The organism is Aliarcobacter cibarius (assembly GCF_013372265.1).
Lineage (GTDB): Bacteria > Campylobacterota > Campylobacteria > Campylobacterales > Arcobacteraceae > Aliarcobacter > Aliarcobacter cibarius.
Genome location: NZ_CP054051.1, coordinates 1,845,486 through 1,903,156, shown reverse-complemented (window position 1 = coordinate 1,903,156; position 57,671 = coordinate 1,845,486). Strand labels below are relative to the sequence as shown.

The 57,671-nt window shown below is 28.0% G+C and carries 61 protein-coding genes (1 of these 61 only partly in view); 27 read left to right on the top strand and 34 right to left on the bottom strand.

Going from position 1 to position 57,671, the window contains the following annotated elements:
- Positions 1-182 precede the first annotated feature (182 nt).
- Genes ACBT_RS09585 through ACBT_RS09520 form a run of 14 tightly spaced genes read right to left on the bottom strand, consistent with a single transcriptional unit; the run spans position 183 to position 14,690 of the window.
- Positions 183-1,703, bottom strand: a complete 1,521-nt coding sequence (locus ACBT_RS09585) for an NADH-quinone oxidoreductase subunit N (protein ID WP_024774647.1) — start codon at positions 1,701-1,703, stop codon at positions 183-185.
- Complete coding sequence (locus tag ACBT_RS09580; protein WP_024774648.1) at positions 1,700-3,187, bottom strand: complex I subunit 4 family protein; 1,488 nt, start codon at positions 3,185-3,187, stop codon at positions 1,700-1,702. Before ACBT_RS09580 ends, ACBT_RS09585 begins: the two co-directional genes overlap by 4 nt.
- A 1-nt stretch (position 3,188) precedes the next feature.
- Positions 3,189-5,075 (bottom strand): NADH-quinone oxidoreductase subunit L, encoded by a 1,887-nt coding sequence (nuoL, locus tag ACBT_RS09575; protein ID WP_024774649.1) that lies wholly within the window; start codon positions 5,073-5,075, stop codon positions 3,189-3,191.
- Positions 5,072-5,386 (bottom strand): NADH-quinone oxidoreductase subunit NuoK, encoded by a 315-nt coding sequence (nuoK, locus tag ACBT_RS09570; protein WP_024774650.1) that lies wholly within the window; start codon positions 5,384-5,386, stop codon positions 5,072-5,074. The genes nuoL and nuoK overlap by 4 nt, the downstream gene beginning before the upstream one ends.
- A gap of 2 nt (positions 5,387-5,388) precedes the next feature.
- A complete protein-coding gene (locus tag ACBT_RS09565) occupies positions 5,389-5,913 on the bottom strand; it encodes an NADH-quinone oxidoreductase subunit J family protein (protein ID WP_228130280.1) in 525 nt (174 codons plus the stop codon).
- Positions 5,910-6,410: a NuoI/complex I 23 kDa subunit family protein gene (locus ACBT_RS09560; protein WP_024774652.1), complete on the bottom strand. Its 501-nt coding sequence runs from the start codon at positions 6,408-6,410 to the stop codon at positions 5,910-5,912. The genes ACBT_RS09565 and ACBT_RS09560 overlap by 4 nt, the downstream gene beginning before the upstream one ends.
- Position 6,411: 1 nt before the next feature.
- Positions 6,412-7,689: a complex I subunit 1/NuoH family protein gene (locus tag ACBT_RS09555; protein ID WP_024774653.1), complete on the bottom strand. Its 1,278-nt coding sequence runs from the start codon at positions 7,687-7,689 to the stop codon at positions 6,412-6,414.
- Positions 7,686-9,122 carry a 2Fe-2S iron-sulfur cluster-binding protein gene (locus tag ACBT_RS09550; protein WP_024774654.1) on the bottom strand — a complete coding sequence of 479 codons (1,437 nt, stop codon included), beginning with the start codon at positions 9,120-9,122 and terminating at the stop codon, positions 7,686-7,688. Before ACBT_RS09550 ends, ACBT_RS09555 begins: the two co-directional genes overlap by 4 nt.
- Before the next feature lie 31 nt (positions 9,123-9,153).
- Entirely contained in the window at positions 9,154-10,440 is a 1,287-nt protein-coding gene (locus ACBT_RS09545; protein ID WP_024774655.1) for a citrate synthase, read from the bottom strand.
- A gap of 29 nt (positions 10,441-10,469) precedes the next feature.
- A complete protein-coding gene (nuoF, locus tag ACBT_RS09540) occupies positions 10,470-11,720 on the bottom strand; it encodes an NADH-quinone oxidoreductase subunit NuoF (protein WP_024774656.1) in 1,251 nt (416 codons plus the stop codon).
- Complete coding sequence (locus ACBT_RS09535) at positions 11,710-12,195, bottom strand: NADH-quinone oxidoreductase subunit NuoE family protein (RefSeq protein WP_024774657.1); 486 nt, start codon at positions 12,193-12,195, stop codon at positions 11,710-11,712. The genes nuoF and ACBT_RS09535 overlap by 11 nt, the downstream gene beginning before the upstream one ends.
- Complete coding sequence (locus tag ACBT_RS09530; RefSeq protein WP_024774658.1) at positions 12,195-13,829, bottom strand: NADH-quinone oxidoreductase subunit D; 1,635 nt, start codon at positions 13,827-13,829, stop codon at positions 12,195-12,197. The genes ACBT_RS09535 and ACBT_RS09530 overlap by 1 nt, the downstream gene beginning before the upstream one ends.
- Positions 13,822-14,337 carry an NADH-quinone oxidoreductase subunit B gene (locus tag ACBT_RS09525; protein WP_024774659.1) on the bottom strand — a complete coding sequence of 172 codons (516 nt, stop codon included), beginning with the start codon at positions 14,335-14,337 and terminating at the stop codon, positions 13,822-13,824. The genes ACBT_RS09530 and ACBT_RS09525 overlap by 8 nt, the downstream gene beginning before the upstream one ends.
- Positions 14,328-14,690, bottom strand: a complete 363-nt coding sequence (locus tag ACBT_RS09520; protein ID WP_024774660.1) for an NADH-quinone oxidoreductase subunit A — start codon at positions 14,688-14,690, stop codon at positions 14,328-14,330. Before ACBT_RS09520 ends, ACBT_RS09525 begins: the two co-directional genes overlap by 10 nt.
- A gap of 236 nt (positions 14,691-14,926) precedes the next feature.
- Between ACBT_RS09520 and ACBT_RS09515 the strand changes: the two genes are divergently transcribed.
- Complete coding sequence (locus tag ACBT_RS09515) at positions 14,927-16,741, top strand: menaquinone biosynthesis decarboxylase (protein ID WP_024774661.1); 1,815 nt, start codon at positions 14,927-14,929, stop codon at positions 16,739-16,741.
- Here ACBT_RS09515 and ACBT_RS09510 read toward each other — a convergent pair.
- Positions 16,738-17,205, bottom strand: coding sequence for a threonine/serine exporter family protein (locus ACBT_RS09510; RefSeq protein WP_024774662.1), 468 nt, complete (start codon positions 17,203-17,205; stop codon positions 16,738-16,740). The genes ACBT_RS09515 and ACBT_RS09510 overlap by 4 nt on opposite strands.
- Positions 17,206-17,212: 7 nt before the next feature.
- Positions 17,213-17,977 (bottom strand): threonine/serine exporter family protein, encoded by a 765-nt coding sequence (locus tag ACBT_RS09505; RefSeq protein WP_034218450.1) that lies wholly within the window; start codon positions 17,975-17,977, stop codon positions 17,213-17,215.
- Between the two features lie 72 nt (positions 17,978-18,049).
- Between ACBT_RS09505 and ACBT_RS09500 the strand changes: the two genes are divergently transcribed.
- The 5 genes from ACBT_RS09500 to ACBT_RS09480 are packed head-to-tail and all read left to right on the top strand — an operon-like array spanning position 18,050 to position 21,151.
- A complete protein-coding gene (locus ACBT_RS09500) occupies positions 18,050-18,382 on the top strand; it encodes a hypothetical protein (RefSeq protein WP_024774663.1) in 333 nt (110 codons plus the stop codon).
- Complete coding sequence (locus ACBT_RS09495; RefSeq protein WP_024774664.1) at positions 18,369-18,995, top strand: type III pantothenate kinase; 627 nt, start codon at positions 18,369-18,371, stop codon at positions 18,993-18,995. Before ACBT_RS09500 ends, ACBT_RS09495 begins: the two co-directional genes overlap by 14 nt.
- On the top strand, positions 18,973-19,581 hold the full coding sequence (gene hisG, locus ACBT_RS09490) for an ATP phosphoribosyltransferase (RefSeq protein ID WP_024774665.1): 609 nt from the start codon (positions 18,973-18,975) through the stop codon (positions 19,579-19,581). Before ACBT_RS09495 ends, hisG begins: the two co-directional genes overlap by 23 nt.
- Positions 19,581-20,279 (top strand): class I SAM-dependent DNA methyltransferase, encoded by a 699-nt coding sequence (locus ACBT_RS09485; protein ID WP_024774666.1) that lies wholly within the window; start codon positions 19,581-19,583, stop codon positions 20,277-20,279. Before hisG ends, ACBT_RS09485 begins: the two co-directional genes overlap by 1 nt.
- Complete coding sequence (locus ACBT_RS09480; RefSeq protein WP_024774667.1) at positions 20,279-21,151, top strand: SdiA-regulated domain-containing protein; 873 nt, start codon at positions 20,279-20,281, stop codon at positions 21,149-21,151. The genes ACBT_RS09485 and ACBT_RS09480 overlap by 1 nt, the downstream gene beginning before the upstream one ends.
- Here the strand turns inward: ACBT_RS09480 and trpS are convergent.
- Positions 21,143-22,108, bottom strand: coding sequence for a tryptophan--tRNA ligase (gene trpS / locus ACBT_RS09475; protein WP_024774668.1), 966 nt, complete (start codon positions 22,106-22,108; stop codon positions 21,143-21,145). The genes ACBT_RS09480 and trpS overlap by 9 nt on opposite strands.
- 155 nt (positions 22,109-22,263) lie before the next feature.
- Here trpS and serS point away from each other — a divergent pair, with 155 nt between their 5' ends.
- A complete protein-coding gene (gene serS / locus ACBT_RS09470) occupies positions 22,264-23,505 on the top strand; it encodes a serine--tRNA ligase (protein ID WP_024774669.1) in 1,242 nt (413 codons plus the stop codon).
- A gap of 307 nt (positions 23,506-23,812) precedes the next feature.
- Here serS and ACBT_RS09465 read toward each other — a convergent pair whose 3' ends face one another.
- The 12 genes from ACBT_RS09465 to ACBT_RS09410 all read right to left on the bottom strand — a co-directional run bounded on the left by ACBT_RS09465 (position 23,813) and on the right by ACBT_RS09410 (position 34,926).
- A complete protein-coding gene (locus tag ACBT_RS09465) occupies positions 23,813-24,190 on the bottom strand; it encodes a hypothetical protein (RefSeq protein WP_024774670.1) in 378 nt (125 codons plus the stop codon).
- Positions 24,178-25,806: an EAL domain-containing protein gene (locus tag ACBT_RS09460; protein ID WP_024774671.1), complete on the bottom strand. Its 1,629-nt coding sequence runs from the start codon at positions 25,804-25,806 to the stop codon at positions 24,178-24,180. The genes ACBT_RS09465 and ACBT_RS09460 overlap by 13 nt, the downstream gene beginning before the upstream one ends.
- Before the next feature lie 63 nt (positions 25,807-25,869).
- The gene (locus ACBT_RS09455; protein WP_024774672.1) at positions 25,870-26,313 is read right to left on the bottom strand and encodes a PAS domain-containing protein; all 444 of its coding nucleotides are present in this window, start codon (positions 26,311-26,313) and stop codon (positions 25,870-25,872) included.
- A 1-nt stretch (position 26,314) separates the two neighbouring features.
- The gene (locus ACBT_RS09450; RefSeq protein WP_024774673.1) at positions 26,315-26,701 is read right to left on the bottom strand and encodes a chaperone NapD; all 387 of its coding nucleotides are present in this window, start codon (positions 26,699-26,701) and stop codon (positions 26,315-26,317) included.
- Positions 26,698-27,669, bottom strand: a complete 972-nt coding sequence (locus ACBT_RS09445) for a WD40 repeat domain-containing protein (protein WP_024774674.1) — start codon at positions 27,667-27,669, stop codon at positions 26,698-26,700. The genes ACBT_RS09450 and ACBT_RS09445 overlap by 4 nt, the downstream gene beginning before the upstream one ends.
- Positions 27,666-28,151 carry a ferredoxin-type protein NapF gene (locus ACBT_RS09440; RefSeq protein WP_024774675.1) on the bottom strand — a complete coding sequence of 162 codons (486 nt, stop codon included), beginning with the start codon at positions 28,149-28,151 and terminating at the stop codon, positions 27,666-27,668. Before ACBT_RS09440 ends, ACBT_RS09445 begins: the two co-directional genes overlap by 4 nt.
- A complete protein-coding gene (locus ACBT_RS09435; RefSeq protein ID WP_024774676.1) occupies positions 28,151-28,753 on the bottom strand; it encodes a nitrate reductase cytochrome c-type subunit in 603 nt (200 codons plus the stop codon). The genes ACBT_RS09440 and ACBT_RS09435 overlap by 1 nt, the downstream gene beginning before the upstream one ends.
- Positions 28,750-29,553 carry a quinol dehydrogenase ferredoxin subunit NapH gene (gene napH, locus ACBT_RS09430; protein ID WP_024774677.1) on the bottom strand — a complete coding sequence of 268 codons (804 nt, stop codon included), beginning with the start codon at positions 29,551-29,553 and terminating at the stop codon, positions 28,750-28,752. The genes ACBT_RS09435 and napH overlap by 4 nt, the downstream gene beginning before the upstream one ends.
- Positions 29,550-30,353: a ferredoxin-type protein NapG gene (gene napG / locus ACBT_RS09425; RefSeq protein WP_024774678.1), complete on the bottom strand. Its 804-nt coding sequence runs from the start codon at positions 30,351-30,353 to the stop codon at positions 29,550-29,552. Before napG ends, napH begins: the two co-directional genes overlap by 4 nt.
- Before the next feature lie 10 nt (positions 30,354-30,363).
- On the bottom strand, positions 30,364-33,174 hold the full coding sequence (gene napA / locus ACBT_RS09420; RefSeq protein ID WP_024774679.1) for a nitrate reductase catalytic subunit NapA: 2,811 nt from the start codon (positions 33,172-33,174) through the stop codon (positions 30,364-30,366).
- A 124-nt stretch (positions 33,175-33,298) separates the two neighbouring features.
- A complete protein-coding gene (locus ACBT_RS09415; RefSeq protein ID WP_024774680.1) occupies positions 33,299-34,291 on the bottom strand; it encodes a type IV pili methyl-accepting chemotaxis transducer N-terminal domain-containing protein in 993 nt (330 codons plus the stop codon).
- Positions 34,288-34,926 carry a Crp/Fnr family transcriptional regulator gene (locus tag ACBT_RS09410; RefSeq protein WP_024774681.1) on the bottom strand — a complete coding sequence of 213 codons (639 nt, stop codon included), beginning with the start codon at positions 34,924-34,926 and terminating at the stop codon, positions 34,288-34,290. The genes ACBT_RS09415 and ACBT_RS09410 overlap by 4 nt, the downstream gene beginning before the upstream one ends.
- Positions 34,927-35,110: 184 nt before the next feature.
- Between ACBT_RS09410 and ACBT_RS09405 the strand changes: the two genes are divergently transcribed.
- The 7 genes from ACBT_RS09405 to ACBT_RS09375 all read left to right on the top strand — a co-directional run bounded on the left by ACBT_RS09405 (position 35,111) and on the right by ACBT_RS09375 (position 40,909).
- Positions 35,111-36,475, top strand: a complete 1,365-nt coding sequence (locus ACBT_RS09405) for an IS4 family transposase (protein ID WP_024774758.1) — start codon at positions 35,111-35,113, stop codon at positions 36,473-36,475.
- Positions 36,476-36,613: 138 nt separating this feature from the next.
- Positions 36,614-37,531 carry a glycosyl transferase gene (locus ACBT_RS09400; protein ID WP_024774682.1) on the top strand — a complete coding sequence of 306 codons (918 nt, stop codon included), beginning with the start codon at positions 36,614-36,616 and terminating at the stop codon, positions 37,529-37,531.
- Between the two features lie 12 nt (positions 37,532-37,543).
- A complete protein-coding gene (gene moaA, locus ACBT_RS09395; RefSeq protein WP_024774683.1) occupies positions 37,544-38,515 on the top strand; it encodes a GTP 3',8-cyclase MoaA in 972 nt (323 codons plus the stop codon).
- 104 nt (positions 38,516-38,619) lie between these two features.
- Complete coding sequence (rpsO, locus tag ACBT_RS09390; RefSeq protein ID WP_024774684.1) at positions 38,620-38,892, top strand: 30S ribosomal protein S15; 273 nt, start codon at positions 38,620-38,622, stop codon at positions 38,890-38,892.
- A 125-nt stretch (positions 38,893-39,017) separates the two neighbouring features.
- Positions 39,018-39,419: an RrF2 family transcriptional regulator gene (locus tag ACBT_RS09385; RefSeq protein WP_024774685.1), complete on the top strand. Its 402-nt coding sequence runs from the start codon at positions 39,018-39,020 to the stop codon at positions 39,417-39,419.
- On the top strand, positions 39,416-40,447 hold the full coding sequence (locus ACBT_RS09380; RefSeq protein ID WP_034218451.1) for a DHH family phosphoesterase: 1,032 nt from the start codon (positions 39,416-39,418) through the stop codon (positions 40,445-40,447). The genes ACBT_RS09385 and ACBT_RS09380 overlap by 4 nt, the downstream gene beginning before the upstream one ends.
- A gap of 21 nt (positions 40,448-40,468) precedes the next feature.
- Positions 40,469-40,909 (top strand): CoA-binding protein, encoded by a 441-nt coding sequence (locus ACBT_RS09375; protein ID WP_034218452.1) that lies wholly within the window; start codon positions 40,469-40,471, stop codon positions 40,907-40,909.
- On the opposite strand, the gene ACBT_RS09370 is transcribed toward ACBT_RS09375, so the two are convergent.
- Positions 40,906-42,180, bottom strand: a complete 1,275-nt coding sequence (locus ACBT_RS09370; RefSeq protein WP_024774686.1) for a HAMP domain-containing sensor histidine kinase — start codon at positions 42,178-42,180, stop codon at positions 40,906-40,908. The two genes, ACBT_RS09375 and ACBT_RS09370, sit on opposite strands and share 4 nt — an antisense overlap.
- A gap of 15 nt (positions 42,181-42,195) precedes the next feature.
- Positions 42,196-42,876 (bottom strand): homeostatic response regulator transcription factor HsrA, encoded by a 681-nt coding sequence (gene hsrA, locus ACBT_RS09365; RefSeq protein WP_024774687.1) that lies wholly within the window; start codon positions 42,874-42,876, stop codon positions 42,196-42,198.
- 195 nt (positions 42,877-43,071) lie between these two features.
- Between hsrA and ACBT_RS09360 the strand changes: the two genes are divergently transcribed.
- Both ACBT_RS09360 and fbaA read left to right on the top strand, forming a co-directional pair.
- Positions 43,072-43,878 carry a peptidylprolyl isomerase gene (locus tag ACBT_RS09360; RefSeq protein WP_024774688.1) on the top strand — a complete coding sequence of 269 codons (807 nt, stop codon included), beginning with the start codon at positions 43,072-43,074 and terminating at the stop codon, positions 43,876-43,878.
- 9 nt (positions 43,879-43,887) lie between these two features.
- Complete coding sequence (gene fbaA, locus ACBT_RS09355; RefSeq protein ID WP_024774689.1) at positions 43,888-44,955, top strand: class II fructose-bisphosphate aldolase; 1,068 nt, start codon at positions 43,888-43,890, stop codon at positions 44,953-44,955.
- Between the two features lie 214 nt (positions 44,956-45,169).
- Here the strand turns inward: fbaA and ACBT_RS09350 are convergent, their stop codons facing one another.
- Together ACBT_RS09350 and ACBT_RS09345 are read right to left on the bottom strand one after the other, a co-directional pair.
- Entirely contained in the window at positions 45,170-45,562 is a 393-nt protein-coding gene (locus ACBT_RS09350; protein ID WP_024774690.1) for an ExbD/TolR family protein, read from the bottom strand.
- Positions 45,559-46,035, bottom strand: coding sequence for a MotA/TolQ/ExbB proton channel family protein (locus ACBT_RS09345; RefSeq protein ID WP_024774691.1), 477 nt, complete (start codon positions 46,033-46,035; stop codon positions 45,559-45,561). Before ACBT_RS09345 ends, ACBT_RS09350 begins: the two co-directional genes overlap by 4 nt.
- A gap of 60 nt (positions 46,036-46,095) precedes the next feature.
- On the opposite strand from ACBT_RS09345, the gene ACBT_RS09340 reads away from it, so the two are divergent.
- From ACBT_RS09340 to ACBT_RS09290, 11 genes are read left to right on the top strand one after another with little or no spacing between them, the layout of a single operon-like run.
- A complete protein-coding gene (locus ACBT_RS09340) occupies positions 46,096-46,959 on the top strand; it encodes a 1-aminocyclopropane-1-carboxylate deaminase (RefSeq protein ID WP_024774692.1) in 864 nt (287 codons plus the stop codon).
- A gap of 15 nt (positions 46,960-46,974) precedes the next feature.
- Entirely contained in the window at positions 46,975-47,496 is a 522-nt protein-coding gene (locus tag ACBT_RS09335; protein WP_024774693.1) for a shikimate kinase, read from the top strand.
- Positions 47,483-48,778: a histidinol dehydrogenase gene (hisD, locus tag ACBT_RS09330; protein WP_024774694.1), complete on the top strand. Its 1,296-nt coding sequence runs from the start codon at positions 47,483-47,485 to the stop codon at positions 48,776-48,778. The genes ACBT_RS09335 and hisD overlap by 14 nt, the downstream gene beginning before the upstream one ends.
- Complete coding sequence (locus tag ACBT_RS09325) at positions 48,778-49,080, top strand: DUF2018 family protein (RefSeq protein WP_024774695.1); 303 nt, start codon at positions 48,778-48,780, stop codon at positions 49,078-49,080. Before hisD ends, ACBT_RS09325 begins: the two co-directional genes overlap by 1 nt.
- Complete coding sequence (locus ACBT_RS09320) at positions 49,081-49,980, top strand: polyprenyl synthetase family protein (protein WP_024774696.1); 900 nt, start codon at positions 49,081-49,083, stop codon at positions 49,978-49,980.
- A gap of 1 nt (position 49,981) precedes the next feature.
- Positions 49,982-51,274 carry a glutamyl-tRNA reductase gene (gene hemA, locus ACBT_RS09315; protein WP_024774697.1) on the top strand — a complete coding sequence of 431 codons (1,293 nt, stop codon included), beginning with the start codon at positions 49,982-49,984 and terminating at the stop codon, positions 51,272-51,274.
- Between the two features lie 19 nt (positions 51,275-51,293).
- The gene (locus tag ACBT_RS09310; protein WP_024774698.1) at positions 51,294-52,997 is read left to right on the top strand and encodes a proline--tRNA ligase; all 1,704 of its coding nucleotides are present in this window, start codon (positions 51,294-51,296) and stop codon (positions 52,995-52,997) included.
- 9 nt (positions 52,998-53,006) lie between these two features.
- On the top strand, positions 53,007-53,885 hold the full coding sequence (locus tag ACBT_RS09305) for a mechanosensitive ion channel family protein (protein ID WP_024774699.1): 879 nt from the start codon (positions 53,007-53,009) through the stop codon (positions 53,883-53,885).
- On the top strand, positions 53,824-55,086 hold the full coding sequence (locus ACBT_RS09300; RefSeq protein WP_228130282.1) for a CCA tRNA nucleotidyltransferase: 1,263 nt from the start codon (positions 53,824-53,826) through the stop codon (positions 55,084-55,086). The genes ACBT_RS09305 and ACBT_RS09300 overlap by 62 nt, the downstream gene beginning before the upstream one ends.
- Before the next feature lie 47 nt (positions 55,087-55,133).
- Positions 55,134-55,571 carry a DUF3015 family protein gene (locus tag ACBT_RS09295; RefSeq protein ID WP_024774701.1) on the top strand — a complete coding sequence of 146 codons (438 nt, stop codon included), beginning with the start codon at positions 55,134-55,136 and terminating at the stop codon, positions 55,569-55,571.
- A complete protein-coding gene (locus ACBT_RS09290) occupies positions 55,555-57,348 on the top strand; it encodes an Lnb N-terminal periplasmic domain-containing protein (protein WP_024774702.1) in 1,794 nt (597 codons plus the stop codon). Before ACBT_RS09295 ends, ACBT_RS09290 begins: the two co-directional genes overlap by 17 nt.
- Here ACBT_RS09290 and ACBT_RS09285 read toward each other — a convergent pair.
- On the bottom strand, positions 57,345-57,671 hold the final stretch of the coding sequence (locus ACBT_RS09285; protein WP_024774703.1) for an apolipoprotein N-acyltransferase. It continues 906 nt past the right edge of the window; 327 of the gene's 1,233 nt are visible here — the last part of the coding sequence; the start codon falls outside the window, past its right edge; it ends in the stop codon at positions 57,345-57,347. The two genes, ACBT_RS09290 and ACBT_RS09285, sit on opposite strands and share 4 nt — an antisense overlap.

The window sequence follows — 57,671 nt, the reverse complement described above, 5'->3', positions numbered from 1 at the left end:
CTATCCTTTCTTGCGATTTTAGATTTCACAAAATCATAGCAAAATAATAGTTTAAAGTTTCTTCAATGATAGATGGTATATTTACTTTTTGTTAATGTATAGTGGTAGAAAAGTTACACTCAATCCCCAAGTGGGGATTTACGGTACTTTTTAGTATTAGTAGTTGTTTCGTTTTTAAACAACTATTTTATAAATAGTGACTGTATAGCTATATTTGTTAGATTAGTAATTGTATCAATACTTAACGTTGGAATAAAGAATATAATAGCGCTTCCAATTCCTCCAATTACTGTAGCAATTGCTATAAATGCAACAGCATAATTTGATATATTTTTTTCATTGAAATTTTGAATTTCACATTCATCTTTAGCATCATAAAAATACATAGCAGCAATAAGTCTAAAATAGTAATAAATTGAAATTATTGTAGCAATAATTGCAAGAATAGCTATTAAAATGTAACCTGCTTTAATTGTTTCAGTAAATACATAAAGTTTCCCTATAAATCCTATAGTTCCAGGAATTCCTGCAAGTGATAAAAGGAAAATAGTTAGCATCAGAGCATAAAAAGGTCTTTGTTTAGCTAAACCATTAAAGTCACTAAATGTAACTCTAATTACAGATTTTGAGTTTATTTGAGAGATTAAACCAAATGAACCTAATGCAGCTAACATGTAAGCTAATAAATAGAACATTATTGAATGTGATACATCAATGTTAGCAATTTGAGTATTTTCATATGTTAGTGCAACAAACGCCATAAGGATATAACCTGTATGAACTATTGATGAAGCAGCTAACATTCTTTTTACTTTTTCTTGAGTAATTGCAAGCCATGTTCCTATAACTAAAGTTACTAAAACAACAATAGTTAACAAACCATCCCAGAAATCAAAGATTGGTGAAATTGTATCAATAATCAATCTAAGGAAAAATGCAAAAATAGAGATCTTAAACGTAGATGCCATAAATGCAGTTACAATCATTGGAGCACCCTGATAAACGTCAAGCAACCATGATTGAAATGGGAATGCTGCAATTTTGAATAGAAAGGTAAACAATATTAGAGTTAAACCAATATAAACTAAAACTAAATCATTTACACTTGCATTATCAATATAAACTTTTATATCAGTAAAACTTGTTGAAACAACAGCTCCATATACTAAAACTAATCCTAAAAGGAAGAAAGCTCCAACAAAAGCTCCTAAAACTAAATATTTAAATAATGCTTCAATTCTTTTTGAATTGTCTTGATTAAATCCAACCATAATGTAAACTGCAAAAGATGCAATTTCTAAAGCAATAAATGCAGTAATTAATTCATTTGATTGTGTTAATATCATCATTCCAAAAAGAGCAAATAAAATTAAACTGAAAAATTCACCTTTAAAATAATCTCTATTTCTAAAATAACTCTCACCAATAAGAACAGTTAAAAGTGTTCCAAGAATTAGTATTGTGTTGAAGAAATTTGAGAATGAATCAAATGTTAAAACGTTATGTAAAAAACCTTCATAAGCCTGAACTGAATAACTTGAACTTATATTGATTAAAGAAAATACCAAAGCTAAAACTAAAAATAAAGATGTAGCAACAATATTAGTTTTTGTAGAGATTTTTTCATACATACTTAAAAGCATAAGTACTAATGCCCCAACTAAAACTATTAAAGTTGGTAGAATTAAAATAAATTCATTCATTTTGTTGCTCCAATTTGTAAAATGTTTTGTAAATATGAGCTTACAGTTGGCTCATAGATATTTGTGAAAATATCTGGAAAAAATCCCATAACAAATATTAAAACTATCCATGGAGTTAAAGCTAAAATTTCTTTTATTTTTAAATCTTTCATTTTTAATTCACCAAGAGATTCATCTCTATCTTGTAAAATAGCTCTTTGAAACATCCAAAGCATATAAGAAGCTCCAATAATAACAGAAAGAGCTGCAATAATTCCAAGATAAATATTAAATTGGAATACACCAAAGATAATTAAAAATTCTGAAACGAAACCACTTGTACCTGGTAGTCCAACATTTGAAAATAGCATAATTGCAAAAATAAATGTCAGAATAGGTGCTTTTTTAGCGATACCCCCTAACTCTTTAATTTTTTTAGTTCCAGTTTGGTCTTGAATATTACCAACTAATAAAAATAGTGCACCTGTTGCAATTGCGTGAGCCATTATTAAATATAAAGCACCATTTAAACCATAACTTGTTAAAGAAAATACCCCAGCTGCAATAAAACTTAAGTGAGATGCAGAAGAGTATGCAAACATTCTTTTAACATCTTCTTGTGTTAAAGCAGCAACTCCAAAATATATCATTCCAAAAATTCCAACTGCTACAAGTTCTGTTGAATATAAAGCTACTTCTTCAGGAAATATAGGTATTAAGAATCTAATTACAGCATAAATTCCAAGTTTTGCCATAATTGAAGATAAAATAAATACAGCACCTGTTGGAGCATTTTTATATGTTGCCATAATCCAAGTGTGTACAGGGAATAACGGAATTTTAATTGCAAAAGCAAATAAAAATGCTAAAAATAACCACATTTTAGTAGATGAATCTAAAGAAGTTATTTTTGCTAAATCGTTGTAAGCAAAAGACCAAGAACCAAACTCATTAAAGTAGCTCATTCCAAGATAGAAAATTGCAAGTAACATAAATAATGAACCCGCCATTGTATAAATAGTTACTTTTAAAGTTGTAGCTACTTTATCTCCACTTCCATACATACCAATCATTAAGAAAATTGGAATAAGCATAAGTTCCCAGAAGAAATAAAACAGAACAATGTCTAAAGACAATAAAGCACCTGTAACTCCTGTTTGAACTAAAAGCATATTAATAAAATATGACTTGTTCTCTTTTTCCCAAAGGAACAGGTATGAAGAAGGAATTAAAATTGCAATCATCATAAGAATAGTTAATGAGAAACCATCAAGTCCTAAATAGTAATTTATTCCATAGCTTTCTATCCAAGGAGTATTTACAACAAATTGCATTGAAGAATTAGCTTCATAATCCATAAAAAGTTTTAAAGCTAAAGCTAAAACAACAGTTGTTGTAACAAAAGAGATATTTCTAACTGTCTTTACCTCTTTTGTTGTTATCATTAATCCCAAAGCCACGATAGCTGGTAAAAATATAATAAATGAAAGTATTAGTTGATTCATATTACAATCCTAATGAAATATATAGGTAAATAAAGGCAAAAGTCATACCTAAAAGCATGAATACAGCATAAAATCTTACATTTGCATTTTGAATAGTTGCAACTCTTTTACCTACATTTACAAAGCCAGTCGATATTCTCATGATTGTATCATCAATAATTTTATCGTCGATAACTTTGTCAAAAAGTTTAGATATAGATTTTAATCCTCTAACAAAGATTAAATCATAAAGTTCATCAACATACAGTTTTCTTCCAATAAATCCAACTTCTAGTTCAGGTTTTTCTAAATCAAAATTAGCATATTTTTTGTAAGCAACAAAAATTCCTAATGATGCAACAAGAACTGAAAGAGCCATTAAAATATACTCTGTGTTATGTGAAATAGTTATTGTTTTAGAGTTTAAGTTTCCAAGAAAACTATCAACCATATGACTTCCTCCAAAAATTGATGGGAAGTTTAAAAATCCTGCACCAATAGCACCAATAGCAAGTATTAGCAAAGGTATAGTAATTGTCATACTTGTATAAACATATTCTTTCTTATGGTGATTTGGTGTTACAAATACTATAAAGTATAATCTAAACATATAAAATGCTGTTAAGAAAGCAGTAAATAGTGCAATACCATATATTAAATAATGTCCTTCTTGAAATGCAGCTGCTAAAATAGCATCTTTAGAGAAGAATCCAGAAAATGGAGGTATTCCTGAAATTGCTATAACACCGATTAAGAATGTAGTTGAAATTATTGGAAGGCTTGCTCTATGTTTTGCTATGTTAAATATATTTTGTTCATGGTGAATTGCCAATATTACTCCACCAGCTCCCATGAATAACATTGCTTTGAAGAAAGCATGTGTAAATACATGGAATAATCCTGTTGAATAAAAACCTAATCCAACAGCGATAAACATATAACCAAGTTGACTCATAGTTGAATAAGCAAGTATTTTTTTAATATCAGTTTGTCTTGTTGCAATAATAGCTGCAAGTAGTGCAGAGAAAGCACCAATATAAGCTATAAATGTACCTATTTCTTCAATTCCACTATATAAAAAGTGAAATCTTGCAACCATATAAACCCCAGCAGTAACCATTGTAGCTGCGTGAATTAATGCTGAAATAGGTGTTGGTCCAGCCATTGCATCAGGAAGCCATGTATATAAAGGAATTTGTGCTGATTTTCCCATAGCTCCTACAAAAAGTAAGAACCCAGCTAGAAGTAACCAACCATTTGTTGTATTTCCTAAATTTGCTTCAATTGAAGAGAAAGATAAATCAACTTGTCCTAAAGCAAAAAATAGAGTTGCAATTCCTAATAAAAATCCAAAATCTCCAACTCTATTTACAATAAACGCTTTATTGGCAGCAAGAACATTATTTTTGTCTCCATAATAGAACTTAATTAAAAGGTATGAACAAACTCCAACACCTTCCCATCCAATAAATAAAATTACAGGATTATCAGCTAAAACAAGAATAAGCATAGATGCTAGAAAAAGGTTAAAGTAAGCAAAGAATTTACCAAATCCTTCATCACCTTTCATATAACCAACAGCATAAATATGAATTAACCAACCAACAAAAGTTACAAACATTGACATAAAAATAGCTAAGTTATCACCTAAAAATGCCATATCAACATTTAAGCTTGATATATTTAACCAAGTAAAAATATGTTGTTTAAATATTATTTTTTCTTCTATCATTTTTAAGAATAAAGACAGAGTTATTAAAAAAGATATTAAAGGAGTTAGTGTTCCTACAATTGCAAAAGGTAATTCACCAATATTTCTTTTTTTAATATTGTAAAAATATAAAGCACCATTTAAAATTGCACCAATTAATGGAGACAATATTATCCAAATAAGTAAATTTGTACTCATTTTTTCTCTCCTTGTGCAAGAGATGTGAATAAATCAGTATCTAAAGATTTTTTAGATCTAAATAAAAGAATAATTACAGATAAAAAAATCGCAGCTTCAGCAGCAGCAATAGATATTACAATAATAGTTATAATTTGTGGATCTATATTAAAATGGTATCTAGCAAATGTTACTAAAAAAAGATTTATTCCATTTAGCATCATTTCTATTGACATATAAATTACAAAGATATTTTTTCTTGCAATTACTCCAATCGCTCCAATAGAAAAAAGCATCATTGAAACAAAGGCATAAGAAGTAAGTGATATCATTTTTAGTCCTCCTTATCTATAATTTTAGTTTTTCTTTTTTTAGCAAGTACTACTGAACCTACTAGGGCTATTAAAAGAAGTATAGATATTAATTCAACTGCAACAATCCAGTTATCATACAGTGTAATTCCAAGTGGTTTTAAATCTCCAAAAGTTGTTTCAAGTGGTGATAAATCTTTTTCAGGTAGTAGGGATACAGCTTTTAAAACTAAAATATTTAGAGGAAGCATAATAATTGCACTAATAGTAATCAATCTATATTTATGTGGCTCATTTGGTAAATCTTCTTCATTTATGTTCAAAAACATTAGAATGAATAAAATAAGAGTCATAATCGCACCAGCATAAACTATTATTTGTATTAAAAATAGAAAAGTTGCATTTAAAAGTGCAAACATTCCCGCAACACTTAGCATTGAAATTAAAACACCTAATGCACTAAACATAGGATTTTTATAAACAATCATTGCTATTGCACCACTTATTGCAAAAAAAGCAAGAGCTAAAAAAATAATATTTGCTATCATTCAAAATCCTTTGATCTCTCATTTTTCATAAGAGCTTTTTTATCTAGTACAAACTCTTCTCTACTTGAAGCTGTAAATGAAAAAATTCCAGTATCCATTCTTATTGCATCACATGGACAAGCTTCAACACAATATCCACAGAAAACACACTCTAAAAGATCAATTTTAAACTCTTTTGGTCTTTTTTCATCAACACCATCAAATCTCTCTTCAGCTTCAATAAAAATACATTCCGCAGGACATGCAGTTGCACACATAAAGCAGGCAACACATTTTTCAGTTCCATCATCGTGCTTAGTAAGTCTATGTACTCCTCTGTATCTTTCTGTTATGTCTGTTGGTTGAACTTCTGGATATTGTAAAGTATTTAAACTTTCAACATCTCTTAGATTTTTAAAGAAATGCTTGAAAGTTGTTTTCATACCTCCAGCAATTGCTGGAAGATATAACTTGTCTTTAAATGATTTTCCGTATCTTGGTACTACTTTTATTGCCATATTAACTTCCTTTTACAACTACAAATATTGCAGTTACAACAATATTTAATAATGCTAGTGGTATTAAAATTTTCCATCCTAACATTTGTAGTTGGTCATATCTAAATCTTAAAACTGTCCATCTAACCCACATAAAAACGAATGCCATCATAAAAAACTTAATTAAAAAAGTTCCTATTTGTAAAGCAGCAGTTACAATATTGATACCATTCTCTCCTAAACCAGTTGTTAAGAAAGATATTAATAAAGCAGAAATACCAATTGCTAATGCCCAAAATGTAACAGTTAAAATTTTTGTCTCTTTTTCTCTACTTTTGTCGTTACCAATTGCTTTGTTATTTTTTTTCATCCAACCTGTAAATAAATATACTAAAATTGGAAGTACTATTAATATAGCTAAAATAACGTAATTGATGTTGGCTTTAATAGTTGCTGTATCCATCCATGGTATTTGATAACCACCAAAGAATAGAGTAACAATAATAGCACTTGAAGCACTCATTGCTGCATATTCACCAACTTGGAAAAGACCAAACTTCATAGCACTATACTCAGTGTGATATCCTGCAACAATCTCACTTTCACCTTCTGCTAAGTCAAAAGGTGCTCTATTTGTTTCTGCAAAAGCACAAACTATGAATATAATTGCTGCGATTGGTTGAATAAATACACCCCACATTGGAATAACACCAAGATAAGTTCCAGCTTGTGCATTTACCATATCTGTTAAATGAATTGAACCATATGATATAATCATAGAGATAATTGCTAATCCCATAGCAACTTCATATGATATAACTTGTGCTGAGGCTCTAATAGAACCTAAAAGACCATATTTATTTCCAGATGAATAACCACCTAAGATAATACCATATACACTAAGACCCGCAAATGCAATAAACCACATAATTCCAAGATGATTTGGAATAGCTTGCATCGTATGTGAAGTTCCATCGTAAACAAAAACATCAGCATAAGGAATAACTGCAAAAGTTAAAAAAGAGCAAAAAAATACTATTACTGGAGCAATTGCAAAAAAGAATTTATTTTTAATATGTGAAGGAACAAAATCCTCTTTAAATATAAGTTTTAGCATATCAGCTATACTTTGAATTAGTCCACCAAGTCTAAATACACCAATATTACATCTATTTGGTCCGCTTCTATCTTGAATAAAACCAGCTATTCTTCTCTCCCACCATACCCAAAGAGGTGTTAAGCCGACAGCTAATATAACAGACAGGGCAATATTTACTATAATTATAACTAAATTGCTCATATAGTTCCTTTTTCAATCATTGATTTTATATCTTCAATTATTGTTGTGATTGTAGGCATAGGATTATTTTTCTCAATTTTTGAAACAACTTTTTGTTTAATTCCATCACAGTTTATATAAGTTCCACTTTTTTCATAAAATGAAGCAACAGGAACAGCAATATTTGAATTTCCAATAGTTAAACAGTGATGTGAAAATAGTGATATTACTTTTTTATTTTCTATCAATTTTAAATTCTCTTCAAAATAACTATTTTCTACTATAAAAACAGTTTTAGCTTCATTTAAAGATTTTTCAAAGAACTCTTTTGATTCATCAATTTCAAGTTCTTTAAATGATGTTCTATTTGCAGATTTATCAGCTTTTTTTAACCACTCATCAGCAAAAGATTCATCAAAAGTATTTGGAGAATAGCCACTAACTTTTATATTTAATTTGCTTGCCAATGTTTTTACATTTACTATCTCTTCATAAGATAAATTAGGACTTAAAAGTATTAATATATTTTGAGAAGATGACAATTCTTTGAAGATATTGATAATAGCGTTAGAAAGATTTGTTTCATTTTTATCTATTAACGCAGTTTCAAATCTGTTTGTTGATTCATTATGATGTGATAATCTTCCATAATCACAAATGAACCATCCATTTACTGCTTTGTTTGTTCTAGGTCTAAATCTGTAAATCATATCATCTTTATATTTTTCTTTTCTATGATCTATACTTATGTTACAACCTTTTGAACAGCCATTACAAATAGCTTCAAAACTTTGTAAAAACCAAACTCTTTGTTTAAATCTAAAGTCTTTACTTGTTAATGCTCCAACAGGGCATAAATCAACTACATTCATAGCATAAGGATTATTTAGAGGTCTACCAGGGAATGTCCCAATTGTAGAGTGATCTGTTCTTGAAACTACACCTAACTCTGCAGTTTTTGTAATGTCTTTACAAAATCTTACACATCTAAGACATAAAACACATCTTTCTTCATCAAGCATTACATTTGAGCCTAAATCAACTCTTTTTCTAGCTTCATTTTTAGCATCAAGATTTACTCTTGACGCGTAAAACCCAGATTCCATATAGTAATCTTGTAGTTTACACTCACCAGCTTGGTCACAAGTCGGACAATCAATTGGATGATTAATTAGTTCAAGTTCTAAGATGTCTTTTCTTACTTTTTCAATCTTTTCACCTTTTGTTCGTACAATCATTCCATCTTTTATAGGTGTGTCACATGCAATTTGAGGTCTTTTCTGACCATCGATTTCAACCATACACATTCTACAATTTCCATCTTTCCCCAGTGCTTGGTGATAACAAAAATGGGGAATATGAATATTTTCATCTATTAATTTATCAATTAACAAACTACCTTTTTTTGCTTGAAATTGAATACCATTAATCGTAATACTAACTGTTTCGGCCATAAGCATATCCCCTTTTGAATATTTTAATCTATTATTTACCTGTATATAATTGTCTTGGTCTAGCAATTTTATGTTTTGGATCTCTTTTTAACTCTGCCCATTGTGCAATCCATCCTGGAGTTCTTCCAATAACAAATATTGGTGTAAACATTTCAACTGGAATTTTAAGAGCTGTTAAAATTACTCCTGAATAGAAGTCAATATTTGGATATAATCCTCTTTCTTTAAAATAATTATCACTTAATGCTGCTTCTTCAACTGCTTTAGCAATATCTAAAAGTTTTGAATCTAGATTTAAAGATTCTCTTAATTTATCTTGTAAACCTTTTAATGTTTCAGCTCTTGGATCTCTATTTTTATAAACTCTGTGACCGAATCCCATTAATCTAAATGGATCATTTTTATCTTTAGCTTTTGCTATATAAGAAGGAACATTTTTAACATCACCAATCATTTTTAATTGATCCATAACTTTTTCATTTGCTCCACCGTGAGCTGATCCCCATAAAGCAGAGATACCAGAAGCAATAGCAACATAAGGGTGAGCTTGAGTTGAACCAACATTTCTTACAGTTGTTGTAGAAGCATTTTGTTCATGGTCTGCATGTAAAGTGAAAATTGCATCTAATGCATCAACTTCAATTTGAGTAATTTCTTGATTTGAACCATCAGCCAAATGTTTCATTTTTCCACCTGGGTAAGCTCTTAACATATATAAGAAGTTTTCAGTGAAATATCTATCAACATCTGGATAAATTAGTGGAGTTCCAATTGAATTTCTATATGCCATTGCAGCAATTGTAGGCATTTTTGCAAGAATTCTATTTTGCATAGTTTTGAATGCTTCTTCATCTTCTAAATGTAAGTGATCTTTATAGTAAGCTGAAAGTGCCATAGTTGCAGCTCCCATAGTTGCCATTGGATGAGCTCTATCTGGTAATGCATCAAAAAGTCTTATGATTCCTTCATCAACAAAAGATCTATGTCTAATTTCTAAATCTAAATTTTTAGAAACTTCAGCTGTTGGAAGTTCACCGTTCATTAATAAGTAAGAAACATCTAAAAAAGAGTGTTTTCCAGCTAAATCAGCAATATCAATACCTCTATATTTTAATTCTGAATTTTCACCATCAATAAATGTAATTTTTGATTCACAAGCTGCAGTCGAAGTATAACCTGGGTCAAATGTAAACATTCCAGAATCTTTATAAAAAGTTGAAATATCAACAACACTTGGTCCTCTTGTACCATCAATAATATTATATTCGTATGCCTTACCATTTCTATTGTCAGTAAAAGTCATTGTATTTTTTGCCATTTTTTATATCCTTTGTTATTAATTTAAATTTATTTTTGTAAATATGTTTCGAACTCTTCGGGAAATTTTTGCACTATACTAGCAATAATATCTTTTACAGCTGGTGCAAAAACACATACAGTTTTTCCATTCATAGTATCACACACATCAAGAATAGTTTGTAAATCTTTCTTTTGTGCTTCTTTATTTAAAACTTTTTCTAAAATTTTATCAATCCATCCACAACCTTCCCTACAAGGTGTGCATTGCCCACATGATTCGTGGTGATAAAACTCTATAATATTTTTAGCTACATCTACCATTGACGTATCTTGATCTATTACTATCATCCCTCCTGTACCTAAAGTCGAACCAATATCCCACATTGATTCATAATCTAAAACAGCCTTTTCAACTTCAGCTGCTGTTAATATTGGGCAAGATGTTCCTCCTGGAATTATTGCTTTTAATTTTTTACCTTCAAGCATTCCTCCACCAAGAACATTTAAAAAATCTATCATTTTATTTCCATATTCCATCTCATAAACACCTGGATTTTTAACAGGTCCTGAAATAGCAAAAAGCATAGTTCCTGGAGATTTTTCTGTACCATATTTTGTGTAACCTTCGGCACCATTTTCAACAATATTTGGTACTGAAGATATTGTCTCAACATTATTTACTGTTGCTGGATTATCATAAAACCATTCACACTCTTTTCCATGTGGTTTAAGTCTTGGGTGTCCTCTTTTACCTTCAAGAGATTCAATTAACGCTGATTTTTCACCACAAATATATGCACCACCACCTCTATGAACAGTAATATCGACTTTAAAATCATATTTATCCATGATTTTATCACCAATTATTTTTGCTTTGTAAGCTTCTTGGATAGCTTCATTTAATCTATCAATGAAAAATTTATATTCACCTCTTATATAAATATAAGCATGATTTGCTTGTATAGCCCAGCAAGTACAGATAATTCCTTCAATTAAAAGATGTGGGTCATACTGGAAAATTTGTCTATCTTTAAAAGTTCCTGGTTCACTTTCATCTCCATTTACTATTAAATATCTTGGACGTCCATCAACTGGTGGCATAAGTTCCCATTTAGGTCCACAAGCAGCTCCTCCACCACCTTTTCCTCTAAGTCCTGACTTTGTGACTTCGGCAGTTACTTCTTCAGGTTTCATAGTAAAAAGTTTATCTATTGACGAATATCTTCCATTACTAAGAGCAACTTCAAGTTTATGAGAATTTGGGATGTCAAAATTTTTACTTACTATTTTAGTTACCATTTTTACACTCCCAAATTATTTTTTCCAGTTTTTCTTTTGTTAATTTTCCATGATAAACATTATTTAATGCAATCATTGGAGCATCTCCACATGCACCTTGACATTCAACTTCACTAAATGTAAAAAGACCATCAGCACTTGTTTCCCCAGGCTCTAATCCTAAAGTGTCTTTTATATACTTTTTAAGCTCTTTTGCTCCCATAAGCATGCAAGATACTGTTTTACATAGTTCAATATGATATTTACCTTTTGGTTTTAAATTGAACATTGTATAAAAAGTTGCTACTTCATAAACTTGCATAGGACTTTTTTGAACTTTTTGTGCTACGTAAACCATAGCTTCTGGACTAACCCAACCTTCTTGTTCTTGTACTAACCAAAGAGCTGGTAACATACAAGAGTCAATTTTTGGATATCTTGAAGCGTATTCTTGGAATTTTGCTTCATTTTCTGGTGTGTAACTAAAACTACTCATTATCTATCAAACTCCCCAGCAATAAAATTCAAACTAGCCATTGTGATAACAGCATCTGCAAGCATTGTTCCTTCAACTATTTTTGAATATGCTGCAAGTGAATAAAAACATGGTGGTCTACATTTTACTCTGTATGGTCTTCCACTTCCATCACTTACAGTAAAGAATCCTAATTCCCCATTTGCAGCTTCAGTTGAACTATAATATTCACCTTTTGGCACAATAATACCTTCAAAAGTAAGTTTAAATTGGTTCATTAAACCTTCAATATTTCCATAAACATCTTTTTTCAAAGGTAGTACAACATTTGGTGCATATATATTAATAGGACCTTCTGGCATATTTTTCATAGCCTGTCTAATAATTTTGATAGATTGAATTGACTCTTCAAACCTACACATCATTCTGTCATAAACATCACCATGACTACCTATTACTACATCAAAATCAAAATTTTCATATCCATAATATGGCTTATCTTTTCTTAAATCATGAGCAACTCCAGCTGCTCTTAAATTTGGTCCTGAGATACCATTTGCTAAAGCAAAATCAGGTTTTATAACTCCAACATCTTGAGTTCTGTCTTGATAAATTCTGTTATGAGCAATTAAAGATAATACATCATCTATACTTTTTTCTGCAGTTTTTAGAACCTCTTCTAAATCTTCAGCAAATCCATCATATAAATCAAACTCTAAACCACCAATTCTTGTGTAAGTATTTGTAAGTCTAGCACCTGTTAGTTTTGATAATAAATCATAAGCTTGATCTCTTGCTCCAAATAAGTACCAAAGGCTTGTAAGTCCACCTAAGTCAACCATATTAGCTGCGTTACAAACGAAGTGGTCAATGATTCTACTTAGTTCTCCAATAACAACTCTAATCATTTTTGCTCTAGGAGTTATTTCAATATTTAACATCTCTTCAATTGCTTTAGCCCAACCAATGTTATTTAGTATGGCACTACAGTAATTTAATCTATCTGTATATGGAATTACTTGAGAATATGTGTGGTGTTCACAAGCTTTTTCGAAACCTCTATGTAGATAACCAATTTCTGTTACACAAGCAGTAATTGTTTCTCCTTCCATTGCCACAAAGTTTCTAATTGTTCCGTGAGAAGCAGGGTGAGATGGCCCAACATTTAAAAGCATTAAGTCTTCTATCTCTTCTTTTGTGTAACCTTTAGATTCAAGTAATGGAGCCATTTCATCCATTAAATCATCTGTTTCTGTACAAATTTGTCCTTTTGTAATAGTGTAATCTTTTCTTAAAGGATGACCAATAAATTGTTTGTGATTTAAAACTCTTTTTAAGTTTGGATGATTTAAAAATTTGATTCCATATTGATCATAAGCTTCTCTTTCAGCCCAGTTAGCTGAAGCAAATATATCATAAATTGAATCTAAGCTTAGAGTTTCATCACTTACAAAAGTTTTTACAGTAATTTCTTTTTTAAAATCAGAACTTCTTAAAACATAAACAAGTGCAAATCTTGAAGGAGTAGTATCTGGAAATTTTAAGTAATCAATTCCAGCAATATCTAAAAGGATTGTATAATCCTCATCTTTTTTTAATCTAAGAATAGTCTCTCTTAAATCTTTTGAATCAATTAATAAATCACATTTAAGCATCTAAAAATCCTTTATACTCTTTTACTCTATCTTTTATAATTGATTCATTTTTTGCTTTTTCTTGAATTCTCATAATAGCATCAAGAACAGCTTCTGGTCTTGGAGGACAACCAGCTACATATTCATCTACAGGAATTATTTCATCGATTCCTTGAACTGTTGCATAGTTGTCATAAAAACCACCACTACAAGCACATGCACCCATAGAAATAACCCATTTTGGTTCACACATTTGTTCATATATTTTTTTTAAAATAGGAGCTTGTTTGTATGAAATTGTTCCTGCAACTATAAGTAAATCTGCCTGTCTTGGAGAAAATCTTACAACTTCAGCTCCAAATCTTGAAACATCATATCTTGATGCAGCAACTGCCATAAATTCAATACCACAACACGCAGTTCCGAATGCCATTGGCCAAAGAGAATAAGATCTTCCCCAATTTACAGCAGCATCAAGCTTTGTTGTTAGTATGCTGTCACCTAAACTTGATTCAATTCCTAATCCCATAATAAAGCCTTTTTCTTATAGATATAGATTAATCCAGCAAATAATAATCCCATAAAGATGAACATTTTTACTAGTCCCATATATCCTAGTTCTACAACATTTATAGCCCAAGGAAACATATATACTAACTCAACGTCAAACAGTAAGAATGATATAGCAACTAAATAAAATTTAATAGAAAATCTTATTTTTGTAGTACCAATTGGGTTTGTAACCCCACTTTCGTAGACAGAATTTTTAATAATAGAGTCTTTGTTATTTGGCCCAATATGCTTAGTTGAGACAAAGAACAGAGATAAAACTACACCAATTGCGATGAAAATAGTAGAAGCTAGGATTAACTCAGTTGACATCTTTTTTCCTCATGAGTAAATTTTAAACTAAAGGAGATTGTATCTTATTTTAAATTTTAAGCAAAGTTTATAGGTCAATTAATGCATATTTGTAAAATATAATGAGAAAAAAAGTAATACTTATTTTTATATAAGCTTAAAAATTAATTTATAAAAATTATTTTATTTTTACTTAGTTTATCTTAAAGCATAAAATGATATAAAATCCTATCAATAAAATATATTTTAGGAATATTATGAAAAAAGCAATAGAACTATTAAAAAAACACAATCTTTTAAAAATTATTGATGATGAACTTGACATAAATCTTGAAGTTCCTCATGTGGCTTATGTTGAGGTAAAAAGACCAGATTCAAAAGCAGTTCTTTTTACAAATGTAGTAGATAAAAAAAATAATAAGAAATTTAAAGAACCAGTTTTAATGAATGTTTTTTGTAATGAGGAAGCTGTAAAATTATTTATCGGAGATGGTAATAAAATAGCAGCAGAGATAGAATCTTTATTAAAATTAAAACCACCAGTTACTTTTAGTGAGAAGTTATCAACTTTTGGTAAGTTGTTTTCATTAAAAAATACAATTCCTAAAAAATTAAAAGGAAAAGGTGAGTGCCAAGAAGTTATAAAATTAGGAAATGATGCAAAGCTTAGTGATTTACCAGTTATTACAACTTGGGAAGAAGATGGTGGACCATTTATTACTATGGGACAAGTTTATACACAAAGTTTAAATGGGGAGTTAAAAAATCTTGGTATGTATAGACTCCAAGTTTTTCCTGATAATACTCTAGGAATGCATTGGCAAATACACAAAGATAGTAATCATTTTTTCCATGAATATAAAAAAGCTGGCAAAAAAATGCCAGTAAGTATAGGTATTGGTGGAGATCCTATGTATATTTGGTGTGGACAAGCACCTCTTCCAATTGGTGTTTTTGAACTTATGTTATATGGATTTGTAAAAAATTCTCCAGCACGTCTTGTTAAATCTATTACAAATGATATTTGGGTTCCAGAAGATAATGATTACATTATAGAAGGTTTCGTTGATACTAGTAAGTTAAAAATCGAAGGACCTTTTGGAGATCATACAGGTTATTATACTTTAGAAGAAGAGTTTCCTTTTATGGAAGTTAGTGCAATTACATCTAAAAAAGATCCTGTATTTCTAGCAACAGTTGTTGGGAAACCACCTTTAGAAGATAAATATATGGGGTATGCAACAGAGAGAATATTTTTACCACTTTTAAAAACAACTGCACCTGATTTGATAGATTATTATATGCCGGAAAATGGTGTTTATCATAATCTTATCTTGGCAAAAATAAATAGTTTTTATCCAGGACATGCAAATCAAATGATGCATGCATTTTGGGGAGTAGGGCAAATGAGTTTTGTAAAACATGCTATTTTTGTAAATAATGATGCTCCTAAGCTAACTTCTCATGATGAGATAATAAGATATATATTAAATAGAATAAATATTGAAGATATTTTAGTAACAAAAGGAGTAGTTGATCATTTAGATCACTCTAGTCCTAAATTTGCTGTTGGTGGAAAACTTGGACTTGACTGTACTGGAGATGAAATTCAAGAATTAGGTATTACTTTACTTGAAGATACAGAACTTTTAAATAAAATGCAAAATATTACGAATGAAATAAGAAGTCTTAAACAATATTATAAAGATACAAAAAATCCGATTTGTGTTATTAGTGTAGATAAAAAAAGATCTCAAAAATATATCTTTGAAGATTTAAAACCTCTATTTCCTCATATTAAAATTTTAGTAATTGTTGATGAAAAAGCAAATGATTTAGAAAATCCATATATGTTAATTTGGAGAGTTACAAATAATATTGATTCAAATAGGGATTTATTTATAGAAGGTAATACACTTTGTCTTGATGGTACAAATAAAAATAGTTTTGATAACTTTAGTAGAAGATGGCCTGGTGATGTAAATTGCACAAAAGAGGTTATTGATTCTTTAAGAAGTAGAAAAATTATAGATATTGATGATGAATTTATAAAAACACACCAGTTATATTAAATAACTGGTCTGTTCAATCTTAAAAAGTATAAAGATGGAAGAACAAGCCCAAAAGTAATAGCAAATAAAATGGAAACAGATTTTAAACCATTGTGAATAAATATTTCAATTAATTCAGGATTTATTCCGTATCTATTTATATCTATTAAAGATATCATGGCACTAAATGCATATGTTCCTGGAAGAATAGGAATAATCGAAGCAACTGTATATACAGGTCTTGGAATTTTATATTTTCTTGACCAATAAAGAGCAATTATTCCTATAATTGCTGATGCAAAAAATGTTGATATTTCTATTCCAAAATCTAAACTTAAAAATATAGTTCTTAAATCATAAACTATTGCTCCACCTAGTGCACAATATTTTAATGTATATTTAGGGACATTAAAAACCATGCCAAATCCTAAAGAGGCAAAACTAGCAAAAATACCTTCAATAACAAGTTTTAAAATTAATTCCATGTTAACCTCAAATTTTTAAAAGTGCAATAGCAAAAATAACTCCAACTGACGTTGCAAGTGTAAGAATACTTCCTTCCATCCAACGTCCCCAACCCATCATCATATAACCTTTAAAAGAATCTAGAAAAGAGTTTACAAACGCAAATCCAGGTGCTAATAATAAAATACTGGCTGCAAGTGCAATATTTGGAGTAGAGCTAAAACCGTACATTTTTGATATTCCAGCAATTAAAGTTGCAACAAATGCGGTTATTCCAAAAGTAATAATCATCACAAATCTTCGCTTTGCGAGTTCTTGTCTAGTAAACATAGCAATACTTGAAGCTGCAAATGTAGTTACCAATGATAATAAATCACCACCTTGTAAATAGGCAAAGCTACTACAAGCAAGTCCTACCATTATTACAACTAACCAGCGATTATAGTAGTTTGGTTCAATGTTTTTTAAAATTGTGTATAAATAATTTATATCATGGTCATTTTTTTCCATTTTTAAAACTATTTTCTGAATTTCACAAACTATACTCATATTAATAGGTTTGTGATGAACTCTTCTTGTTGTAGTAACTGATTGATCGTTGTACAGAGTTGTTAAAACTATTGCTGAAGGAATGAGTGAAAGTTCTACACTATTAGCACCCAAAGCTTTACCTAATCTTTGTGCAGTTTGTTCTATTAAAATACTTTCAGCACCATATTCACTCATTAACACAGCCGCTTTTATGATACCTCTTGTGATTATTGATTGTTCTTCGTAGCTTAAATTTTTCATTTCATTTCTTGATAGAGTTATATTTTTGTAATTATACAAAAGTTTGTTATAATAAAGCTTTTAAGGATATAAATGAAAGAAATTACAGAGTACTTTTCAAAAAAAAATATACTATTTAAAGATTTTAAAGAGATTTTACCAAAAGATATTAATAGTAGAAAAAAAATAGAGATTTTTATTGGAACAACAATAGATTTAAAATATTATGCAATTTTTATTTTTGATTCAAAAAGTAGATTTATAAGAAAAAGTGCAGAAGATTTAATTGATTTATCAAATAATTTATCAAGTTTTGTTGGACATAATTTTAAAGTAAAAGAGCTTTTAATAAAAAGCCCAATGTGCTCAAAAGCAAAAGAATTTTTAAAAGAAAATGGTTGGAGCGTCCGAGTTGATTTTATGTGATATTGGAAATACAAGTACAAAATTTTTTATAAATGATGAAATAAAAAATTATTATAAAAATGATGAAATTCCAAGCTTTGAAGAAGAAATTTTTTATATAAGTGTAAATGAAAAAGCAAAAGTTAAGCTACTTGAAAAAAATCCTCAAGCAAAAGATTTAAGTTCTTTTATAACTTTTAAAACTTCTTATATTGGCATGGGAATTGATAGAGCTGTTGCTTGTTGTTTTCAAAAAAATGCAGTTATAGTTGATGCTGGAAGTGCTATTACGGTTGATATTATTGAAAACTCTGTTCATAAGGGTGGTTTTATACTTCTTGGTATAAATAGTTTTGTAAAAAGTTATGAAAATATTTCAGAAAAATTAAAAGTAGATTTTGAAAAAAATATTAATTTAGATAAAATACCGCTTCAAACAAAAGATGCTATTTTATACGCTTTGATTAAATCTATCATTTTACCAATAAAAGAGATTTGTAAAGATAAAAATATAATATTTACAGGCGGAGATGGAGAATTTTTATCTTCATTTTTCAAAAATAGCCAATATAAAAAAGATTTAATATTTGAAAATATGAAAAGGATAATAGATGCTAACGATTGCATTGCCTAAGGGAAGAATTGCTGATGAGACTCTTGATAGATTTGAAAAAGCTTTTGGTGAAAAGTTTGTTTTTGAAGATAGAAAACTAATATTGCAAAAAAGTGGTTTTAAATTTTTAAATGTAAGAAATCAAGATGTACCAACTTATGTAATGCATGGAGCCGCTGATTTGGGTGTTGTTGGACTTGATGTATTAGAAGAAAAAGAGTACGATTTAATCAAACTTTTGGATTTAAAATTAGGAAAATGTAAAGTTGCTTTTGGACTCAGAGCTGGAGAAACTTTGAATTTTGATAAAAGTAAAATAACAATTGCAACAAAACATGAAAAAATAACAAAAAAATATTTTGAAGAAAAAGCAATGGCAGTTGAGATTATCAAACTTTATGGATCAATCGAGTTAGCACCACTGGTTGGTCTTTGTGATTGTATTGTTGATATAGTTGAAACTGGTGAAACTATGAAACAAAACGGACTAGAAGTTGGACCTACTATTATGCAGAGTAGCGCACATTTAATAGCAAATAAAAACTCTTTTTATGCAAAAAAAGATGCAATATTTGATTTAAAAGATAGAATAGAAAAATATTTATAATGAAAAATTTAGATTTATATGCAAAAATAGAACCTTATTTAGATTTAGAAGAGGCTACATATACTTTACATAAAGAGTTTATGAGATTTATAATGGAAAACTCTTTAGACAATATTTTAGATATTGGTTGTGGTAGAGGTTACTTCTTAGAAAATTTACGAATAAATGGGCTGAACTATTTAGGAATTGATAATAGTTTAGAACAAATAAAGGTTTGTAAAGACAAAAGCCTAAATGCAGAAAATTTAGAATTAAAAAAAATTGATCAAATTTTTGATTGTACTGTTGCTATTTTTGATGTTGTGAATTTTGTAGAAAAACAAAAAATAGAAGAGTTTTTTAAAAATATCTATTCTCTTTTAAATAAAAATGGATATTTTTTATTCGATATAAATACACTTTTTGCCTTTGAAAATATTGCTCAAGGAAGTATAAATATTGATTTAGAAGATAGTTTTATCGCTATAAATTCAGATTTCATTGATTCTAAGCTTATTACAAATTTTTTCTTATTTGAAAAAGAAGAAGATAATAAATTTGTAAAGAATGAAGGCTTGATTTCACAAGAATATTATAAAACTAATTATTTAGAAAAAATACTAAAAAATGTTGGTTTTGAGATTGTTGAAAAAAGAGATCTTTTTTTATATACAAATAATAAAGCTGATAAAAAAATGTTTATTTGTAAAAAGATTTAATGTACAAGAAATTTTTACTATTTTTTATAATTTTTTGTCCTTTTCTTTTTTCTATAATTCATTATACAGATATTGATGATAAGTTGGTATTTAGGATTTTTCATACTCAGAAAGATAATTTAATTAATGATATAGAATTTAATTATAAGGTTAAAGTTATTGAAGAAATACCAAATAATCTTTCAGGAATTACCTTCAATGAGAATATCAATACTCTTTTTGTTATAACTAATTCACCAAGAGATATTTATGAATTAGATAAAAATGGAGAGGTTTTAAGAAAAATAGATTTAAAAGGGTTTAGAGATACAGAAGACATAACATATATAAAAGAGAATATATTTGCTATTTTGGATGAAGAATTAAGTTCTATTTTTATAGTAGAAATAGATAATGATACAAAAGTTGTTCATAGAGAAAATTCATTAAAAGAATTTAATCTTGATTATAGATATTTTGAAAACTTTGGTTTGGAAGGTATAAGTTATGATAAAGTTGAAGATGAATTTTATATTGTAAATGAGAGAAGTCCTAAAAAAATAATCTCCATAAAAGGTTTTATGACAGATTCAAATATAAAAATAAAAGATAAAGAAGAACTAGAGTTTAATAATGTTTATTTATCAGATTTTTCAGCAATACATTATGATGAAGTTATGAGAAGATTTTATATTTTAAGTGATGAAAGTAAAATTCTTGGAAGAGTTGATGAACAAATAGATTTTAGTAAATATTTAGATTTAAGCAACAACAAAATATCTTCACAAATGACAAATCCAGAAGGAATAACTAAAGATAAAGAGGGAAATATTTATATAGTAGGTGAACCTAATTTATTTTTGAGTATAAAAAGAGATAAGGTTTTAAATTAAACCTACTATATCTCTAATTTCTTTTATTTTTTCACTTGCAATTTTTCTTGCTTTTTGTGCACCAAATTCTAAAATTTCTCTTACTTTTTTAGGATTTGCAGCAAAATATTCTCTTTTTTCTTCATAAGGCTTGAAATATTGTTCTATTTTTTCAAGAAGTGTAAGTTTGAAATGTCCATACCCTTCACCAGGAGTTATATATCTTTTTTGTAAATCTTTTAATTCATCTTCATTCATAAATAGTTTTGAAATATTATAGATATTACAATTTTCCCACTCTTTAGGCTCATCCAATTCTTTTGAATCAGTTACTATACTCATAACTTGTTTTTTTCTTTGTTTAGAAGTTGTAAACATATCAATTGTATTGTTATATGATTTTGACATTTTCGCACCATCAGTTCCAAGAACTGTTGCAACTTCTTCATCTACTTTTGCAACAGGAAGAGTAAGTATCTCTTTTTTATATGCATGATTAAATGAAGTTGCTATATCTCTTGTCATTTCAACATGTTGAATTTGATCTTTTCCAACAGGAACTATATTTGAATCAAATAGTAAAATATCTGCGGCCATTAAAACGGGATAAGAAAAAAGACCATGGCTAGCAACTAATCCTCTTGCAGTTTTGTCTTTATATGAGTGTGCTCTTTCAAGTAATCCCATAGAAGTATGATTTGATAAAATCCAGTACAATTCTAAAACCTCTTTTACATCATGTTGGATCCAAAAAGTTGATTTTTCTGGGTCCATACCAAGAGCTAAAAAGTTAATTGCTGCCTCATAAGAGTTTTTTTCTAAAAATTCTTTATCTTTAACACTTGTTAGTGCATGGTATGAAGCAATAAAAGCAAATAGTTCACCATCATTTTGTGACTCTATCATCTTTTTTACCATTCCAAAATAGTTTCCTATATGAATAGTTCCTGAAGGTTGAATTCCTGATAAAATTCTCAAAATCAAAATCTCCTATCTTTTTTTGTTTGGATTATATCAAAACTAGCTAAAAGCATTAGTTAAAGTGGGTTTTATACTTTTTAATAAAAACAATTTCAGTTTGTATGGTATGTTTTTTAGATATAATCGGCAAAAATTTTAGATAAAGAGTTAATATGATAGATATAAAATTATTACAAAATGATTTTGAAAAGACTAGTCTTTCTTTAGAAAAAAAAGGTGTTTCTAATGAAGTTTTAGAAAATCTTAAAACTTTAGCTTTAAACACAAAATATAAAAGACAAGAGATGGAAGATACAACAGCAGAACAAAATCTTTTATCAAAAGAGTTTGGAAGATATAAAAAAGAAAATCTTGATGTAATACCTCTACAAGATAAAATAAATAGTTTAAAAAATAAAAAACAAGAGTTAGAGGAAGAAGTTAGAGCTTTAGAAGAAGATTTATCTTCTATAGTTTTAGGTCTTCCAAATATGCCTGATGAATCTGTTCCTGTTGGTGCAGATGAAAATGAGAATGTAGTTTTAGAAGTTGTTGGAACAAAACCAACTTTTAGTTTTACGCCAAAAGAACATTGGGATTTAGAGTGTGATTGGTTAGATTTTGAAAGAGGTGTTAAGCTTGCAAAATCAAGATTTACAGCAATTAAAGGTGATGGGGCAAGACTTGAAAGAGCTTTAATAAATTATATGCTTGATTTTAACAGACAAAGAGGATTTAATGAATGGTATGTTCCTTTCATGGCAAATACTAATACACTTTTAGGAACAGGACAACTTCCAAAATTTGCAGATGATTTATTTAAAATTGAGGGTGAAGATTTATATTTAATTCCAACTGCGGAAGTAAGTCTTACAAATTTATATAATGATGAAATTCTATCTAAAAGTGAATTGCCTTTACTTCTTACATCTTATACTCCTTGTTTTAGAAAAGAAGCTGGTAGTGCAGGGCGTGATACAAGAGGGCTTATAAGACAACATCAGTTCGATAAAGTTGAAATGGTTGCTATTACTTCACAAGAGCAATCTGATGAGATTTTTGAGAAAATGGTTCAGTGTGCTAGTGATTTATTAAGTTCATTAGAGCTTTGTCACCAAAAAGTTCAACTTTGTACAGGAGATTTAGGGTTTAGTGCAGCCGTTACAATAGATTTAGAAGTTTGGCTCCCTGGTCAAAATAAATTTAGAGAAATTTCTTCTATTTCTAATACAAGAGATTTTCAAGCAAGACGAGCAAAAATAAGATATAAAGATGATAAGAAAAATATTTTTGCACATACTTTAAATGGTTCTAGTTTAGCAGTTGGAAGAACTCTTTTAGCTATTATGGAAAATTATCAAAATGAAGATGGAAGTGTTACTATTCCAGAAGTACTAAAACCTTATTTAAGATAAAGGTTTTAGCCCGATTAAAATTTACGAAATCGTTTTTTTCTATAGAAAATAAAAAAGGGAAAGTTTTAAACTTTCCCTTTTTTTGTTGAGTTTTATCAAAAAAATATGAAAAAAATACAAAATAAAACTCAATCGGAGAGAACGACCTTTTTGATCGAGGTTTTATCCAAAAAATGAAACATTTTTTAACTAAGGAGAGATAAGTATAAAAATAAAACCTCTTGATCTTTGGAATAATACAACTTCTAAACTTAAATAATGCTATTTTAATGCTATTTTTCTAATAAATTTTAGAAAATGGTAAAAATTATTTTACGTAAACTTTAGAGTCATAAAGTTTATTATCTACTCTTACTTCAATATAACCTTTATCGACTGTGTAATGCTTGAAGGTATATTCATAGCCTATTACAATATTTTTATTATTTGTTAAAGGAATTTTATTTTCTAAATTTCCTAGTGAAGTTCCTATATTTATATCAATTTTTGAATTATTTGATACTTTTCCAAAAATAGCAATTTTGGTATAGCAAATTTCATTGTAATCATTTTGTGTAATTTTTGAATGTTGAATATTTTCACCATGGTTATTTTCATCATATATAGCAACTGCAAAAGCTTTATAAATATCATTTGAGTAGGAAAAAGAAAATAAAAAAAAGAAGATCAGTATTAATCTTGACATAAATCTATAGGTTTCCCTGTATAATAACCTTGTGCAAAATCTATCTCTAACTCTTTTAAGTTATCTAAAATTTCTTGAGTCTCAACAAATTCAGCAACTGTTTTTATTCCAATTTTTTTTGCAAAGCTAGATATAGTTTCTACAATAATTTTTTGTCTAGGATTTGAAGTTATGTTTTTTATTAAAGAACCATCAATTTTAATATAATCAACATTTAACTTTAAAAGATGTTCAAAATTTGAATAACCACTTCCAAAATCATCTATTGCTATTTTTGCACCAAGAATTTTAATTTTATTGATAAAATCTAAAACTTCATCGTAGTTTTCTATACCTTCTGATTCTAAAATTTCAAAAGTTACTCTTGAAGCTGTTCTTGTCTTTTTTAAAGTTTTAATTATAAAATCTACAGTTTCTCTATTCTTTATATCATCAATTGATAAATTTATAGAGAAAAAATCTCGCTTCTTCTTAAAAGTATTGCACGCATTTGAAATTACTCTTTGCGAAATTTTATGATAAAGTTTTATTTTTTTTGAAAAGTTTAAGAATTTAAATGGAGAGATTAAATTTCCATAAGAATCTTTTAATCTTACTAGAGTTTCATATGCCAAGATTTCACCATTATTTACATCTACTATAGGTTGATAAAAACAGATTATCCTATCTTCAGCAAGAGCTTTTTTTATCTCATATGCCATATTTATATTATCTTTATATTTTTCTTCGATTTTTTCATCTTCATCATAAATAAACATAGATTCGTGAGAGTTTTTTGCTCTATTTACAGCGATATCAGTTTTTGAAAGTAATCTATTTGATGCTTTTGCAATTCCTACAGAAAAACCTAAAGATATTGTTTTATCTTCTATTAAATACTCTTCATCTTGTAACATAGATAATATTTCAAATGCTTTTTCTTTTAATTCTTCATAAGATAAATTTTCATGATAAGTAACTGCAAACTCATCACCTCCAACTCTATAAGCTTTTAATCTTTTTGAAAAAAACCTATTTGCAACTTCTTGAAGAATTTTATCTGCATTGTAAATTCCAAAAAAGTCATTTACTTCTCTAAATCCATCAATATTAAAAATCATACAAGCTTTTGGATTTGTTTTTAAAATATCTAAAAGTATTTTTTGTCTATTTGGAAGTTTAGTGAGTAAATCATAGTATGTTAATTTGTAGTTTTCTTCTTCTAATATTGTTTGAGAAGTTATATCTCTAGCTATTCCAATAATACCAATTATTTTTCCATTTTCATTATAAAAAGGCGCTTTATTAATTTCAAAATGTCTTAATGCACCTCTTATTGTTCCGCATTCTTTTACTGTAATTGGTTCTAGTTTTTCTAAAACTTCAAGATCAGATTCCGCGCAGTTTTCACCAAAAGTATGCCAATTTGGACTATTTGGGAATTTACTTCTCTCTTTTTTTGCAAAATATAAATCATTTTTTCCTATAGCATCTTCTGGTAGGGTATTTAGGAATATTTTGCAAGTAGAATCATTTGCATAGATATAATTTCCCTCTAAATCTTTAATCCATAGTAAATCAGGAAGGTTCTCTGTAATCAGCTTGAGAAGAGTTTCTGATTTTATGTGATTTGACATACCTTTCCTTATTTTATTTTTTAAAAGTTGGATATTATATCATCAAAAGCTTATTTTACGATGTTATTCGTATGAAATTTTTCTTATTTTCTCATTATTTTTAATTTTTAATTCATCATATAATAGTTGATATTTCTTTTTATCTTCAAAAGAAATAGGAGTTCTAATAGATTTATACTCTACTAATTTATTATCTTTAAAAACACCAGATATCTCTGCATAAACCCAATAAAAGCCACTATCTTTTCTTAGATTTTTTACAAAACCGCTCCATCTTCCTTTTGTTTGTAAATCTTCCCACAACTCTTTAAAAACTGATTTTGGCATGTCAGGGTGTCTTACAATATTGTGTGGTTTTCCTATTAATTCATCTGCACTGTATCCTGATATTTCTGCAAAAGTATCATTTGCATATGTTATGATACCTTTTAAATCAGTTCTTGAAATAATTAATTCATCTTTTGGAACGATAGTTTCTATTAAAAAATTACCATTATTAAATTGCATACTAGTTTCCTTGCTTATCAAACTGTTTTGCAAAACCAATTAAATCTTTTCTTCTTAAATCTCCATGATAAACTATATCTTCAACTTTTACATCTTTATCATTTAAAATTTTTGGAACCGCATCAGAGTTTTCTAGAACTTGCATATGACGGCTTAGCTCTTCTTCGCTATAACTCATTTGCATATCTGCACTACTAATATGAGGAATTGCTTCAATAACTTTTAATTTTTTAAGCTCTTCTTCTACATTTTCACCTTCGATAGTAACAATTACTCTTCCTTTTTCATCATGCATATGATAATCACAAACACCTGATTTTTTCAGATTTTCAATAACACTATCAAGATATTTAGGTAATGTTTGTACAACTATACTTGAAATATTCATTTTGGCTCCTTTAAATTGTAGTAATTTATATTTTTATCATCGCTTGATACAAATATTTCATTTTCATTTTGAAAAACAATATTTGTTATAATAGAGTTGTTACCCATTAATTTAAATAAAATTTCTTTTGAATTTGTATCAAATACTGCAACATTGTTATCTTCATCAAAACAAAAAGCTCCTTTATTAGAACTAGGACTCAAAGCTGCACTATATATTAAAAAATCAACACTTATAAAATATGGTTTTTCAAAACCAAGAGAGTAAACAGCTGCTCTTCTATCCTGTCCTGCTGTAATTAATCTATTTTTTTTAGTGTCAACTTGAAATACTCTATCTACATTTTCACTTTTAAAACTTTTTATTTTTTTAAAATTTTTTATATCTACTTGTGAAATTATACCACTTTCATCTGCTATAAATATTGTCTCTTTTTTCTCATCTAAAACAAAATTTGAAAAAGATGATTGTGATATTTGTAATTCTTTTAAAACTTTTTTTTCTTTTAGATTATAGATATAAATTTGATTAGATAAAAGAGCATAAATTATATTTTCTTCATCTAAAAATTTTGCATATGCAATAAAAAGTCTTTTTTCATCACTAATAATGTTTTCAAGTTTATCATTTTCGTAAATAAATATATTTCTTCCACCACTTTGACCTTGAGATAAGATTAAAATTTTATTATTTATTTTATCTACACTATATACTTTACTATCAATTATTTGATTTGTAAAATCTTTAATCTTATCAATTTTTATTGAATTTAATAACTCTTTTTTTTCAATATCAAAAATATCTACACTACTAGCAGTAGTTGATGCAAGTAAAAGATTATTTTGAATTACCAAGTTAGTGACTCCACCAGTAGCTTCAAAAATATAATTAGGTTTTAACTCTTTTATTTCTTGTGCATACAAGTTTAATGTGAGAAAAATTGCTAAAATATATTTCAAAAATTTCATAGACCACTTACCTTTATTGCATTTGTTGGACAAACTTTTACACATAATCCACAGCTTGTGCAAACATTACTAATAGTAGGTCTAAAAAGACCTACAAATTCTATTGCATTTACTATACAAGGATCCTTGCAAGAAAAACACATAGTATTTTGCCATGATAAACAAGACAATACATCTATTTCAATTTTAGCTTCTATTTGCTTTTTATTTTCTATATTTAGGACTTCATTTTTACAAGATGTTGCACATAAATTACAATATGTACAACCTGAGTTTGAAAAATCAAGTTTTGGTGTACCGTCATCTAATATCTTTATAATATTCTCTTCACATACTGTTGCACAATCCTTTGTTTCACATTTCACACAGTTTGTCAAAAAAAGATTAATATCATCATAGTAAGGCGGTCTTATAATACTTTCTTGCAAATCTTTTTGTTTAAAAGGTTTTGCAAGAGAGCTAAAAAGCTCTCTTCTTTGCATTATTTAACACCTTCACCAATAACATCAATTAGATTAGATTTACCATTTAATTCTGTACTTCTGAATTCAGGAGTAAAGTTGTTTTTTGGAACATTTGCGCTATCAGATTGTGGTGCATGACAAGCTGAACAGTTAAATCTTGCATTTGATAATGTTTCTAAAGGTTTAACAACAGATTTTAAATCACTACTATTTGCTACAGCTTTTCCATCTCTTTGTAAATTTCCATCCTTTGAAAGTTCAACAGCTTCTCTAAAACTTGTATAGTGAGATTTAGGAATTGGAGTTGCTCCCATAGATGCAGCAATTGCTGGATCATGACAAGCTGTACATTGATTGTTGTCAGACGTAATAATAAACATACCTTCTACATCATGAGGAATCATCGGAGGAGCATTTTCAAAAGCTCTTTCAATTTTTGTACTAGCTCCAGCTGGATCTGTTTTATACTTTGTCTCATCACTTACAACTTTATCTTCAGTATATAAGTTATCTTTTCTAAGACCAATTGATTCATCTTTTATAATTTTTGTTTCAGCAAAACTAATAGTTGCAATTAAAGCAGCTGTAAATAGACTTAGAGTTAATTTACCTAACTTCATTTTTTATCCTTTATGTAATTTCTTATTGAAAAATTAAGTGCATCATCATCGCACACTTCAACACATCTAGCACAATTTGTACACTCTTGTAATACAGGTTCACTTGATTTTGTAATCATATGAAGTACTTGAACTTCAGGACAAACAACCTTACATTTCATACAAGCAGTACACTTTTCGTGGTCATGATGAATTCTTATTAGGCTAAATCTTCCAATTAGTGAATAAAATCCACCAAGCGGACATATGTGCCCACACCAACCATTTTTTAAAACAAATAAATCAAACAAAAATATCACCAAAATAGTAGCCCAGCCAAAGCCAAGACCAAATACAATACCTCTATGAACCATTGATACCGGAGATACAAGCTCAAAAGCTGTAACACCCATCAAAGTTGAAAGTATTAAAGTTATACCTATTGCCCAGTATCTTATATTTCTTGATGCTGGCTGATTTTTTTGTATTTGTTGAAAATTAAACTTTCTTCTTAGATAGTTTGCACTATCTGTTATTATATTTACAGGACACACCCAAGAACAAAATGCTCTACCACCAAGTGTGAAATAAAATATAGCAATTAAAAAAGCTCCAATTAAAATATCAAAAGATAATACAGCACCTGCAAAAAGCATTTGTAAAACTGCAAAAGGATCACTTAAAGGAATCTTTTCAAATATTAATGAAGAACTTAAATTTCCCATTAAAATATTTATTCCATAGATATTTGCAAGACTATATAGAACTAAAATAGAGATTTGTGTAAATCTTCTAGCTATTAAAAATCTATACTTTTTCATTCTAATAAATCCTTCATATCACTGTTTAAAGAGTCTATTGCACTATCTTTATTGATATTTGTTTTTGTTTTCTCAATATTTGCATTTTTTACTCTTTGTTCATCAGTTTCATCCCAACCTTTAATGTAGTGGTCTCCTGCTTTTCCAAGGGCAACTTCTCGTGGAAGTACAAAAATTGCTGGTTTTTCAGTAACACAAGCTTTTTCACAAAGCCCACAACCTGTACAAATATCTGTATTTACAATTGGTTTTAAGAATGCGTGTTTTCCTGTTCGTTCATTTTTTTCATAAACTATTTCTATAGCTTCACCTAATAAAGGACAAGCTCTATAACAAGCATCACACTGTATTCCCCAAAAAGCAATACAAGATTTTATATCTACAACAGCAACACCCATTTGCATCTGTCTTATTTCAAAAGCACCATCCTTATTTTTAACTTTTTTTTCATCTAGTGCATCTGTCGGACAAATAGGAACACACGGAATATCCACACACATATAACAAGGAATGTTTCTAGGAACAAAATATGGAGTTCCCAAAGGTAAATTATCCCCTGGTTTTGCCAATTTTAATGTATCAAAAGGACAAGCTTCAACACAAAGACCACATTTTATACAAGTAGATAAAAAATCATCTTCATCTAATGCTGCTGGTGGTCTTAAAATTAAAGAACTCGCTTTTACTTCACTTAAATAAGCACTCCATGTCAAACCTCCAAGAATTGCTAGACCTATTGCTCTAGCACCTGATAGAAGAAATCTTCTTCTATCTTCTTGAGGTTTTTTTAAAATATTCATAACTTATTCCTTATGCTTTGTAAATTTTTACCGCACATTTTTTAAAGTCTGTTTGTCCTGATTGTGGACAAGTCGCATCTAAACAAACTTTATTTATAAATACTTTTTCATCAAACCAAGGAACAAATACTAAACCTCTTGAAGGTCTATTTCTACCTCTTGTTTCAACTCTAGCTTTTACTTTTCCTCTTCTAGATTCTACCCAACAAAGTTCACCTTGTTTTACACCATATTTATTTGCATCTTCAGGGTGCATATAACAAAGTGCTTCAGGAACAGCTCTATATAGTTCAGGAACTCTCATAGTCATTGTACCACTATGCCAGTGTTCTAATACTCTTCCTGTGCTTAACCAAACTGGATATTGTTCATCTGGCATTTCAGGTGGATCCATGTAAGGTCTTGCAAATATTTTAGCTTTATTTTTTAAAGATTTTTTAGCTTCATCTTTAACTCCTAGTAAATCACCTTGAGCTAACTCTTTTGCTAATGTTCCATAGAATGCAAAGTCACTATCTGGGTTTGCTTTTTTCGCATATGGATCATATTTTGTATTAAATCTCCAAGAAGTCTCTTTCCCATCAACAACTGGCCATTTTAGACCTCTTACTTTATGGTAAGTATCAAAGTCTGCTAAATCGTGAGCATGTCCTCTTCCGAAACTTGCATACTCTTCAAATAGATATTTTTGGATAAAGAATCCATATCCTTTCCAAGGTTTTCCATCACTACCTTTTACATTTCTAGAATCTCCAAATGCTTCAGTGTTATCAAATCCAGCTTGAATTGGATCTTTTGAATCTGCTTTATAAGATTTAGCTTTTTCATTTGCAAATAGAATTTCATACATAGTTGTATTCTCATCATATCCCATTGCTTTAGCTGCTTCAATAACGCTTGGAAGTTTTACTTCACCTTTTGTGCTAATTAAAGTTTGCTCTCCCCATAAATCTTTTACAGTAAATCTTTTTGATAATTCAACCCATTGCCAAGTATCAGACATTGCATCTCCAACTGGAACTACTTGTTGTCTCCAAAGTTGAGTTCTTCTTTCAGCATTTCCATATCCACCCCATTTTTCATAAATCATAGCAGAAGGTAAGATAAGGTCAGATACTTTTGCACTAATTCCTGGATATCCGTCAGATGTAACAATAAAGTTATCCATTTCTCTAGCAGCTTTTATCCAGTGAGTAGCACTTGCTGTATCTTGGTATGGATTACAAACATTTACCCAAGCAAATTTAATATTTCCATCCTCAATATCTCTATGAATTTTCATAATATGTTGAGTACCTTTTGGATTTAAAGTATTGTTAGGAATATTCCATGCTTTTTCTGTAATTTCTCTATGTTTTGGATTCTCAACCATCATATCTGCTGGAAGTCTGTGTGTAAATGTACCTACTTCTCTCGCTGTTCCACAAGCACTAGGTTGTCCTGTAAGTGAAAACGCTCCACTTCCTGGTTTTGCTTGTTTATTTAGTAAGAAGTGAACGTTGTATGAAAGTGTATTTACCCAAGTTCCTCTTGTATGTTGGTTCATTCCCATTGTCCAGAAACTTACAACTTTTCTATCTTTTTCAATATACCAATCTGCTAATTGTTGAAGTTTTTTCTTAAATTCTTCAATATCTTCATCAGGGTTACCTTTTGAAATTTTTGCAACATAATCAAGCGTATAAGGTTCTAAGAATTTTTTATACTCTTCAAAGCTAATCTCCCAGTGAGCAAGACCAGCATTTTTATTTACCATTTTATCACCAGCTTTATATCCATAAGGAGCAAGTGCAGGAGCTTCAGTTTCAGAAACAACTTTTTCCATCTCTTTAGAGATTATTTCCATTTCTTCTTTTGAATACTTTCCATCTTTAATTGATTTTTCATCAGATTTTCTCATACCATAACCAATATTTACAGGGCTTGCTGCAAATACTATGTGCTCTTTAACGAAATCCCAATCAATAGCCTCAGGTCTATTATAAACAATTTCTCTTGCAATATAATTCCATAATGCTAAGTCAGTATTTGGAGTAAAGATAATTTCTAAATCAGCAATATCAGAAGTTCTGTGTCTGTAAGTAGAAATATTAATAACTTTAACTCTATCTGGATTACTTAATTTTCTATCTGTTACCCTTGACCATAAAATAGGGTGCATTTCTGCCATATTTGAACCCCAAGCAACAATAGTATCAGTTAATTCAATATCATCATAGCAACCACTTGGTTCATCTATTCCAAATGTTTGATAAAAACCAACAACCGCACTTGCCATACAGTGTCTTGCATTTGGATCAATAGCATTTGATCTAAATCCAGCTTTCATCATTTTTAAAGCTGCATAACCTTCCATAATTGTGTGTTGTCCACTTGCAAATATTCCAATACCTTCAGGTCCTTTTTCTTTTAAAGCAACTCTGATATGTTTTTCCATTTCATCAAAAGCTCTTTGCCATGAAACTGGAGCAAAGTCACCTTTTTTATCGAATTCACCTTTTGAATTTACTCTTAAAAGAGGAGTTTTTAGTCTGTCTGCACCATACATGATTTTTGCATTAAAATAACCTTTTATACAGTTAAGCCCTCTATTTACTGGGGCTGCAGGATCACCTTTTACAGCAACAATTTTTCCCTCTTTTGTTGCAAGCATAATTCCACAACCTGTTCCACAAAATCTACAAGCTGCTTTATCCCAACGCCAACCGCTTTCAGCTGCGTTTGCTTGTGCTTTTAGCTGTGTTGGTACACTCATACCAATCGCTGCTGCTGCACTTGCTGCTGCTGAACTTTTTAGAAAATCTCTTCTTGAAAGTGACATTTTCCTCTCCTTTTGAAATAAATTTTTAAACAAGTAATGGTAACGAATGGAAAAATTAAAAACCTTGACACTAGTCAAACTATTGAATTAATTAAGGGGTATATAAGTTGTAAAAGTAAATTAATTATTTACTTTTACAAGAGAGCATAATTTTTTCAAGTTCGCTTTTAAGCTCTGCTAATCTTTTATTTGAATGAAGAAGTTGTTCTTGAGTTTGTATAGCTATATCTTCACTTCTATTTAATTGTTTTGAAAGTTCTTTTGAATTTTGTAATTCATTTATTATTTCATCAAATTCAGTTGTAATTTCCTCTAATTTTAGTGAAGCATTTTTTGATTGTTCTAGCGCACTATTTGAGTCAATAATTGCACTATTTATTTTATTTAAGAAGTTATTGAAGATATTTGATGCTTCTACTAATTCACCTTCTGCTTCAATTTTCATAGGTTCTAAAGGTCTTACAAAATCTTGCTCCATGATTTTCTTAGATTCTTCTAGAAATTTTAAAGCATTTTTTTCCATAGTTTTTAATTCTAAAAAACTATATAAAATAAGTAATACTATTAAAAGAGCAAAGAAATATTGACTATTCTTTAAAAAATTTATTTTTTGTTCACTATTTATAGTATGAAGACCTACAAGAGCATCAACTTCATTTAAAAGTGTAGAGTTCGTTTCATAAATTTCATTTACAACTTTTTTAAGTTCATCTTTTTTTGATTCATCGAAAAGTATTTCTTTGAAAAGATTTATATTTTTAAGAAAATTTACCCAAAGAAGTTCAACTTTTAACATTTGTTTATCAATTTTAATATTTGGAGAATCTTTTAATTTATCTAAATTATTTCCACCTTTTAAGCTAGAAAGGTTATAGATAAATTCATCTATACTTTCATTTAACTCTTTTTGACTAGCATCTTTATTAGAGTATAAATAGAAAATATTTTTAGAGATATTTTGCGTAAGCATTCTTTGTTTACCTGCAATATTTATTATCATTGCATCTTTTTGATTTTTACTATTTAAATAGATAGTCGTTGCAACTATGCTACTCATTAAAAGAGTAAATAAAATCCCTAATATTTTTATTTTTGTACTAATATTACCTTTTTTCATATTGCGACTCCTGTGAAAATTGAATTTAGTGCAAGTTTGTCCTTAATTATGATTTCCTGATTTTCTATACCAATAATTTCATCCCTTGATAGTTTTTTTAAAACTCTCGATAGAGTTTCTGGTTGAATGTGAAGCATAAAACTTACTTCTTGTCTTTTTAAACTATTAAACATTTTTAAATCTTGAACCAACATATAAGCAACTTTAGCCGTTGCATCAAAAACAAGTTCTCTATTTACTAAACATTGGAGCTGATGAGTCTTTTTTAATAAAGCGTTCATTAGCTCTTTTATAAGTATATTATTATTTAAAAAGTGTTCTTTTAATTTTTCAAAATCGACACTTAATATAAGTGAATTCTCCATAAAAGAGGCATTTGAAAAACAGTAGATTTCATTATCAATAGTAGAACTTAATTCACTAATCAATGAGTTTGGATAGATATGGTATAAAAATATTTCATTATCGAATTTATCATATTTATAGATTTTCATTAATCCGCTAACTAAAAAAAGTAGATGATTCCTTTTATCAGTTTCATAAAATAAGATAGAATCCTTATCATATTTTGAAATATATGAAAAATTTATTAATTGTTCTATTTCATTATGATTTAGATTTCTTAACTTTCGCACGTTAAGTTGATTAAAATTGTAGCTAAATCTCCCTAAAATATTACTGCTATAGGTAATAATATTATCCTTGTTGACATAAAAATAATTTAGTTGTTTTTCTATGATATTTTTCTATTTTGAACTCTCAATAAAGCCCTTAAATAGGAACTTTTAGATATAATATCTATTATATTAAAGGGTAAGAATGCAGATAGAATCTAAGATAATAAGCATCATAAACGACAAACTAAAGAATCCAATTTATGAAACATTGCGACTATTAAATATGAAAACGATTTTAACAAAGAGCAATTTTTCTAAAAAAGAGGGAGTTGCTGTTCATATGGTTGTATTACACTTTGTATATATGCTAGTTATGAATAAAAAAATATCAACTTTTATGGATCAGAGTAATGATAGCTTTAAAAAAGATGTCTATTACAGACTACTTGCTAATGCTCACTACAACTGGAGAAAACTATTATCACTTAGTTCTTTAAAGATTTTATCACTGCTTCATAAAGTACAAGATGCAAAGCTAGTAAGAGTTCTTATACTTGATGATACTGTTGAAGATAAAGTTGGTAAAAATATAGAGGGAAGTTGTGACAACCTTTGGAGCAATAAAGCAAAGAGAAAAATCAGAGGTGTAAATGTTGTATCACTAAACTATAGTGATGGTTATTCAAATTTTATGTTGGACTTTGCAATTGCTATGAATAATTATGCAAGGGTAAAGATAGAAGAGTTTACAAATATTATTGATCATCGAACCAATGCACATAAGCGAAGATTGGAAAGCTTAAAAGGGAAATCACAAATTGCTATAGAGATGATTAAAAGAGCAGTAGCTAGTGGTATATATGCAGATTATCTGCTTGTGGATAGTTGGTATTCTAAACCTGTGTTTATAGAAACAATGAATGAGCTAGGATTGCAAGTTATTTCAAGAATGGTAAACAATGATAGAATCTGGAACTTCACAGGGGAGAAAAAAACTCTTGATGGTATCTATAACAAGTTTAAAAAGCTTAAAACTATTAAGATGGGTCAATATGGCAAAAAGATAAAGTTTGAATACTTCGGGGTCATAGTTGAACATAAAAAAGCAGGAAAATTAAAAATTGTTTTTATAAAAACCAAAGAGAATCTCATCCCTATTGTATCTACAAACTTAGACTTGAGTGATGAAGAAATTATCGATATTTACAAACGACGATGGGATATAGAACAAGGGTATAAAGAACTTCGTGAACACTTTGGGTTTGGTAAAGAAGAAAATCGAATTTATGAAGCACTTATTGCTCGCATAACACTCTCATTTTTTACATACAATGTTGTTAGCTATATAAATCGTATCAGTAATGAACCAAAAACTATTGGTGGATTGTTTAAAGATCTAGAATGTGAACTTCACACCTTGGCAATTGCTATGCAAGCATTTTTAGCTATTTTAGATGAGATTGCAAAAATTGAAGAAGTTGTCAATAGAAATGAGGATTTTACAGCAATAATCGATCTATTAAGAGATGTGACTGGAAAACTACTTGGTTTTAGGTGCGAAAGTTAAGTTAGATTTTTAAAAAAATCCAAACTATTAATACTCTCTTGAAGTGTCATAACAAGCCCTAAATAATTTTTTATTTAAGCAAGTATATATTAAGCTTGTACAAAAGATAATTAAAAAATTATAGAAAATGGAATAAAAATGGATTTTAAAACTTTTATAAAAGCAGTTGGTACAGGACCAAAAGGAAATAGAGATTTAAGTTTAGACGAGAGTTGTGAGGCTATTACTCAAATATTAGAAAATAGACCGACTCAGGCTCAAATAGGGGCATTTCTAATAGCTTGGAGAACTAAGTTAGAGAGTCAGGATGAATTAAAAGGGGCGATAAAAGCTCTTAAAAAATTTATGAAATTTAAAAAAGTAAATGACTCTATAGAGCTTGGGTACAATTTTGATGGAAGAACAAAAAATCCTTATTTGTTCCCCTTATATGAAAATATTTTAAATGAATTCTTTAAAAAAAATAATGATGTACAAAGATTGAATTTTGTTGTAAGTGGGGATTTATTACAACCAACAAAAAAAGGAATTTCAACAAAAGATATATTTACAAACTTTGACGAGGGTCAATATGTACGCTATTTTGATAGAGTAGAATACCTTCAAGAGTTAAGTTCTCTAACAACTCTTAGGCATGAATTTGGATTAAGAACAGCTTTTAATACAGTAGAAAAGCTTTTAAATCCAGGTTTAAGTGATTATGGAGTTTGTGGGGTGTTCCATAAACCTTATGTTTTTAAATATATTGATATGTTTGAAGAATATTTTAAAGATATAACTATAATTAGAGGAAATGAGGGAGATATTGAAGTATTTAAAGACTCTAAATTTTGGCAAAAAAAAGAGAATGATATCGTTGAAGTTGAATTTTTCTTAAAAGATTATGGAATAAATTATGATAGAACTTTTGAGAATTTAACTTTAGAAGAGAATTTAAATATTTTAAGAAATTATGATGATGATATATTAAAGTTAGCAAAATTTAATGTAGCTTTATATCTATTATTTGCAAAACGAGTTAGTTCATTAGACGAAGCTTGGCAAAGATTGAATTAGAAAAGGATTTTTATGTTAATTGATGGATTTGGAAGAAAGGTTGATTATTTAAGAGTGTCTGTAACTGAAAGATGTAATTTTAGATGTCAATATTGTATGCCAGAAAAACCTTTTTCTTGGGTTCCAAGAGAAAATCTTTTATCTTATGAAGATTTGTTTAAATTTATTAAAGTTGGTATAGACGAAGGTATAAAAAAAGTAAGAGTAACTGGTGGAGAACCACTTTTAAGAGATGATTTAGATTATTTTATAAAGTTAGTGAATGATTATAAAAACGATATCGACTTAGCACTTACAACAAATGGTTTTTTATTGCCTCAAATGGCCCAAAAATTAAGAGATGCTGGTTTAAAAAGAATAAATATTTCTCTTGATACTTTAGATACAAGTAGAGCTAAGCAAATAGCACAAAAAGATGTTTTAAGCACAGTGTTAGAAGGTATAAAAAAAGCTAAAGAAGTTGGACTTAAAATAAAAATAAATTGCGTTCCTCTTAAAGGTATAAACGATATTGATGTTCTAGAAGTTTTAGAATTTTGTAAAAAAGAGGGATTTGTAGTAAGATACATAGAGTTTATGGAAAATTCTTTTGCAAAAAGTAGTTCAAAAGGTCTAAATTCAGATGAGATTTTAGAGATAATTTCTAAAAAATATAAAAATATTGTTAAAGTTCCAAGAGACTCTAGTTCTCCAGCACAATATTATAAACTAGAAGATGGATATGAGTTTGGAATAATTGAACCACACAAAGATGATTTTTGTGCTTCATGTAATAGAATTAGACTTACAGCCGAAGGGTTTTTAATCCCTTGTTTATATTTTGAAGATGCTATGAGTATAAAAGATGCAATAAGAGCAAATGATATTGATAAAGCAACAGAAATTTTAAGGTTAGTTCTGAAAAATAAACCAGAAAAAAATAAGTGGTCAAATGAAAAGGATAATAAAGTTTCTCAAAGAGCTTTTTATCAAACAGGTGGATGATAAAAACTTTTAATAATAAAGTAAATATAAAGCAAACTTTGTATAAAATTCGCGACTATTTTCATTTGGAAATAAATTTATATTATACCTATTAGGAGGTCAAAATGGCTTTAGATCAGGAAGTAAAAGCAAGTATTATCGCAAAATATGGAAAAAAAGATGGTGACACAGGTTCAGCTGAGGTTCAAATCGCACTATTAACAGAGCAAATTAAAGTTTTAACTGAGCATTTAAAAGTATTTAAAAAAGATCACTCTTCAAGACTAGGTCTATTAAAAATGGTTGGAAAAAGAAAAAAACTTTTATCATATTTAAGAAGAACAGAGTATGCAAGATTTACTGAATTAGTTGCTAGTTTAGGAATTAGAGCAAAATAATTTTTTTTATAGAGAAATTGCTAAAAGGGACTGTGAATTTTCACAGTCCCTTTTTTTATACGCAAAGATTAATAATGTTTTTTGTAGAATAAACAAAAATTATAAATTAATGGAAAGATTATAATATGTTATTGACAAAAAAAAGTGAATATGCACTTCTATCTTTGATATCTATTGCAAAGCATCAAGATCCAATAAATGTTGATGTTTTATCAAAAGAACTTGAAATTTCGAAATCATTTTTAGCAAAAATAATGCAAAATTTAGCAAAAGAAAATCTAGTAACATCTCATAGAGGTGTAAATGGTGGATTTGTTTTAAATAAACCAATAGATGAACTAACAATTTTAGAAATTGTTGTAGCTGCTGAAGAGAGAAATCCTATGGTTTTTGAGTGTTCTGACTCAATTCATTCTTGTCCAAATAACAAAGCAAAACTTTGTAATATTTGGCCCCTTTTAAATAATTTACAGTTTAAAGTAAATGACTTTTTAGCTCAATTAACGCTTAAAGATATTTCACAATGAGATTATTTCACATTTCTCACACAGATTTAGATGGTTACTCTTGCCAATTTTTAACATCAAAAGTTTTTGAAAAAACGGAATATTTTAATGCAAATTATGGGATGGAAGTAAAATTAACTATTTTAAAAGTTTTAGAAAATATTACAAACTATAAAGATGAAGATATATTAGTAATTATTAGTGATTTAAATTTAACTTTACAAGAAAGTATAGATTTAGATTCTGAAATAAAAAGATTAAATGATGAAGGTTACAATATAACTTTACAACTTTTAGATCATCATATAACAGGTAAAAAGAGTGCTGAAAAATTTAGTTGGTATTTTTTAGATGATAAAAGATGTGCTACAAAAATAGTTTATGATTATCTACTAGAAAAATTCAATGCTTCTATTAAAGATTATGAATTTTTAGTAAATTGTGTAAATGCAGTTGATATTTGGCTTGAAAAAGAGAAAGATAATTTCGAATTTGGAAAAGTTTTGATGTCAATGCTTGTAAAAGCAAGAGAGATAAATTCTATATTATTTCCAAATCTTGATAGAGAATATAAATTTTATTTACTTGAAAAGGCAAAAGAATTTCTAGGACAAGATAGTGCAAATATAAAACTAGACAATGATATACATTTTTTGAAAAAAGAGTTTTTAAAATTAGATGATTTTGATGATACTTTAGATAATTTAGGTGCAAAGTATCTTGTAAAAACTTTAGAAAATGTAAAAGATGAGTTAACTGTAACTTATAAAGGGCAAAAGGGTCTTTTAACATACTGTTTAGGTTCTATATCAATTCCTGCAAATACATTTTTAAAAGCAAATAAAGATTATGATTTTTTCATTGATATAAATAAAAAAGGTAATGCTTCATTTAGAGCAGATGGAAAACTTGATGTATCTATGCTTGCACAAAAAATTGCAAATGGTGGTGGTCATGTAAATGCTAGTGGCGGAAAATTTGAAGATTTTAAAGAGTGTATTGATTATTTATCAGTTAAAATGTACATTCAAGGAAAACTTGATAATTAAAACTTAAGGAGGCTTAATATTATGGAGTGTGAATTTCCAACAATTAATTCAAAAAGTGAAGAAATAAAAGAGATTTTTTTGAATACAAAAACTATAGCGATAGTTGGTTTATCACCTGATAGTGATAAAGCATCAAATAGAGTTGCTGCGTATCTACAAAGTGTTGGATACAAAATAGTTCCTATTTATCCAAAAGAAGAAGAGATCTTAGGCGAAAAAGTTTATAGAAGTTTGTCTGAAATACCTTTTGATATAGATATGGTAGATATTTTTAGAAAACCTGATGCTATTGCAAAAATTGTTGATGAATCAATAGCTTTAAAAAATCAGAAAAATATTAAAACGGTTTGGTTTCAATTAGGCCTTACAAATAATGAAGCTGCACAAAAAGCAAAAGAAGCTGGATTTAATGTTGTTCAGAACAAATGTACGAAGATAGAGCACAAAGCTTTATTTGTTTAATTTTCTGTTATTTTAGATGTGTTGATGAGTACTAGCTTAGCAACACATCCTTTTACATTATCTCTTCTATTCTTTATTGATATTTTTGCATTTAAGGCATCACTTGCTATTTTTGCTAAGTAAAGCCCAAGACCAACACCATTTTTAGAACCTATTTTTTTAAATGGAGCAAAAACATCTATATTTTCATCAATTCCACTACCTTCATCAATTACACGTATTACAATTTTTTCATTTATCTTTTTTAATTTTATTAAAATTTTATGATTATCAGGAGTAAACTTTATTGCATTTTGTACAAAGTTTTGTAAAATTTGATTAAATAGAGTCACCCTAATTGAAATATTTAAGCTTGAAACATTTGATGTAAATATAGTATCAATTCCCCTTTGATTAGATAGCATTTTATAATCATTTGTTTTTCTTTTTATATAATCAACTAAATCAATATCTGTTGGAATTTCAAACTGGGCTCCTTCAGTTCTTCCTATATCTAAAATAGAACTAATCATTATATTCATGTCATCTATTTGTTTTATAGTGAGTTTTAGAGCATCTTCATATTCATTTTTTTCTCTAGTTTTTTTTAACATTAACTCATTTTTTAACTTCATAACTGCCAAAGGAGTTTTAAGCTCATGTGCAATTCCAACGAAAAGTTCTTTTTTGAATTTCACATAAGTTGCTATTCTATTTGTTAAAGAGTTGATAGAATTTGCAAGAGTTAAAAATTCGTCTGGTAAATCTTTTGTATCAATTTGAGCTAAAGTATTTTCATCCATATTTGATAATTTTTTATTTATCTGCATAATAGGTTTTAAAAGAGATTTTGAAACTATAAGAGAATATAAAAGCATTAAAACAAAGCCAGGAATTGCTAATCCAAAAAGATTCCTAAAAATAATTGAATATAAAAGATCTCTTTCAAGAGTAATATCTTTTGTAATTTGTAAAGATGTGCCATCGTTTAGCGCATAAATTAGTCTTAAATAGTATTCATTATTTTTCTTGAAATCTGAAAATTCTATTTTTTCTTTTTCCGAACTTGGAATTATTTCAATAGATTGAGATTGTGTTCTTACAGCTTTAAAATCTTCTTTTACATAGCTTTTTTCTATTTTCTTTGCTTGATAAAGTAAATTATCTTGAATGCTGTTATAAAATGAGTTTTTTGTGTATTCGTAAAAGATAAATGAAAGAATTATTATAAATAAAGAAGAAGCAATTATAAGTTTTTTATAAAATTCTTTATAAATGCTTCTACTTTTCATTGTTTAAAGTTGAAATTATTTTTCTTCTGCTTGGTTTGGATAACAGAATCTATAACCTCTTCTTCTAATTGTCTCAATTGTAGAGATATTTAGAGGTTTGTCCATTTTTTGTCTAATCTGATTAATTGCAACTTCAATAACATTCGGAGTTACAAGTTCAGGCTCTTCCCAAATTGCATCAAGTAATTGCTCTTTTGAAACAATTTGATCTCTATGTCTTGCTAAGTGTGTTAAAACTTCAAAAGGTTTACCTTTTAATTCAATTTCTTCACCAGCATATTCAATTTTTTCTTCATCTGGATTTATAACTAAATCATCGATTTCTATGATATTTGTTCCACCAAATCTTAATCTAGCTTCAATTCTTGCAAGTAAAATATCAAAATCAAATGGTTTTTTAATAAAATCATCAGCACCTGATTTTAGTGCTTCAATTTCACTCTCCTTGTCATCTCTTGCTGAAATGATTACAACAGCTGTTCTAGAACTTCTATTTTTAACAATTTTACATAACTCTATCCCGTCTCCGTCAGGAAGCATCCAATCTGTTAAAACTAAATCATAATTTCTTATGTCTATAAAATATTCAGCATCTTTATAATTTTCTGCAGTATCAACTTGATATCCAAAATCAGTTAATCCTTCTTGTAAAGTTCTGTTTAATGTAATCTCATCTTCAATAATTAAAATTCTCATAAAAGTCCTTAAGTTAAATTTAATCTTAAAATTTTCGGAAGTATATCATAAAAAAAACAAAATTTAAAGCTTTTTTAAGCTAAATGTTAAAAAATGTAAATGTTTAAGAAAATAAAGTTTTTATATAGCAAAAAATAAACTATTTATTAACACAAAATAGATAAAATACTGCAAATTAAAATTCTAAGGAAAAAAATGAAAAAAATAGTTACAAGCTTTGTAGCATCGTTGGTTTTGGCATCAGCATTAAGTGCTGCAGAAATTTACGCAACTGTTGATGGGGAAAATATTACAAAACAAGATATTGAAATGATTGTTCAAGACCCTAGAGTAGATCTTAATAAAATACCAGCAGAGGCTAGAACACAAGTTATTGATCAAGCTATAAACAAAAAATTATTAGCAAAAAAAGCACTTAAAGATGGAATTGAAAAAGATCCACAATATGCTGAAGCTATGAGCAAAATAAAAGAAGATTTAGCTTTCCAAGTTTGGCAAAAAAACGAAGTTGATAAATTAAAATTTAGTGATACAGAGAAAAAAGATTTCTATGAAAAAAATAAAGATAAATTTAATATTCCAGAAACATTTGAAGCAAGTCATATTTTAGTAGATACTGAAGCTGAAGCTCAATCAATAATTAATGATTTAAACAAAGCACAAAATAAAGAAGCAAAATTTAAAGAATTAGCAAAAGCTAAATCAAAAGATCCTTCAAAAGCAAATGGTGGTTTCTTAGGGAAATTTGCAGCTGAGCAAATGGTTCCAGAATTTGGAAATGCAGTTAAATTATTACAAAAAGGTGGATATTCAAAATCTCCAGTTAAATCACAATTTGGTTATCATGTAATTTTATTAAAAGATAAATTCCCAGGAAAAGCTTTATCATATAATGAAGTTGAAGGTGAAATTAATCAAGTTTTAATAGGTAATAGTTTTGGAAAAAAAGTTAAAGAGCTTATTCAAGATTTAAGAAAAGACGCAAAAATCGTAATTAAATAAGGAGATTAGATGGGTGTTTTAAATGTTGTAAATGCTGGAGTATTAACTGGAAGTGAGGCTAAAAAACTTTTTGCTTATGCAAAAAAAGAAGGTTTTGCAATTCCTGCTGTAAATGTTGTAGGAACAGATTCTGTAAATGCTGTTTTAGAAGCTGCAAGTAAAGTTAAATCTCCAGTTATAGTACAATTTTCGAATGGTGGAGCTGGATTTTATGCAGGAAAAGGTTTAAAAACTAGTGACGCTGCTCTATTAGGGGCAATTAGTGGAGCAAATCATGTTCACACTATGGCAAAAGCTTATGGAATACCTGTAATTTTACATACTGATCATGCTGCGAAAAAACTTCTTCCTTGGATTGATGGTTTACTTGATGCAGGAAAAGAGCATTTTTCTAAAACAGGAAGACCATTATTTACATCTCATATGCTTGATTTAAGTGAAGAGAGTTTAGAAGAGAATCTTGAAATTTGTGTTGAGTATTTTAAAAGAATGAATGCTATTGACATGATGATTGAAATTGAACTTGGGATTACGGGTGGAGAAGAAGATGGTGTTGATAACACAGGTGTTGACAACTCTTTATTATATACTCAACCAAGTGAAGTTTCATATGCTTATGAAAAATTAAGTCAAGTTGGAGAAAATTTTACAATTGCTGCATCTTTTGGAAATGTTCATGGAGTTTATAAACCAGGTAATGTTGTATTAAGTCCAAAAATTTTAGATAATTCACAAAAATTTATTCAAGAAAAACATAATACTTCTACAAATCCAGTTGATTTTGTATTTCACGGTGGTTCAGGTTCATTATTAAGTGAAATAAGAGAAGCTATCTCTTATGGTGTTATTAAAATGAATATTGATACAGATACACAATGGGCAACTTGGGATGGTGTTAGAGCTTATGAAGCTAAATATCATGGATATTTACAAGGGCAAATTGGAAACCCAGAGGGTGAAGATAAGCCGAATAAGAACTATTATGATCCAAGAAAATGGTTAAGAGCTGGTCAAGAGACTATGATAGCTAGATTAGAGACTGCTTTTAGTGACCTATGTGCATTGAATAAAAATTAATATCTTACAGCTTTAAAAGGATATATTCCTTTTAGGCTATATGATTATAAACTTTCTCTTTTTTTATTTTTAACTGATAAATCTGACACATTAATATATTATTGGATTTGAGTTAAAAGCTACTAATTAAATATTTATTATTTACGAAAACATAAATCCAATAATCAAAACTACAAAAATTCAATTCTAGTTACATAACAATAATTAAGAAGATTTAGTTTTTCTTTTCTTCATTTGTAACTAGTGCAAGATTATTTAAATTGTATTTTTGTAATAAATCTAGAACTTTTACAACTCTTTCATAAGGAACTTTTTTATCAATTCTTACAATTACTGAATCGTCTTTATTTTTTATAGCTTTTAAATTATCTTCCAACGATTCAAAAGAGACTTCAATTCCTTTAATAGCAAGTTTATTTACACTTAACTCTATAAAAATTTGTTCTTGTTTTATTTGCATCTCTTTTGCATTTGAACTTGGTAAATCTAACATTAGAGCAAGTTCTTCTTTTTTAAAAACACTTGTAACCAAAAAGAAAATAAGTAGAATGAATACAACATCAATAATAGGAGTTAAATCAAGCCCTAAATGTTCTCTTCTTTTCATTTAATATTTCCAATAATCTCTTTTTTTGCTCTTAATTCAATTTTGTCAATAAATGATATAAAGTGATTATATGCTATTTGATGAGGTATTGATACAATAATTCCAGCAATAGTAGTAATTAATGCTACAGCGATTCCCCCAGAAAAAATGGTAGGATCACCTAAACCTTTTTGGCTAATTGCTTCAAAAGATGAATAAATTCCAACAACAGTTCCTAGAAGACCTAAAAGAGGAGAAATTATTGCAATATTTTTTATAATAACAAGTCCTGATTCAAGTTTTTTAATTTCATATTCTATTTGAGATTCTAAATCTTTATTAACATCTAAATTCATTGTTATATTTTGTAAAATTTTTTTTACTTGGGGAAGAGTAAGAAATTTATATATAATTATTGAAAATCCTATAATATTTAGAAATATTAAAATATAAACAATAATTCCACCTTTATCAATAAACTCTAAAATATTCATAACCTAGCCTTTTTAATTTTTGTAGTATTATATTCAAAAAATATTTACGAATAGGTGTTTATGCAGTTTTTTAACTCAAAAATAGATGAAGTAGAAGTTAATAATCAAAAATATTTTGTTAAAAGAGATGATTTGCTAAATAGTGATTTTAGTGGAAATAAAGCAAGAAAATTTCATTATTTTTTAAATGAAGATTTAACTGAATATAAAAAAATTATCTCTCATGGTAGCATACAATCAAATGCCATGTATTCTCTTAGCGTTTTAGCAAAATTGAAAAATTTAGAATTTGAATATTATGTTAAAAATATTCCATCATATTTATTAGAAAATCCAAGTGGTAACTACAAAGAAGCTTTAAATAATGATATGAAATTAATAGTTGATGAGCTAAAAGATAATTTTGAAAAAGATGAATTATTTATTATTGAGGGTGGGGCTGTTAAAGAAGCTAAATATGGATTGGAAATTTTAGCAAATGAAATAAAAACTTGGGCAAAAGAAAATAAAATAGATAAATTAAAAATATTTTTACCAAGTGGTACAGGAACAACAGCCTTATATTTACAACAATATTTGCCGTTTGAAGTATTAACATGTTCGTGTGTTGGTGATGATGATTATTTAAAAAAACAGTTTGATATGCTTGAAATTAAAAATCATCCGACAATATTAAAAAAAACAAAAAAATATCATTTTGGGAAATTGTATAGAGAGTTTTATTTTAAGCATTTAGAATTATTTGAACAAACAAATATAGAGTTTGATTTATTATATGATAGTTTGGGTTGGATTGTTTTTGAAGATTATGTAAATAATTTTGAACATAAAAAGGAGTATACTTTCTTGTATATTCATCAAGGTGGACTTTTGGGTAACAAAACTATGCTAGAAAGATATAGATATAAATTTACAATTATTTAGGTATAATCCGTAACTATGAAGAAAAATAATATTATACTAATCGGTTTTATGGGTGTTGGAAAAGGTACAATAGCGAGAGCTTTAGTAAAAGAATCATCAATGTTTGCAATTGATACTGATGATTTAATTGAAAGTATGGAAAACAGAAAAATTAAAAAGATTTTTGCTTCTGATGGTGAACCATATTTTAGAAATTTGGAAAAAAAGACAGCTTTGTGGCTTGAAGGAAATGTTAAAAATACAATAATTTCAACAGGTGGTGGTTTTTTTAAACAAGAAAATATCCAAAATATTGGAACAATAGTTTATTTAAAATCATCTTTTGAAGGTATCTTAAAAAGAATCAAAAAATCTCCTAATGCAAAAAATAAATTAAATAAGAGACCATTATTAAAAAATAAAAAAGATGCATTAAAATTGTTCAATGATAGAAATAGCCAATATGAAAAAGTTGCAAATGTTGTTGTAGATGTTGAAAATAAAGATATAGATCTTATTGTAAAAGAGATATTAGGAATAATAAATGAAAATAATTAATACAAATCAAAATAGCTTTAAAAATGATTTCGAAACTATTTTACAAAGAGCAAAAAGTGATATTAAAGGTGTTTCAAAAATAGTTGAAAACATTATAGATGAAATTGTTCAAGATGGAAATGAAGCTTTAAAAAGACATATTGAGAAATTTGATAAATGGCAAGTAAAAAATGATGATGATTTATTAATACCTCAAGAAGATATGAAAAAAGCTTATGATAATTTAGATTTAAATTTAAAAAAATCTTTACATACGGCTTTTGATAGAATAAAAAATTATCATGAAAAACAACTTCCTAAATCATGGATTGATTTTGAAGATAATGGAACAATTTTAGGACAAAAAGTAACTCCTGTTGATAGAGCAGGACTTTATATCCCAGGAGGGAAAGCCGCATATCCAAGTAGTCTTTTAATGAATGCGATTCCTGCATTAGTTGCAAAAGTTAAAGAGATAATTGTATGTACTCCAACTCCAAATAATGAAGTAAATGAGTTACTACTTGCAGCTTGTTATTTATGTAAAGTTTCGAAAGTTTATAAAGTTGGTGGAGCAAGTGCCATTGCAGCCATGGCATATGGAACAAAAACTATTCCAAAAGTTGATGTAATAACTGGTCCTGGAAATATTTTTGTTGCAACCGCTAAAAAAATGGTTTTTGGTGAAGTTAATATTGATATGATAGCAGGGCCAAGTGAAATTGGAGTTCTTGCAGATGAAACTGCAAACCCAAGATACGTTGCTTTTGATTTATTATCTCAAGCAGAGCATGATGAAATGGCAAGTTCAATTTTAATTACAACAGACGATAATTTAGCTAAAAGTGTAAGTGTAGAAGTTTCAAATATTTTAAAAGATTTAAGTAGAAAAGATATTGCTCAAAAATCAATTGATGAAAGAGGAGCTATAATAGTTGCTTCAAATATTACAGAAGCTATTTCTTTAATGAATGAGATAGCTCCTGAACACTTAGAAGTTATGACAAAAAATCCTTTTGAACTTTTACCTTATATAAAACATGCAGGGGCAATATTTTTAGGTGAAAATACTCCGGAGCCTATTGGAGATTATATAGCTGGTCCAAATCACACTTTACCGACTGGAAGTACTGCTAAATTTTATAGTCCATTAAATGTTGAAAATTTTTTGAAAAAAAGTTCAATTATTAGTTTTTCAAAAAATGCTATAAATGAATTAGGTGAAGCTTGTGCATTACTTGCTGATACAGAAGGACTCGAAGCACATGCAAAAAGTGTAAGAGTTAGATTGGAAAATAAGTAATGTCAAAATTTAAAGATTGGTTTACTGAAGACGAAGATGATATATTCTTTGGAAGTCCAAAATCAAAGTTTTTTGATATTTTAGAACAAACTCATAGAGATTTAATAGAAGATGAAATAGATAAGATTTTTGAAAAACTTGCTATTTTAGAACTTATTGTTAGTAAAGATAGAGATGAAGATTTCGATGTAAATTCTTATTTAGAAGATTTTAAAGAAAAAAATCAAGAAGAAGTAAACTCTATGAAAAAAGGTCTTTATATGGAAGTTTCTGGAGAGATTATTAGTAGGTTGGATAGTTAAGTGGAAGTATTACAAAGAGTTAAAAATCAAATAAGAGATTTTCTTGAAGTTTGTAGCTATGAGAAAACATTACATCTTTTAGAACAACTTGCAACTGGTAAAATGTTAAGAAGTAAGTTAATACTCAAAATTGCAGGAGAAAGTGAAGATTCTATAAAACTTTGTGCAGTTGTTGAGATGATTCATGCAGCATCTCTTTTACATGATGATGTAATAGATGAAGCAGATACAAGAAGAGGAAAACCATCTATTAATGCTTTATATGATAATAAAACTTCAATCATGTTTGGAGATATTTTATATTCAAGAGCATTTACAGAACTTTCGCAAATGGATAAAAAAGTAGCATACCATGTATCAAATGCTGTAACAGAGTTAAGTATAGGTGAGATGATGGATGTTGATTTAACAGAATCATTTAATAGCTCTTATGACAAATATTTTACTATGATTTACAAAAAAACAGCTTCTTTAATAGAAGCTAGTGCAAGAAGTGCTGCAATTTTAGTTGGATTAGATGATGAAAAATATGCTAATTATGGAAAAAATTTAGGTTTGGCATTTCAAATGATAGATGATATATTGGATATTACTCAAGATAGTCAAACTCTTGGTAAACCAGCTATGTTAGATTTTGTTGAAGGGAAAGTGACTATTCCTTATTTATATCTTTATGATAGAGTCGATGATAAAGATTATTTAAAATCTTTGTACAAAAAAAAGTTGAATGAAGTAGAATCAAATTGGATAAAAGAGTCTTTTAAAAGTACAGGTGCTTTAAGTGATGCAATTGAAGAAGCAAAAAAAGTTGGACTTGAAGCAATAAATTCTATAAAAGATGAAAAAAATAGTATCGAGCTTATAAACATTATGAAGGCTATGATAGAAAGAGATTTTTAATATGAGTTATTTAGTAATTAGTTTTTCACATAAAAACTTAGATATAAAACAAAGAGAAAAACTAGCATTTAATGCAGAAGAAGATAAAGATAGATTTATCAAGCAACTTTTAGATACTTCTTCTACAAAAGAGTTGGTTTTACTTTCTACTTGTAATCGTGTAGAGATTATTGCAAAAAGCTCAAATGTAAAACAAAGTAGTAGAAATATTGTAGAAAAACTTGCATCATATTCTGGATTAAATTTTGAATTTTTATATGATAGAGCAGATATATATGATGGAGATACAGCAGTTCATCATCTATTTGCAGTAGCATCAGCATTAGATTCTTTAGTAATTGGAGAGACTCAAATTGTAGGACAATTAAAAGATGCTTTTAGATTTTCACAAGTTAGAAATTATTGTGATCAAGGTATCTCAAGAGTTATGCATTATGCTTTTAAATGTGCGGCACAAGTAAGAACTGCCACTAGTTTAGGAACAGGTTCTGTTTCTGTTGCTTCAACGGCAGTTTCAAAAGCAAAAGAGTTAGTAGGTGATACAAAAGGAGTAAAAGCTTTAGTTATTGGAGCTGGTGCTATGAGTGAATTAGCGATAAAGCACCTAATTACTGCTGGATTTAATGTAACAATTACTAGTAGAGATATCAAAAAAGCTCAAATATTAGCAGATAGTTTTGAAACAAGAGTTGAGGTTGAACCTTATTCAAATTTAGAATTTTTACTTGAGACAATACCAGTTATGATAACAGCTACAAGTGCTCCTTATCCAATAATTACTAATGATAATGCTCCTAGCTCAAGTATAAAAAGATATTGGTTTGATATTGCTGTTCCTAGAGATATTGATGAAGATATATCTATGTTTGATTTAGAGATATATGCAGTTGATGATTTACAAGAAATTGTAAACTCAAATATGACACAAAGATCAGCTCAAGCAAAAGAAGCTTATACAATTGTTGGACGAGCAACTTTAGAATTTTATGATTGGTTAAAGAATTTAGATGTTGAACCAATAATTAAAAATCTATATGTAAAAGGTGATTTAATTATTGATAAGAAAATAAAAAATGCCATAAAAAAGGGATATATTCCTAAAGAAAATGAAGAGAATATTAGAAAACTTTGTCAGACAATAATAACTGAATATTTACATGTTCCATCAAAACAATTAAAAAATATTTCAAAAAATATGGAATGTGACTTGATTACAGCAACTATACAAAATATGTTTACACAAGAAGCAACTAACAATGATGTTTTAAAATGTGAACATTTAACAAAAATTTAAAATTAATTTAGGAAAACATATGAAATTTAGTAAACTTTTTATTCCAACTACAAAAGAGATGCCATCTGATGCAACTTTACCTTCTCATCAATATTTAGTAAGAGGTGGTTTTATAAGTCAAAATGGTTCTGGTATTTATGATTTCATGCCTTTAGGAAAAATTGTTTTAGAGAAAATTAGAAAAATTGTAAAAGAAGAGATGGATGAAGCAGGAGCACTAGAAGTTCAATTTGGATTTGTAACTCCACTATCATTATGGGAAGAATCTGGTAGAGATTTAACTATGGGTAATGAGATGTTAAGATTTAAAGATAGAAAAGGTACATCTTTTGTTTTAAGTCCAACAAATGAAGAGTCAGTTGTAAATATGGTAAAAAACAGAATTACTTCATATAAAGATTTACCTGTACATTTATATCAAATAAATACAAAATTTAGAGATGAAGCAAGACCAAGATTCGGTTTAATGAGAGGAAGAGAGTTTTTAATGAAAGATGGATACTCTTTTCATTCAAGTGAAGAAGATTTAGTAAGAGAATTTAATCTTATGGAAGCTACTTATAAAAAAATATATACAAAATTAGGACTAGATTTTAGAGTTGTTGAAGCTGACAGTGGAGCAATTGGTGGAAGTGGTTCAAAAGAATTTCACGTAATAGCTAGTAGCGGAGAAGATACTATAGTTGTTTGTGATTCTTGTGATTATGCTGCAAATATTGAAGCTGCTAAAAGAAAAAAAATTGAATACAATTTTGAGATTGGTGTTGAGACAAAAGTTGAAACTCTAAATACAACAACGATTGAAGATGTTAGTAAACTTTTAAATGTACCTACTGAACAAACTTTAAAAGCAGTTATAAAAAAAGCAATATTTAAAGAGGGTTTAAAAATTGCAATTTTCTTTGTTAGAGGAAGTGATGAACTTGAAGAGACAAAAGCTGTAAATAGTATAAATGCTTTAGAAATTATAGATGCTACAAATGAAGAGATAAGTGAAGCTGGAATAGTTGCAGGATACTGTGGTATTAAAAATCTTCCAAAAAATGTGTTAGTTGTAGTTGATAGTGAATTAGAAGGATCAAATTCTATTGTTTGTGGAGCTAATGAAGAAAATTATCATCTTATTAATGTAGATATAACTAAAATTGAAAATATAGTTTTTAAAGATTTAGTTGCAGTAAAAGAGGGTGATATTTGTAACTGTTGTGGTGGAAAGCTTTCATATACAAAAGGAATTGAAGCAGGGCATATTTTCCAATTAGGAACAAAATATTCAAAAGCTATGAATGCAAATTTTTTAGATGAAAATGGAAAAGCTAAACCTTTTGTTATGGGATGTTATGGAATTGGAGTTTCAAGACTTGTAGCTGCAGTTATTGAACAAAATCACGATGACAAAGGTTGTATCTGGACTAAACAAACTGCGCCATTTATGGTAGATGTTATTGTTTCAAATTCAAAAAATGAAGATGAAGCAAAAGCCGGAGAAGATATTTATCAGAGTTTAAGAAAATTAGGAATAGAAACAATACTAGATGATAGAATAAATGCTAGATTTGGATTTAAAATCGGAGATTTCGAACTTTTAGGTTTTCCATATGCAATTATTATTGGTAAAAAATTGTCTGAAGGAATTGTTGAACTAGTTGATAGAAAAACTTTAGAAAAAGTTGAAGTAAAAATAGATGAAGTAGTTTCTAAAATATCTGATTTAATTAAATAGGGGGAATTTATGGATATAGAAAAACAAATAGAAAAAACAGTTGAAAAGAATGTTGATCAAATAACAAGAGATTTTAAAACTTTTATGCCTGATAATATTTTAGAGATAGCTATAAGCTACACAATTTCTTTTATAATGGCTCTTCTAATATTTTTTATTGGAAAATGGATAGTAAATAAGATAGTTAAAATTTTAGGAAAAGTTTTAAGAAAAGTAAATGGAATTGATGAAACTTTAGTTAAGTTTTTAGAAAATATTGTTTATTATGCATTAATAACTGTTGTAATAATAGCAGCGTTAAACAAATTAGGAATTGCTACAACTTCATTTTTAGCAATACTTGGAGCTGCTGGTTTAGCTATTGGTTTGGCACTAAAAGATTCTTTAGGAAATTTTGCTTCAGGAGTTATGATAGTTATTTTTAAACCTTTTAAAGTGGGTGATTCTGTAATTGCTGGTGGAGTTACTGGAACAGTTACTGAAGTTACTATATTTAATACGGTTTTTTTAACTGCCGATAATCAAAAAATTATTGTTCCTAATAGTTCAATTACAAGTGCTTCAATAACAAATGTAAATGCAAATGATACAAGAAGAATTGATATTGTTGTTGGTATTTCGTATGAAGATAGTATAAAACAAGCAAAAGAAGTACTAGAAAAAGTCATCAAAGAAAATGAAAAAGTATTAAAAGATAAAACTATTGGAATAGGAGTTTCTGCACTTGCAGATAGTTCTGTAAATCTTACGGTAAATGTTTGGGTTAAATCTTCTGATTATGCGAGTGCAAAAGCTGAACTTTTAGAGAGCATTAAAGTGACATTTGATGAGTTTGGAATCTCTATACCATATCCAAAACAAGATGTTTACCACTACAACAAAAATTGATATACCAAATCTTTTAATTGATATATTGATTAAACTGCAAGAAAATGGTTATAGACCATATCTTGTAGGCGGTTGTGTAAGAGATTTTTTTTTAAATAAACAAATTAAAGATTTTGATATTGAAGTTTTTAATTTGGAATTTTTGGAAAATATAATTCCTCTTTTAGAAAAATTTGGAAATGTAAACTGTGTTGGAAAATCTTTTGGGGTTTTAAAACTCTCTACAAAAAATTTCGAATTTGATTTTAGCCTACCAAGAACTGAACAAAAAATTGGTAAAACTCACAAAGACTTTATAGTAAAAACTTATTCTAAATTATCGTTTGAAGATGCTGCTAGAAGAAGAGATTTTACAATAAATGCTATATCTTATGATTATTTCACAAATAGTTTTATAGATCCTTTTAATGGAATTAATGATTTAAAAAACAAAAAAATTAAACATATTGATGACAAAACATTTGTTGAAGATAGTTTAAGAGTTTATAGGGCAATTGGTTTTTCTTCAAGATTTGATTTTGAGATTGATTCTAAAACAAAAGAATTATGTATTCAAATTATCAAAAATAAAGAGTTAGAGTTTTTGCCAAAAGAGAGAATCTTTGAAGAGTTAAAAAAGATATTTCTTAAATCTTTAAATCCATCTATAGGATTAAAACTTATTGATGATTTCGAACTTTTTTCAATAAATTTTCGAAATAAATATAAAAGTATTGATAATTTAGCAAATTTTTTAAGAGATACTGATTTTCCAGATTTTAAAAAGTTGTATCTATTTTTTGCAACTCTTTTAAAAGGTATTGATGAAAATAGAATTTTAGATTTTTTAAATGGTATTACAAATGATAAAAAATTTATATCAACTATTCTACTTTTAAGTGGAAATTCTACAAATTTAAATGAAATATTCTTAAAAAATCTTTCTTTGATCCTATCTTTAGAAGAACTTATTTTGATTGAGAAAGCTTTAGAAAAATCTGATATTTTAGAAGTTGAAAAATTAGCTAAGAAATTGGATGTATTTGATAAACCTTTAAAGATATTTGTAAAAGGAAAGGATTTGATAAATCTAGGATTTAAAGAATCTATTGAATTTAAGAAAATATTGGATGAATCTTTAATTTTACAAATTGAAAAAGGTTTAAATAAAGAACAAATAATAGAAAATATTATAGAAAGATATAAAATTAAAAGTATTTAAAGTAAAAACCCTATAAAATCGTTTATTTAAAAAAAGGAGATAAAAAAATGAAAAAAATTCTTTCAGCTGTTGCTATTTTAGGATTAGTAAGTTCTTTATATGCAAATTCAAATACGGGTTGTGGATTAGGTTCTATTGTTATTAAAAACCAAAACTCAACAGTTCTTCAAGCACTTGCTGCAACAACAAATGCAACATCAGGGAATCAAACTTTTGGTATTACAAGTGGTACATCAAATTGTAATAAGCCTTCAAATTTTGTTTCAAATGATAAGTTAAACCAATTTGTTAATGAAAATATGGATGAGTTAGCTATGGATATTTCAGCAGGAAAAGGTGAAACTTTAAATACAGTTGCAGCTTTAATGAATATTGAAAACAAAGAAGATTTTGCTTCAAAATTACAAGCAAATTTTTCTGATATTTACACAAGTGAAAAAGTTACTTCAGCAGAAGTTATTGATAACATTGCAAAACATATCTAATCTTTTTAAATTGGGGTTTAAATTTTTTATATTTAAACTCCTTTTTTTTACTTCACTTTTTTCAAGTAGTATTGAATCTTTTGTTGAAAATAGTAAAATATATGAGAATCCTTATTGGGCAAAGCTTTTACATTATAGAAATGATGAAAGTGAAATAGATTCAAATAACTTTTTTGTATCAGAAAATGGAAAGAATAATTTAAAAGAAGAGTTATTTGAAACTATAAATGCTTTGCAAAGTGCTAAAAAAGATGTTTTATGTAGATTTCCTCTAAGAGTTGAATGGTTAAAAGAACAAATTCCTTCTTTAAAAGAAAATATTCAAAATTATAGTTGCTCAGATTTAGAAAAATATTTAGAAGCCACAGATGCTAAATTTGTAACGTTAGTATTTCCAACTTCTCATATAAATTCACCTGCATCAATGTATGGTCACACATTTTTAAAGATTTCAAGTAACAAAGATACTCCTTTAATTTCAAATGCAATAAATTATGCAGCAAAAACAGATGAAAAAAATGGACTTATTTTTGCATATCAAGGACTTTTTGGTGGATATGAAGGAAGATATTCTATTTTGCCATATTATGAAAAAATAAAAGAGTACAATAATTTAGAACAAAGAGATGTTTGGGAATATGATTTAAACTTGAATGAGCAAGAAATTAGAAAACTAGTTTTACATTCTTGGGAATTAAAAGACTCTTATGCAGATTATTTTTTCTTTAAAGAAAATTGTTCATATGCTATTTTATGGCTTTTAGAAGTTGCAAGACCAGAGTTAGAATTAGTAAATAATTTTTTATTTAAAACAATACCTCTTGATACTATCAAATTAATTTCAAAAAATAATCTAATAGAAAAATCTAACTATAGATATTCAAACATGAAAAAAATAAGATATATTGTAGATGAGAAGATAGAGAATAAATCTTTTATAAATGAATTTTTAAATGAAAACAAAGATTTAGAAGGTAGTTTAAGTAAAAGCGATAAAATATCTTATTTAGATCTTAAAAGCAGTTATTTACAGTATGAAAGAGCAGAAAATAGGCTAAAAAAAGATGAATATACAAAAAAATATTTAAATATTCTAAAACAAAGAAGTACTTTTAAAGAAGCTTCATCTTTTGATATAAAAGAGCCTATAAATCCTATTAATTCTCATGATTCGGCAAGAATCAATTTATTTTATACTTCAAATGATAGTTTTTTATTTGGAATAAAACCGGCCTATAATGATATTTATGACATTGAAAATGGATATTTAGAAGGTGCATATATAGATTTTTTTGATATAAATTTTAAAAAAGAGAAAAATAAAGATATAAAAGTTGATAGATTTACTTTCTTAAAAATTAAATCTTTAGCTCCTCAAGATATAATTTTTAAACCTATTTCCTGGGGAATTGATGCAAGTATTGAGCATTTTAATGAAGAACTATTTTTTAAAGTTAAACCAGAAGTTGGTATTTCATATAATTTTCTTAGTACAATTTTTTATTCAAATTTGGCTTCAAATTTATTATATAAAGCAAATGAACAATATGCATCTTTAGGAACAAATTTTGGATTTATAATAAATAGCTTTGAAAACATTAAGTTTGGTAGTTCATTTGCTTATGATAAATATAATAAAAATTTTGAAAATAGAGTTTTTGAAATATTTACAACTTACAAAATTGATAGAAATTTGGCTTTAAATCTAAATTATAAAAATAATAATTTAGAAAAAAAGCAGGATAATTTGAAATTTGGTATTTATTACTATTTTTAGGGTCTATAAATTTTATTTGGACTTCCATTTACCGTATGAAAAATCATAACACCATATTTTTTAGAGTAATATTTTAAAAGTAAATCTTGTAAAGTAGGTTCAATTGATGGAATAAACCATGCATTGTTTGAAATTACAACCATATATTTTGTATCACCAAGATCTTCAAATATTTTATCAGTTGTTGCCTCATAGCAAATTGCATTTCTGAATTTTTCACCTTTAATTAAAAAATCAGTTGGTGCACTTGCTTTTGAATAATCGCTAGCACCGTTGTAAAATATATCATTTATTAAATCAACAAAAAATTTAGGAAGTGGAAT

Bases quoted from the DNA above. Each gene is read 5' to 3' on its own strand.
- nuoK (WP_024774650.1), bottom strand. From the start codon at position 5,386: ATGATATCACTTACTTCTTATGCCTTTGTTTCAATGATGCTTTTTTCT.
- ACBT_RS09360 (WP_024774688.1), top strand. From the start codon at position 43,072: ATGAAAAAAATAGTTACAAGCTTTGTAGCATCGTTGGTTTTGGCATCA.
- ACBT_RS09550 (WP_024774654.1), bottom strand. From the start codon at position 9,122: ATGGCCGAAACAGTTAGTATTACGATTAATGGTATTCAATTTCAAGCA.
- ACBT_RS09325 (WP_024774695.1), top strand. From the start codon at position 48,778: ATGTCAAAATTTAAAGATTGGTTTACTGAAGACGAAGATGATATATTC.
- ACBT_RS09435 (WP_024774676.1), bottom strand. From the start codon at position 28,753: ATGAAGTTAGGTAAATTAACTCTAAGTCTATTTACAGCTGCTTTAATT.
- napG (WP_024774678.1), bottom strand. From the start codon at position 30,353: ATGAATATTTTAAAAAAACCTCAAGAAGATAGAAGAAGATTTCTTCTA.
- ACBT_RS09515 (WP_024774661.1), top strand. From the start codon at position 14,927: ATGAAAAAAGCAATAGAACTATTAAAAAAACACAATCTTTTAAAAATT.
- napH (WP_024774677.1), bottom strand. From the start codon at position 29,553: ATGAAAAAGTATAGATTTTTAATAGCTAGAAGATTTACACAAATCTCT.
- ACBT_RS09455 (WP_024774672.1), bottom strand. From the start codon at position 26,313: ATGCAATTTAATAATGGTAATTTTTTAATAGAAACTATCGTTCCAAAA.
- ACBT_RS09340 (WP_024774692.1), top strand. From the start codon at position 46,096: ATGCAGTTTTTTAACTCAAAAATAGATGAAGTAGAAGTTAATAATCAA.
- ACBT_RS09565 (WP_228130280.1), bottom strand. From the start codon at position 5,913: ATGATAGCAAATATTATTTTTTTAGCTCTTGCTTTTTTTGCAATAAGT.
- ACBT_RS09335 (WP_024774693.1), top strand. From the start codon at position 46,975: ATGAAGAAAAATAATATTATACTAATCGGTTTTATGGGTGTTGGAAAA.
- ACBT_RS09480 (WP_024774667.1), top strand. From the start codon at position 20,279: ATGTACAAGAAATTTTTACTATTTTTTATAATTTTTTGTCCTTTTCTT.
- ACBT_RS09525 (WP_024774659.1), bottom strand. From the start codon at position 14,337: ATGGGATTAGGAATTGAATCAAGTTTAGGTGACAGCATACTAACAACA.
- ACBT_RS09400 (WP_024774682.1), top strand. From the start codon at position 36,614: ATGGATTTTAAAACTTTTATAAAAGCAGTTGGTACAGGACCAAAAGGA.
- ACBT_RS09545 (WP_024774655.1), bottom strand. From the start codon at position 10,440: ATGGCAAAAAATACAATGACTTTTACTGACAATAGAAATGGTAAGGCA.
- ACBT_RS09310 (WP_024774698.1), top strand. From the start codon at position 51,294: ATGAAATTTAGTAAACTTTTTATTCCAACTACAAAAGAGATGCCATCT.
- ACBT_RS09295 (WP_024774701.1), top strand. From the start codon at position 55,134: ATGAAAAAAATTCTTTCAGCTGTTGCTATTTTAGGATTAGTAAGTTCT.
- ACBT_RS09585 (WP_024774647.1), bottom strand. From the start codon at position 1,703: ATGAATGAATTTATTTTAATTCTACCAACTTTAATAGTTTTAGTTGGG.
- ACBT_RS09485 (WP_024774666.1), top strand. From the start codon at position 19,581: ATGAAAAATTTAGATTTATATGCAAAAATAGAACCTTATTTAGATTTA.
- nuoL (WP_024774649.1), bottom strand. From the start codon at position 5,075: ATGAGTACAAATTTACTTATTTGGATAATATTGTCTCCATTAATTGGT.
- ACBT_RS09560 (WP_024774652.1), bottom strand. From the start codon at position 6,410: ATGGCAATAAAAGTAGTACCAAGATACGGAAAATCATTTAAAGACAAG.
- napA (WP_024774679.1), bottom strand. From the start codon at position 33,174: ATGTCACTTTCAAGAAGAGATTTTCTAAAAAGTTCAGCAGCAGCAAGT.
- ACBT_RS09375 (WP_034218452.1), top strand. From the start codon at position 40,469: ATGGAGTGTGAATTTCCAACAATTAATTCAAAAAGTGAAGAAATAAAA.
- moaA (WP_024774683.1), top strand. From the start codon at position 37,544: ATGTTAATTGATGGATTTGGAAGAAAGGTTGATTATTTAAGAGTGTCT.
- ACBT_RS09370 (WP_024774686.1), bottom strand. From the start codon at position 42,180: ATGAAAAGTAGAAGCATTTATAAAGAATTTTATAAAAAACTTATAATT.
- hemA (WP_024774697.1), top strand. From the start codon at position 49,982: ATGAGTTATTTAGTAATTAGTTTTTCACATAAAAACTTAGATATAAAA.
- ACBT_RS09350 (WP_024774690.1), bottom strand. From the start codon at position 45,562: ATGAAAAGAAGAGAACATTTAGGGCTTGATTTAACTCCTATTATTGAT.
- ACBT_RS09510 (WP_024774662.1), bottom strand. From the start codon at position 17,205: ATGGAATTAATTTTAAAACTTGTTATTGAAGGTATTTTTGCTAGTTTT.
- ACBT_RS09385 (WP_024774685.1), top strand. From the start codon at position 39,018: ATGTTATTGACAAAAAAAAGTGAATATGCACTTCTATCTTTGATATCT.
- ACBT_RS09555 (WP_024774653.1), bottom strand. From the start codon at position 7,689: ATGAGCAATTTAGTTATAATTATAGTAAATATTGCCCTGTCTGTTATA.
- ACBT_RS09505 (WP_034218450.1), bottom strand. From the start codon at position 17,977: ATGAAAAATTTAAGCTACGAAGAACAATCAATAATCACAAGAGGTATC.
- ACBT_RS09465 (WP_024774670.1), bottom strand. From the start codon at position 24,190: ATGTCAAGATTAATACTGATCTTCTTTTTTTTATTTTCTTTTTCCTAC.
- ACBT_RS09300 (WP_228130282.1), top strand. From the start codon at position 53,824: ATGAGTTTGGAATCTCTATACCATATCCAAAACAAGATGTTTACCACT.
- nuoF (WP_024774656.1), bottom strand. From the start codon at position 11,720: ATGGTAACTAAAATAGTAAGTAAAAATTTTGACATCCCAAATTCTCAT.
- hsrA (WP_024774687.1), bottom strand. From the start codon at position 42,876: ATGAGAATTTTAATTATTGAAGATGAGATTACATTAAACAGAACTTTA.
- ACBT_RS09535 (WP_024774657.1), bottom strand. From the start codon at position 12,195: ATGAGTAGTTTTAGTTACACACCAGAAAATGAAGCAAAATTCCAAGAA.
- ACBT_RS09305 (WP_024774699.1), top strand. From the start codon at position 53,007: ATGGATATAGAAAAACAAATAGAAAAAACAGTTGAAAAGAATGTTGAT.
- ACBT_RS09500 (WP_024774663.1), top strand. From the start codon at position 18,050: ATGAAAGAAATTACAGAGTACTTTTCAAAAAAAAATATACTATTTAAA.
- hisD (WP_024774694.1), top strand. From the start codon at position 47,483: ATGAAAATAATTAATACAAATCAAAATAGCTTTAAAAATGATTTCGAA.
- ACBT_RS09450 (WP_024774673.1), bottom strand. From the start codon at position 26,701: ATGAATATTTCAAGTATAGTTGTACAAACATTACCTAAATATCTTGAT.
- ACBT_RS09460 (WP_024774671.1), bottom strand. From the start codon at position 25,806: ATGTCAAATCACATAAAATCAGAAACTCTTCTCAAGCTGATTACAGAG.
- ACBT_RS09405 (WP_024774758.1), top strand. From the start codon at position 35,111: ATGCAGATAGAATCTAAGATAATAAGCATCATAAACGACAAACTAAAG.
- rpsO (WP_024774684.1), top strand. From the start codon at position 38,620: ATGGCTTTAGATCAGGAAGTAAAAGCAAGTATTATCGCAAAATATGGA.
- ACBT_RS09580 (WP_024774648.1), bottom strand. From the start codon at position 3,187: ATGAATCAACTAATACTTTCATTTATTATATTTTTACCAGCTATCGTG.
- ACBT_RS09530 (WP_024774658.1), bottom strand. From the start codon at position 13,829: ATGCTTAAATGTGATTTATTAATTGATTCAAAAGATTTAAGAGAGACT.
- serS (WP_024774669.1), top strand. From the start codon at position 22,264: ATGATAGATATAAAATTATTACAAAATGATTTTGAAAAGACTAGTCTT.
- ACBT_RS09445 (WP_024774674.1), bottom strand. From the start codon at position 27,669: ATGAAATTTTTGAAATATATTTTAGCAATTTTTCTCACATTAAACTTG.
- fbaA (WP_024774689.1), top strand. From the start codon at position 43,888: ATGGGTGTTTTAAATGTTGTAAATGCTGGAGTATTAACTGGAAGTGAG.
- ACBT_RS09415 (WP_024774680.1), bottom strand. From the start codon at position 34,291: ATGAAAAAAGGTAATATTAGTACAAAAATAAAAATATTAGGGATTTTA.
- hisG (WP_024774665.1), top strand. From the start codon at position 18,973: ATGCTAACGATTGCATTGCCTAAGGGAAGAATTGCTGATGAGACTCTT.
- ACBT_RS09520 (WP_024774660.1), bottom strand. From the start codon at position 14,690: ATGTCAACTGAGTTAATCCTAGCTTCTACTATTTTCATCGCAATTGGT.
- ACBT_RS09345 (WP_024774691.1), bottom strand. From the start codon at position 46,035: ATGAATATTTTAGAGTTTATTGATAAAGGTGGAATTATTGTTTATATT.
- ACBT_RS09380 (WP_034218451.1), top strand. From the start codon at position 39,416: ATGAGATTATTTCACATTTCTCACACAGATTTAGATGGTTACTCTTGC.
- ACBT_RS09440 (WP_024774675.1), bottom strand. From the start codon at position 28,151: ATGCAAAGAAGAGAGCTTTTTAGCTCTCTTGCAAAACCTTTTAAACAA.